At 54.2% G+C, this 57,671-nt stretch carries 52 protein-coding genes, 5 tRNA genes and 1 pseudogene (2 of these 58 only partly in view); 21 read left to right on the forward strand and 37 right to left on the reverse strand.

Going from position 1 to position 57,671, the window contains the following annotated elements:
- Together OGV79_RS08480 and OGV79_RS08485 are read right to left on the reverse strand one after the other, a co-directional pair.
- Positions 1–609, reverse strand: the start of a protein-coding gene (locus OGV79_RS08480) for an anion permease (RefSeq protein ID WP_012133213.1). It extends 825 nt beyond the left edge of the window; 609 of the gene's 1,434 nt are visible here — the first part of the coding sequence; the start codon lies at positions 607–609; the stop codon falls past the left edge of the window.
- A gap of 85 nt (positions 610–694) precedes the next feature.
- The gene (locus OGV79_RS08485) at positions 695–1,750 is read right to left on the reverse strand and encodes a 4-oxalomesaconate tautomerase (protein WP_115609475.1); all 1,056 of its coding nucleotides are present in this window, start codon (positions 1,748–1,750) and stop codon (positions 695–697) included.
- 198 nt (positions 1,751–1,948) lie between these two features.
- Between OGV79_RS08485 and OGV79_RS08490 the strand changes: the two genes are divergently transcribed.
- Complete coding sequence (locus tag OGV79_RS08490; RefSeq protein WP_047458020.1) at positions 1,949–2,887, forward strand: LysR family transcriptional regulator; 939 nt, start codon at positions 1,949–1,951, stop codon at positions 2,885–2,887.
- A gap of 59 nt (positions 2,888–2,946) precedes the next feature.
- Here OGV79_RS08490 and pgl read toward each other — a convergent pair whose 3' ends face one another.
- Entirely contained in the window at positions 2,947–3,942 is a 996-nt protein-coding gene (gene pgl / locus OGV79_RS08495) for a 6-phosphogluconolactonase (protein ID WP_024130516.1), read from the reverse strand.
- A 163-nt stretch (positions 3,943–4,105) separates the two neighbouring features.
- On the opposite strand from pgl, the gene OGV79_RS08500 reads away from it, so the two are divergent.
- Positions 4,106–4,924: a pyridoxal phosphatase gene (locus OGV79_RS08500; protein WP_012133218.1), complete on the forward strand. Its 819-nt coding sequence runs from the start codon at positions 4,106–4,108 to the stop codon at positions 4,922–4,924.
- Here the strand turns inward: OGV79_RS08500 and modC are convergent, their stop codons facing one another.
- The 4 genes from modC to OGV79_RS08520 all read right to left on the reverse strand — a co-directional run bounded on the left by modC (position 4,925) and on the right by OGV79_RS08520 (position 7,838).
- On the reverse strand, positions 4,925–5,983 hold the full coding sequence (gene modC, locus OGV79_RS08505; protein ID WP_012133219.1) for a molybdenum ABC transporter ATP-binding protein ModC: 1,059 nt from the start codon (positions 5,981–5,983) through the stop codon (positions 4,925–4,927).
- A gap of 2 nt (positions 5,984–5,985) precedes the next feature.
- Positions 5,986–6,675 carry a molybdate ABC transporter permease subunit gene (gene modB, locus OGV79_RS08510; RefSeq protein ID WP_012133220.1) on the reverse strand — a complete coding sequence of 230 codons (690 nt, stop codon included), beginning with the start codon at positions 6,673–6,675 and terminating at the stop codon, positions 5,986–5,988.
- Positions 6,675–7,448, reverse strand: coding sequence for a molybdate ABC transporter substrate-binding protein (gene modA / locus OGV79_RS08515; protein WP_012133221.1), 774 nt, complete (start codon positions 7,446–7,448; stop codon positions 6,675–6,677). The genes modB and modA overlap by 1 nt, the downstream gene beginning before the upstream one ends.
- A 240-nt stretch (positions 7,449–7,688) precedes the next feature.
- Positions 7,689–7,838, reverse strand: a complete 150-nt coding sequence (locus tag OGV79_RS08520) for an AcrZ family multidrug efflux pump-associated protein (protein WP_024130518.1) — start codon at positions 7,836–7,838, stop codon at positions 7,689–7,691.
- Positions 7,839–7,966: 128 nt separating this feature from the next.
- Between OGV79_RS08520 and modE the strand changes: the two genes are divergently transcribed.
- From modE to gpmA, 7 genes are all read left to right on the forward strand, one after another.
- Complete coding sequence (gene modE / locus OGV79_RS08525; RefSeq protein ID WP_012133223.1) at positions 7,967–8,755, forward strand: molybdenum-dependent transcriptional regulator; 789 nt, start codon at positions 7,967–7,969, stop codon at positions 8,753–8,755.
- A 67-nt stretch (positions 8,756–8,822) separates the two neighbouring features.
- Positions 8,823–10,295: a molybdate ABC transporter ATP-binding protein ModF gene (gene modF / locus OGV79_RS08530; RefSeq protein ID WP_286468231.1), complete on the forward strand. Its 1,473-nt coding sequence runs from the start codon at positions 8,823–8,825 to the stop codon at positions 10,293–10,295.
- A gap of 218 nt (positions 10,296–10,513) precedes the next feature.
- Positions 10,514–11,530 (forward strand): UDP-glucose 4-epimerase GalE, encoded by a 1,017-nt coding sequence (galE, locus tag OGV79_RS08535; protein WP_024130520.1) that lies wholly within the window; start codon positions 10,514–10,516, stop codon positions 11,528–11,530.
- Between the two features lie 9 nt (positions 11,531–11,539).
- Positions 11,540–12,586 (forward strand): galactose-1-phosphate uridylyltransferase, encoded by a 1,047-nt coding sequence (galT, locus tag OGV79_RS08540; protein WP_104868901.1) that lies wholly within the window; start codon positions 11,540–11,542, stop codon positions 12,584–12,586.
- A gap of 3 nt (positions 12,587–12,589) precedes the next feature.
- Positions 12,590–13,738, forward strand: coding sequence for a galactokinase (galK, locus tag OGV79_RS08545; protein WP_012133227.1), 1,149 nt, complete (start codon positions 12,590–12,592; stop codon positions 13,736–13,738).
- Positions 13,732–14,772, forward strand: a complete 1,041-nt coding sequence (gene galM, locus OGV79_RS08550; protein ID WP_060815868.1) for a galactose-1-epimerase — start codon at positions 13,732–13,734, stop codon at positions 14,770–14,772. The genes galK and galM overlap by 7 nt, the downstream gene beginning before the upstream one ends.
- A 221-nt stretch (positions 14,773–14,993) precedes the next feature.
- A complete protein-coding gene (gene gpmA / locus OGV79_RS08555; RefSeq protein ID WP_012133230.1) occupies positions 14,994–15,746 on the forward strand; it encodes a 2,3-diphosphoglycerate-dependent phosphoglycerate mutase in 753 nt (250 codons plus the stop codon).
- Between the two features lie 102 nt (positions 15,747–15,848).
- Here gpmA and OGV79_RS08560 read toward each other — a convergent pair whose 3' ends face one another.
- The 5 genes from OGV79_RS08560 to aroG all read right to left on the reverse strand — a co-directional run bounded on the left by OGV79_RS08560 (position 15,849) and on the right by aroG (position 22,103).
- Entirely contained in the window at positions 15,849–16,625 is a 777-nt protein-coding gene (locus OGV79_RS08560; protein WP_012133231.1) for an ABC transporter ATP-binding protein, read from the reverse strand.
- Positions 16,622–17,704, reverse strand: coding sequence for a FecCD family ABC transporter permease (locus OGV79_RS08565; RefSeq protein WP_052194398.1), 1,083 nt, complete (start codon positions 17,702–17,704; stop codon positions 16,622–16,624). Before OGV79_RS08565 ends, OGV79_RS08560 begins: the two co-directional genes overlap by 4 nt.
- Positions 17,701–18,687 (reverse strand): ABC transporter substrate-binding protein, encoded by a 987-nt coding sequence (locus OGV79_RS08570; protein WP_012133233.1) that lies wholly within the window; start codon positions 18,685–18,687, stop codon positions 17,701–17,703. Before OGV79_RS08570 ends, OGV79_RS08565 begins: the two co-directional genes overlap by 4 nt.
- Before the next feature lie 11 nt (positions 18,688–18,698).
- Positions 18,699–20,867, reverse strand: coding sequence for a TonB-dependent receptor (locus OGV79_RS08575; protein WP_286468233.1), 2,169 nt, complete (start codon positions 20,865–20,867; stop codon positions 18,699–18,701).
- A 183-nt stretch (positions 20,868–21,050) separates the two neighbouring features.
- Positions 21,051–22,103, reverse strand: a complete 1,053-nt coding sequence (gene aroG / locus OGV79_RS08580) for a 3-deoxy-7-phosphoheptulonate synthase AroG (RefSeq protein ID WP_012133235.1) — start codon at positions 22,101–22,103, stop codon at positions 21,051–21,053.
- Between the two features lie 315 nt (positions 22,104–22,418).
- Between aroG and OGV79_RS08585 the strand changes: the two genes are divergently transcribed.
- Positions 22,419–22,793, forward strand: coding sequence for a YbgS-like family protein (locus tag OGV79_RS08585; protein ID WP_047458049.1), 375 nt, complete (start codon positions 22,419–22,421; stop codon positions 22,791–22,793).
- Between the two features lie 112 nt (positions 22,794–22,905).
- Positions 22,906–23,847, forward strand: coding sequence for a CDF family zinc transporter ZitB (zitB, locus tag OGV79_RS08590; protein WP_047458052.1), 942 nt, complete (start codon positions 22,906–22,908; stop codon positions 23,845–23,847).
- On the opposite strand, the pseudogene pnuC reads toward zitB, so the two are convergent.
- The 20 genes and pseudogenes from pnuC to mngA all read right to left on the reverse strand — a co-directional run bounded on the left by pnuC (position 23,844) and on the right by mngA (position 41,121).
- Positions 23,844–24,563, reverse strand: a pseudogene (gene pnuC / locus OGV79_RS08595) (nicotinamide riboside transporter PnuC). The gene zitB and the pseudogene pnuC sit on opposite strands and share 4 nt — an antisense overlap.
- 24 nt (positions 24,564–24,587) lie before the next feature.
- Positions 24,588–25,631 carry a quinolinate synthase NadA gene (gene nadA, locus OGV79_RS08600; RefSeq protein ID WP_115614949.1) on the reverse strand — a complete coding sequence of 348 codons (1,044 nt, stop codon included), beginning with the start codon at positions 25,629–25,631 and terminating at the stop codon, positions 24,588–24,590.
- Between the two features lie 397 nt (positions 25,632–26,028).
- Positions 26,029–26,104, reverse strand: a tRNA-Lys gene (locus OGV79_RS08605).
- Between the two features lie 132 nt (positions 26,105–26,236).
- Positions 26,237–26,312: transfer RNA gene (locus tag OGV79_RS08610), tRNA-Lys, on the reverse strand.
- A 145-nt stretch (positions 26,313–26,457) separates the two neighbouring features.
- A tRNA-Lys gene (locus OGV79_RS08615) sits at positions 26,458–26,533 on the reverse strand.
- A gap of 3 nt (positions 26,534–26,536) precedes the next feature.
- A tRNA-Val gene (locus OGV79_RS08620) sits at positions 26,537–26,612 on the reverse strand.
- Between the two features lie 135 nt (positions 26,613–26,747).
- A tRNA-Lys gene (locus OGV79_RS08625) sits at positions 26,748–26,823 on the reverse strand.
- Positions 26,824–26,987: 164 nt separating this feature from the next.
- Positions 26,988–27,776: a cell division protein CpoB gene (gene cpoB, locus OGV79_RS08630; protein WP_200075459.1), complete on the reverse strand. Its 789-nt coding sequence runs from the start codon at positions 27,774–27,776 to the stop codon at positions 26,988–26,990.
- 9 nt (positions 27,777–27,785) lie between these two features.
- Positions 27,786–28,304, reverse strand: a complete 519-nt coding sequence (pal, locus tag OGV79_RS08635) for a peptidoglycan-associated lipoprotein Pal (RefSeq protein WP_003022983.1) — start codon at positions 28,302–28,304, stop codon at positions 27,786–27,788.
- 34 nt (positions 28,305–28,338) lie between these two features.
- The gene (gene tolB, locus OGV79_RS08640; RefSeq protein ID WP_024130523.1) at positions 28,339–29,631 is read right to left on the reverse strand and encodes a Tol-Pal system beta propeller repeat protein TolB; all 1,293 of its coding nucleotides are present in this window, start codon (positions 29,629–29,631) and stop codon (positions 28,339–28,341) included.
- A 132-nt stretch (positions 29,632–29,763) separates the two neighbouring features.
- Positions 29,764–30,990, reverse strand: a complete 1,227-nt coding sequence (gene tolA, locus OGV79_RS08645) for a cell envelope integrity protein TolA (protein ID WP_286468241.1) — start codon at positions 30,988–30,990, stop codon at positions 29,764–29,766.
- 63 nt (positions 30,991–31,053) lie between these two features.
- Entirely contained in the window at positions 31,054–31,482 is a 429-nt protein-coding gene (gene tolR, locus OGV79_RS08650) for a colicin uptake protein TolR (RefSeq protein ID WP_012133245.1), read from the reverse strand.
- Between the two features lie 3 nt (positions 31,483–31,485).
- Positions 31,486–32,178, reverse strand: a complete 693-nt coding sequence (gene tolQ, locus OGV79_RS08655) for a Tol-Pal system protein TolQ (RefSeq protein ID WP_024130524.1) — start codon at positions 32,176–32,178, stop codon at positions 31,486–31,488.
- On the reverse strand, positions 32,175–32,573 hold the full coding sequence (ybgC, locus tag OGV79_RS08660) for a tol-pal system-associated acyl-CoA thioesterase (protein ID WP_012133247.1): 399 nt from the start codon (positions 32,571–32,573) through the stop codon (positions 32,175–32,177). The genes tolQ and ybgC overlap by 4 nt, the downstream gene beginning before the upstream one ends.
- A 149-nt stretch (positions 32,574–32,722) precedes the next feature.
- The gene (ybgE, locus tag OGV79_RS08665; RefSeq protein ID WP_115609481.1) at positions 32,723–33,016 is read right to left on the reverse strand and encodes a cyd operon protein YbgE; all 294 of its coding nucleotides are present in this window, start codon (positions 33,014–33,016) and stop codon (positions 32,723–32,725) included.
- Positions 33,016–33,129: a cytochrome bd-I oxidase subunit CydX gene (gene cydX, locus OGV79_RS08670; RefSeq protein ID WP_003022970.1), complete on the reverse strand. Its 114-nt coding sequence runs from the start codon at positions 33,127–33,129 to the stop codon at positions 33,016–33,018. The genes ybgE and cydX overlap by 1 nt, the downstream gene beginning before the upstream one ends.
- 14 nt (positions 33,130–33,143) lie before the next feature.
- Positions 33,144–34,283, reverse strand: coding sequence for a cytochrome d ubiquinol oxidase subunit II (gene cydB / locus OGV79_RS08675; protein ID WP_012133250.1), 1,140 nt, complete (start codon positions 34,281–34,283; stop codon positions 33,144–33,146).
- A 15-nt stretch (positions 34,284–34,298) separates the two neighbouring features.
- The gene (gene cydA / locus OGV79_RS08680; RefSeq protein ID WP_286468242.1) at positions 34,299–35,867 is read right to left on the reverse strand and encodes a cytochrome ubiquinol oxidase subunit I; all 1,569 of its coding nucleotides are present in this window, start codon (positions 35,865–35,867) and stop codon (positions 34,299–34,301) included.
- A gap of 682 nt (positions 35,868–36,549) precedes the next feature.
- On the reverse strand, positions 36,550–39,183 hold the full coding sequence (gene mngB / locus OGV79_RS08685) for a mannosylglycerate hydrolase (RefSeq protein ID WP_286468243.1): 2,634 nt from the start codon (positions 39,181–39,183) through the stop codon (positions 36,550–36,552).
- A gap of 21 nt (positions 39,184–39,204) precedes the next feature.
- On the reverse strand, positions 39,205–41,121 hold the full coding sequence (mngA, locus tag OGV79_RS08690) for a PTS 2-O-a-mannosyl-D-glycerate transporter subunit IIABC (RefSeq protein WP_275055895.1): 1,917 nt from the start codon (positions 41,119–41,121) through the stop codon (positions 39,205–39,207).
- Between the two features lie 177 nt (positions 41,122–41,298).
- Here mngA and OGV79_RS08695 point away from each other — a divergent pair, with 177 nt between their 5' ends.
- The 10 genes from OGV79_RS08695 to cobO all read left to right on the forward strand — a co-directional run bounded on the left by OGV79_RS08695 (position 41,299) and on the right by cobO (position 52,587).
- Complete coding sequence (locus tag OGV79_RS08695; protein WP_049008346.1) at positions 41,299–42,018, forward strand: GntR family transcriptional regulator; 720 nt, start codon at positions 41,299–41,301, stop codon at positions 42,016–42,018.
- Positions 42,019–42,508: 490 nt separating this feature from the next.
- Entirely contained in the window at positions 42,509–42,958 is a 450-nt protein-coding gene (gene glmS / locus OGV79_RS08700) for a methylaspartate mutase subunit S (protein ID WP_012133257.1), read from the forward strand.
- A complete protein-coding gene (glmL, locus tag OGV79_RS08705) occupies positions 42,958–44,346 on the forward strand; it encodes a methylaspartate mutase accessory protein GlmL (RefSeq protein WP_275055158.1) in 1,389 nt (462 codons plus the stop codon). Before glmS ends, glmL begins: the two co-directional genes overlap by 1 nt.
- Before the next feature lie 18 nt (positions 44,347–44,364).
- The gene (locus OGV79_RS08710) at positions 44,365–45,810 is read left to right on the forward strand and encodes a methylaspartate mutase subunit E (protein ID WP_012133259.1); all 1,446 of its coding nucleotides are present in this window, start codon (positions 44,365–44,367) and stop codon (positions 45,808–45,810) included.
- Entirely contained in the window at positions 45,810–47,051 is a 1,242-nt protein-coding gene (locus tag OGV79_RS08715; RefSeq protein ID WP_012133260.1) for a methylaspartate ammonia-lyase, read from the forward strand. The genes OGV79_RS08710 and OGV79_RS08715 overlap by 1 nt, the downstream gene beginning before the upstream one ends.
- A 3-nt stretch (positions 47,052–47,054) precedes the next feature.
- Positions 47,055–48,425, forward strand: a complete 1,371-nt coding sequence (locus OGV79_RS08720; protein WP_286468244.1) for an acyclic terpene utilization AtuA family protein — start codon at positions 47,055–47,057, stop codon at positions 48,423–48,425.
- Entirely contained in the window at positions 48,422–48,739 is a 318-nt protein-coding gene (locus OGV79_RS08725; protein ID WP_012133262.1) for a DUF4387 domain-containing protein, read from the forward strand. The genes OGV79_RS08720 and OGV79_RS08725 overlap by 4 nt, the downstream gene beginning before the upstream one ends.
- Positions 48,740–48,906: 167 nt before the next feature.
- Positions 48,907–50,214, forward strand: a complete 1,308-nt coding sequence (locus OGV79_RS08730) for a dicarboxylate/amino acid:cation symporter (protein WP_012133264.1) — start codon at positions 48,907–48,909, stop codon at positions 50,212–50,214.
- A gap of 108 nt (positions 50,215–50,322) precedes the next feature.
- Positions 50,323–51,975 carry a class I fumarate hydratase gene (locus OGV79_RS08735; RefSeq protein ID WP_286468245.1) on the forward strand — a complete coding sequence of 551 codons (1,653 nt, stop codon included), beginning with the start codon at positions 50,323–50,325 and terminating at the stop codon, positions 51,973–51,975.
- A gap of 9 nt (positions 51,976–51,984) precedes the next feature.
- Positions 51,985–52,587 (forward strand): cob(I)yrinic acid a,c-diamide adenosyltransferase, encoded by a 603-nt coding sequence (gene cobO, locus OGV79_RS08740; protein WP_012133266.1) that lies wholly within the window; start codon positions 51,985–51,987, stop codon positions 52,585–52,587.
- 180 nt (positions 52,588–52,767) lie between these two features.
- Here cobO and OGV79_RS08745 read toward each other — a convergent pair whose 3' ends face one another.
- The 5 genes from OGV79_RS08745 to sucA all read right to left on the reverse strand — a co-directional run.
- Positions 52,768–53,676 (reverse strand): LysR family transcriptional regulator, encoded by a 909-nt coding sequence (locus OGV79_RS08745; RefSeq protein ID WP_024130527.1) that lies wholly within the window; start codon positions 53,674–53,676, stop codon positions 52,768–52,770.
- A 589-nt stretch (positions 53,677–54,265) separates the two neighbouring features.
- Positions 54,266–55,135: a succinate--CoA ligase subunit alpha gene (gene sucD / locus OGV79_RS08750; RefSeq protein WP_012133270.1), complete on the reverse strand. Its 870-nt coding sequence runs from the start codon at positions 55,133–55,135 to the stop codon at positions 54,266–54,268.
- Positions 55,135–56,301, reverse strand: coding sequence for an ADP-forming succinate--CoA ligase subunit beta (sucC, locus tag OGV79_RS08755; RefSeq protein WP_012133271.1), 1,167 nt, complete (start codon positions 56,299–56,301; stop codon positions 55,135–55,137). The genes sucD and sucC overlap by 1 nt, the downstream gene beginning before the upstream one ends.
- Positions 56,302–56,430: 129 nt before the next feature.
- Positions 56,431–57,651, reverse strand: coding sequence for a 2-oxoglutarate dehydrogenase complex dihydrolipoyllysine-residue succinyltransferase (odhB, locus tag OGV79_RS08760; RefSeq protein ID WP_047458082.1), 1,221 nt, complete (start codon positions 57,649–57,651; stop codon positions 56,431–56,433).
- 14 nt (positions 57,652–57,665) lie between these two features.
- Positions 57,666–57,671, reverse strand: the end of a protein-coding gene (sucA, locus tag OGV79_RS08765) for a 2-oxoglutarate dehydrogenase E1 component (RefSeq protein ID WP_012133275.1). It continues 2,796 nt past the right edge of the window; only the last 6 of its 2,802 coding nucleotides appear in the window; its start codon lies off the right edge, out of view; the stop codon is at positions 57,666–57,668.

Consider the following 57,671-nt stretch of genomic DNA (forward strand, 5'->3'; position numbering starts at 1 on the left):
CAGTATGTTCCCTGCCATTGCGGTAAAAAACATATAACTGGTCGTTTTCGTGACCATATACACGGACATCATTAAGTAATGACCGACACGACGGGGGCTTTTTTCAGGCTCAGAACCCAGCGCGACGGCCACACTGTTGATAATAGGTAAAACAATGCCGCCTGCGCGCGCCGTGTTTGACGGCGTTGCCGGAGAGAGAACCAGATCGAGAAAAACCGTGACGTAGCCCAGCCCCAGCGTGGTATTCCCAATCTTACCAATCAGAATATACGCAATGCGTTTGCCCAGACCGGTAGTGACAAACGCGGCGCTTAACGTAAACGCAGAAAATACCAACCACGTCGTTCCAGAGGCATAACCGCTGAGCACGCTGGTCGTTTTAAACGCCCCTTCACTTAAATTTCCGACCACGACCATCGATGCCGCAACGGCAATCAATAATACAACGGGTTCGGGAAACGGTTTTATCACCAGCCCCACGATTGCCGCAAGATAGATGCCAAAGAGAACCCAGGCGAGTTCACTCAGACCGGCTGGCGCAGGAATTAAGCCAATAATACACGGGATCGCTAATATAATAATTAGCTTCCATATAGATTTTTTATTCATTTTTTTGCACCCTGATTTATCTGTATTCGTTATACAGAAAAGGCATTGTTTTATTTTCCTTAATCACAGCGAAATGAGATCAACATCATTCAGGAATATAAACTTCACCTGCAAAAATCTTTCTTGCTGTGCGAATAACAGAAGCACGTATTGAAGAAGGCTCATTACCTTCATTTGTTAAATGAATATCAAGGCACCCGCCCGGGTGTTCGATATTTATATCGCCATAGTCCGTCAATTGCGTCATCCGGTGGGCGACCGTCCCTTCTGTCGCACAACTACTGGCAAGCGCGATAGCACCAGTAATCGCCAGCGCCTTATGGCAGGAGTGCGGCATAAAATAGCGCACATTGATCGTCCCGCCCCGTCTGGCCGGGGAAATAAGCATCGGTTTAGGAATAACCATATTGCTGACGTCGCCTAACCCCATCGCTTTACCCGCCTGCAAACGGATGGATTCAATGCGGCGCAATAATTCAGTATCGGCATCGAGTTCCGCAGGGGATTCATAACCCGTTTTACCGACATCTTCGGCAGCGATAATGACCACCGGCATCGCCATATCAATACAGGTGACGGCAACGGAATTAAAATGATCGACACGATGACCGGTCGGAAAAATTTGCCCGGTTTTGGCGCCAGCAGCGTTCAAAAACGTGAGTGCCACGGGCGCGGCCGTTCCCGGTACGCCATCGATTTTTGCCTGGCCTTCGTACTCAACGGCGCCGTCCGGCGTCTGCACGTCCGCTTCGATATACGTATTTGTATTTACATTACGTATACGCACGCGCGTGACGGGCGGCGTAGTCTCAATTAAGCCATGTTCAATCGCAAATGCGCCTACCGCGGAAAGCATATTTCCACAGTTCGGCGTGGTATCAACGCGGTGTTCATGTACCAGAACCTGAGCAAATAAATAGTCGATATCTGCTTTTGAGTCATCCGAACGACGGATAATGGCCACTTTACTGGTCAACGGATTACCGCCGCCAATGCCATCTATTTCCAGTTCATTCCCCGATCCCATAATTGCCATCAATATGGCATCGCGCCGCTGTCTCTCCTCAGGAAGGTGTTCTGCTAATAAAAACGCCCCTCTGGATGTTCCCCCTCGCATCAACGTGCAGGGAATTTTTTTCATAACATTGCCCTCAATTAAAAAACATTAGCGTTAATGAGGACATGGTTGCACGCGCAGAATAGAGAGGCTAATGACTTTAAATTTATGATTGATAATTTATTTGCATTAATCAAGACGGATAATTTACATATAAACTACGTTTTTCTCTCCTGGGGCAGCAAATCAGGGAATCCCTGGATTCTATTTTCTGGAGTTATGATGAAACACGAATTATCAAGTATGAAGGCATTTGTCACACTGGCAGAGGCAGGATCATTTAACAAAGCCGCTAAATTACTTAACATTACGCAACCTGCATTAACTCGCAGAATAAAAAAGATGGAAGATGATTTACATACCCTGCTTTTTGAGAGAACAACACGTAAAGTAGAATTAACAAAAGCGGGGAGGATGCTGTTACCGGAAGCCAGAGAATTAATAAGAAAATTGGATGAAGCTCTTTTTAATGTTCGCGAAATGAATGCTTATCACCACGGCACGATCACATTGTCCTGTATTCCGACCGCTGTTTTCTATTTTTTACCCCTTGCTATCGGAAAATTTAATGAGTTGTACCCCAATATCAAAATACGAATTCTTGAAAAAGGTACGAACAACTGCATGGAATCGGTGTTGGGTAACGAAGCTGATTTCGGCATAAATATGAACAGCATCACAAATTCTGCTATTGACTTCACCCCGCTGGTGAATGAACCGTTTGTTCTGGCCTGTCGACGAAACCATCCCTTAGCCAGTAAGCAACTGGTCGAATGGCAGGAGTTGGTGGGCTACAAATTGATTGGCGTGCGGTCATCCAGCGGTAACAGGCTGCTTATTGAGCACAATCTGGCGGATAAACCCTGGAAGCTGGACTGGTTTTACGAGGTTCGTCATTTATCGACCTCGCTTGGGCTGGTTGAGGCCGGGCTGGGTATTTCTGCGCTGCCGGGGCTGGCAATGCCTCAGACAGTGCATCCCACGCTTATCGGAATCCCGTTGATCGAACCCGTTATCAGACGCACGTTAGGGATTATCCGGCGCAAAGACGCCGTTCTCTCTCCTCCGGCAGAGCGTTTTTTCTCTCTGCTTTTGAATGTCTGGGCCGATGATAAAGACACGCTGTGGACGCCTTTTGCTGAACCACAGCGGCAACAATAACGCCGTATCCGGCCGACGGCCCGGTAAGCGAGCGCCACCGGGCACAACGTCACGGAATATTAATACGCGTTAACCACGACCCACATAGGCCCCTGGCCTACCGCATAACGGCCTTTCTCCGTCAGCAACCCCTGCTCACCGGCAATGGCATACACCGCAATATGGTGTGACTTCTGCCCGGCGGCAATCAGATACTTACCGCTATGATCGACGTTAAAGCCGCGCGGCTGCGTTTCGGTCGGCTGGAAGCCCTCTTTCGTCAGTACGCTGCCGTCTTCAGAAACGCTAAAAACGGTAATCAGGCTGGCGGTACGGTCACAGGCATACAGATGACGGCCATCCGGCGTAATGTGGATATCCGCCGCCCAACGCGTGTCAGAAAAATCGGCAGGCATCATATCCAGCGTCTGCACGCATTCAATATTGCCGTGCGGATCTTTCAGCTCCCAGACATCAACAGAGCTGTTCAGTTCATTCACGCAGTAGGCATATTGCTGGTTCGGGTGGAACGCCATATGGCGCGGCCCGGCCCCCTCAACGGTGGTGACTTCCGCCGGTTCCTGGGCGACCAGTTTGCCGTCGTCACTGAGCGTAAACAGGCAAATGCGATCCTGCTTCAGCGCAGGCACCCACAGCGTCCGGTTATCCGGCGAGATATTCGCTGAGTGGCACCCTTCCAGCCCTTCAACGACATCCACCACGCCAGCCGGCAGGCCATCATCCAGACGGGTCACGCTGACGTTACCGGCATTGTACGAGCCAACAAACACAAAACGGCCCTGATGATCGGTAGAGATATGGGTTGGGCTACCCGGCAGAGCGGACTCCGCCGCGAAGGTCAGCGCGCCGTCATCCGGCGCAATACGGTAAGCCAGCACGCGGAACTCAGGACGGACGCCAACATAGAGATAGCGCTTATCAGGGCTGACCACCATCGGCTGAACCTGCCCCGGTACATCAACCACCTGCACCAGCTTCAGCGAGCCGTCATGATTCAGGCTCCAGACGTGAATTTGCTGGCTCTCAGGGCTGGCGGTATAAACGGTTTGCTTCATGACTACTCCTTCCTTATGGCAACTGTCTGCAATTGCGGAATACAGCTTAACGTAGACGCTTTTAACGGTGAATGCTGAATTAACGCTCAGAATTTTGTCCGGCCAACCGTCTCGGTGTACCATTCCCGCAGGCAAAATTCTCAACCTTAATCTGGAACTCCCTATGACCGCTCGTGTGATTGCCCTGGATTTAGACGGCACCTTACTGACGCCGAAAAAAACATTGCTCCCCTCCTCGCTTGAGGCGCTTTCTCGCGCCAGAGAGGCAGGCTACCAACTTATCATCGTCACTGGCCGTCATCACGTTGCGATTCATCCTTTTTATCAGGCACTGGCGCTGGATACACCTGCAATTTGCTGTAACGGCACTTACTTGTATGATTATCAAGCAAAAAATGTTCTTGAAGCCGATCCGCTGCCTGTCGATCAGGCATTGCAATTGATTGATCTGCTGGATGCGCATCAGATTCACGGTCTGATGTACGTTGATGACGCGATGGTTTATGAACGCCCGACCGGCCATGTGATCCGTACCGCTAACTGGGCGCAGACGCTGCCGCCGGAACAGCGTCCGACCTTTACTCAGGTGCCGTCGCTGGCGCAGTCGGCACGCGACGTCAACGCCGTCTGGAAATTCGCGCTGACCGATGAAAATCTGCCAAAACTGCAACAGTTCGTGCAACAGGTTGAGCATCAGCTGGGTCTGGAGTGCGAATGGTCCTGGCACGATCAGGTGGATATCGCGCGTAAAGGGAACAGCAAGGGGAAACGCCTTACCCAGTGGATTGAAGCGCAGGGCTGGTCGATGGAGAATGTGGTGGCGTTTGGCGATAACTACAATGATATCAGTATGCTGGAAGCGGCAGGCACCGGCGTTGCGATGGGCAATGCTGACGACGCGGTGAAAACGCGGGCGAATATCGTGATCGGCGATAACACCACGGACAGCATTGCGAAGTTTATTTATACCCACCTGCTGTAATCAGGCGGTAATTGAAACACTCTTGATTTGCGCGTACAGCCACAGGCCAGGTTTGATGCCCAGCTCATCCCTGGCCCACGGGCTGATTCTCGCCCACAGCGTTTTCCCGCCGACTTCAAGCTGGACTTCCACCTGCCCGTTATCGTCATAACAGTTTGCCACTTTTGCCCGCAGGATATTACGGATACTGGTTTGCATCGGTGGCTGTAATACCAGCGACACGTCCGAGGCCTGAATACGAATACGCAGCACGGTTTGCAGCGGCTCTTCCAGTTTGTTGACCCACAGGTGCTGATCGCCCAGCGCCAGCGCGGTCATTGCATAATGCGGATGATGCTCCAGCACGCTCACTTTCAGGATGCTGCTCTGCTGCTCTTTCGGCAGCCACGGGTGCATCACACTGCTGCCCCAGACCTCTTCCAGCGCGCCAAACGCTTTCACCTGCCCGTTTTCCAGCACCATGACTCTGTCCGCCAGATGTAAAATCTCGTCCAGCGAGTGGCTGACGTACAGCAGGGGGATATTAATTTCGCGCGCCAGGCGTTGCAGATACGGCAGCAGTTCGCGTTTGCGCGGAATATCCAGCGAAGCCAGCGGCTCATCAAGCAACAGTAGCTCCGGCGCGGTCAGCAACGCGCGACCAATCGCCACACGCTGTTTTTCCCCGCCGGAAAGGCTGCCTGGCAAACGCTCCAGCAAAGGTTCGATACCGAGCAGATCCACCAGCTTGTCGAACTGTCCAGCCATGCTTTTCGCCATGCCATAGCGCAGATTGCCGCGCACTTTGTAATGCGGAAACAGTCGGGCATCCTGGAACACATAACCGACGCGCCGTTTTTCCGGCGTCAGGCAGATGCCATTTTCAACATCATTAAGCACGCGACCATTGAGCACAATGCGCCCTTTTTGCGGACGCGTCAGTCCGCTGATGGCATTGATCAGCGATGTTTTCCCGGCGCCGGAAACGCCAAAAATAGCGGTGATCCCATTGGCAGGTAGCGTTTCGTTGAGCGTCAGACAGTGGGTGCCCAGCGTCTGGGAGAAATTGAGTTCCAGCATGTTTATCTCCCCGCGCGCTCACGGCTGATACGCGCCAGCCATTCCGAAATCAACAATGAGATCAGCGCCAGCACAATAGAAATAATGCACAATCTCGCCGCCGCGCTTTCGCCGCCAGGGGTCTGGATCAGGGTATACATCGCGGAAGGAATGGTGCGGGTTTCACCCGGAATGTTAGACACGAAAGTGATGGTAGCGCCGAACTCGCCGAGCGAACGGGCAAACGCCAGCACGGTCCCGACGATGATGCCAGGCAATGTCAGCGGTAGCGTAATGGTGAGGAAAACACGCCAGCGTCCTGCGCCCAGCGTTCTGGCGGCCTGCTCCAGCTTAATGTCGACCCCTTCAAGCGCCAGACGAATAGCGCGAACCATTAACGGGAAAGACATCACCGCCGCCGCCAGCACGGCGCCTCGCCAGCTAAAGGCAAAGGTAATGCCGAACCAGTCATAAAGCCACTGACCAATAAATCCGCGTCGGCCCATCGCGATAAGCAGCAGATAACCGACCACCACGGGCGGTAAAACCAGCGGCAGATGCAGTACGCTGTCAAGCAACGCTTTGCCTGGAAACTTGCATCGCACAAGTAACCAGGCAAAAAAGATCCCAAACGGCAGACTAAACAACACGGCCAGGGAAGAAACTTTCAGGCTCAGTAGAACGGCCTGCCATTCTGGATCAGTCAGTATCATTACTTCGTCGTAAATCCATAACGTTTAAAGATTTCGGAAGCCTGCGGTCCTTTCAGGTAGTCATAGAACGCGCTGACCGTTGCGTTTTTGTGTCCATCAACAATCGCGATCGGGTATTCCACTTTCTTATGGGAATCTTCCGGGAACGTGCCAACCACTTTCACGCCTTTGCTGGCAACGGCATCAGAACCGTAAACGATGCCCAGCGGCGCTTCGCTACGCTCCACCAGCGCCAGTGCGCCACGCACGTCTTCCGCAGGAGCCAGTTTCGGCGCCAGGGTATCCCATGCGCCCAGTTTTTGCAGCGCTTCTTTTGCATAAATGCCAGCCGGAACGTGTTCCGGGTCGCCCACCGCCAGACGACCGCCATTCAGCAGAGTCGTCCAGTTGGTTTTGCTGTCGATGGTGATGTCTTTCTGTTCACTGGCTTTTGGCGCGACCACAACCAGGCTGTTGCCAAGCAGCGTTTCACGCGTTGCGGTATCAATCGCTTTTTTGTCTACCGCGTAATCCATCCATTTCTGGTCAGCAGAGATAAACAGATCCGCTGGCGCTCCCGCTTCAATCTGGCGAGCCAGCGTAGAAGAAGAGGCAAATGAAGAGACAACGTCAACGTTCTTCTCTTTTTTGTATTCAACCGCAATATCCTGCATTGCGTTGGTCAGCGAAGCCGCCGCGAATACGGTGATTTTCCCTTCATCCGCCAGCGCATGTCCGGCAACAGTCAGAGATAATGTTGCCCCAGCAAACAGGCGTAACCATGTACGTGCCATCTGTAACTCCTTTGAGTGTCGTTATGTAGGCGCAAATATAGCGAGAAAATAAGGTTTTTCCCAGAAGTTATTGATACCCAATTGAGGTTACGCAAAGAAAATATCGGCAGGAAAAGCAGGATCTTGAGGGGCGCTACCCAATGGATTTCGAGTTGCGCTGAGACTCACAGGCACAGCCAACAAAAATGCGGCCTGAAAGTCGAAGAAAGTAAAACGCCCGACTGAGCGGGCGTTTAAAAATCAATGGTTTTGTCTGGACTGGTCTTTCTGACCGATACCGGAGAAAATGTTGAACACTTCACCCAGACCGTAAATCAGCCCCAGAATGATGGCCATGACCACCGGAACCATGACTACGGCGAATACCAGACTTTTCAATAACTCTAACATGGTCAACTCCAGATAGGATTCTTTTGATATTCTAACTGCATAAATGAGAAAAGCACTCCCCTTTTGTGCGGTCGACTTTGCGCGGAAGCGGTTTTCCGTCACAATAACCCTTTTGCCAGGATCTTGTTATGCAGGCCGAAATCCTCCTTACACTCAAACTTCAACAAAAATTGTTTGCGGACCCCCGCCGCATTTCGCTGCTCAAGCATATCGCGCTTTCCGGCTCCATCAGCCAGGGGGCGAAAGATGCGGGCATCAGCTACAAAAGCGCCTGGGATGCCATTAACGAGATGAACCAACTCAGCGAGCAGACGCTCGTCGAGCGCGCAACGGGCGGCAAAGGCGGCGGCGGCGCGATACTGACCCGCTACGGTCAGCGCCTGATCCAGCTTTACGATTTGCTCGCCCAGATTCAGCAAAAAGCGTTCGACGTGCTGAGCGACGACGACGCCCTGCCGCTCGACAGCCTGCTGGCCGCCATTTCCCGTTTCTCTTTGCAAACCAGCGCCCGTAACCAGTGGTTCGGCACCATTACCGCACGCGATCACGATCAGGTTCAACAGCATGTCGATGTGCTGCTGGCCGACGGCGAAACGCGACTGAAGGTCGCCATCACTGCGCAAAGCGGCGAGCGTCTTGGCCTTGATGAAGGTAAAGAAGTCCTGATCCTGCTGAAAGCGCCGTGGGTTGGCATTACCCAGGACGAGGCGATTGCCCGGGCTGCCGACAACCAGCTTCAGGGAACCATCAGCCATATTGAACGCGGCGCCGAGCAGTGCGAAGTCCTCATGACATTACCTGACGGCCAGACGTTATGCGCCACCCTGCCCGTTGAAGAGACCGCCACGCTGGAAGAAGGTGCTAACGTGACGGCATATTTTAATGCTGACAGAGTGATTATCGCTACGTTGTGCTAAGTGCATTGACATCTGTTCTTTGAACACGTATCCCTGTCATTCATCGCTGCAAAAAATGGGATACAAAATGTCATCATTGCATATTTCGCAAGGTACGTTTCGCCTGAGCGACACAAAAACGCTTCAGTTAAGTGCGCTGACGTTGCAGGCGGGGGAGAGCTGGGCTTTTGTCGGCACCAATGGAAGCGGGAAATCGGCGCTGGCCCGCGCGCTGGCGGGAGAACTGACGCTACTGAAAGGCGAGCGCCAGTCTCAGTTCGCGCGCGTCACCCGCCTCTCATTCGAACAGTTGCAAAAACTGGTCAGCGATGAATGGCAGCGCAATAACACCGATCTGCTCAGCCCTGGCGAAGACGACACCGGACGTACTACGGCAGAAATCATTCAGGATGAGGTGAGCGATCCCGCCCGCTGTGCCGAACTGGCGCAGCAGTTTGGCATTTCTTCTCTGCTCGACAGACGTTTTAAATACCTTTCTACGGGCGAAACGCGCAAAACGCTGCTTTGTCAGGCGCTGATGTCAGAACCGGATTTATTAATCCTCGATGAGCCGTTTGACGGGCTGGATGTCGCCTCCCGCCAGCAACTGGCGAATCTTCTCGCCACGCTGCACCAGTCGGGCTACACGCTGGTGCTGGTGTTAAACCGCTTCGATGAGATCCCCGAATTCGTTCAGTATGCGGGAGTCCTTGCCGACTGCACGTTAACGGAAACGGGGGAAAAAGCGGATTTGCTCCAGCGGGCGCTGATTGCCCAACTCGCGCATAGCGAACGACTGGAAGGCGTAAAGTTGCCCGAGCCGGATGAACCTTCTGCCCGTCACGCCCTGCCGAACGGCGCGGCGCGCATTATTCTCAACGATGGCGTCGTCTCCTATAACGACCGCCCTATTCTTAATCATCTGAGCTGGCAGGTGAATCCGGGTGAACACTGGCAGATTGTCGGGCCTAACGGCGCGGGAAAATCCACCCTGCTAAGTTTAATCACCGGCGACCATCCGCAGGGATACAGCAACGACCTGACGCTGTTTGGCCGCCGTCGCGGGAGTGGTGAAACAATCTGGGATATCAAAAAACATATCGGCTATGTCAGCAGCAGCCTGCATCTGGATTACCGCGTCAGCACCACGGTGCGTAATGTCATTCTCTCCGGTTACTTTGACTCGATTGGCATCTACCAGGCGGTTTCCGACAGGCAGCACAAGCTGGCGCAGCAATGGCTGGATATTCTGGGAATGGACAAACGCACTGCGGATGCGCCTTTCCGCAGCCTGTCCTGGGGGCAACAACGGCTGGCGTTGATTGCCCGTGCGCTGGTCAAACACCCTACGCTGCTGATTCTTGACGAGCCCTTACAAGGCCTGGACCCGCTGAATCGTCAGCTTGTTCGCCGCTTTGTCGATGTACTGATTAGCGAGGGAGAAACGCAGTTGCTGTTTGTCTCCCATCACGCGGAAGACGCCCCAGGCTGCATTACCCATCGGCTGGAGTTTGTACCGGAAGGCGAGAGTTACCGCTATCAACAGACGACGCTGCGTTAGCGGTTCACTGGGGGCGTGCGACCACGCCCCTTTTTTCACTGCTTTTTCAGATAAAAGGCGCAATCATTCTTAAAGCATATGATTTATCATTAAATAACAGTCGTCGGCGGGTGAAAAAACCGAAGTGTAAACGATTCCACTAATATATTCCATGTCACACTTTTCGCATCTTTGTTATGCTATGGTTATTCCATACCATAGGCTTAACGGAGCGAATTATGAGAGTACTGGTCACCGGTGGTAGCGGTTACATTGGAAGTCATACTTGTGTACAGTTACTGAAAAACGGTCACGATGTCATCATCCTTGATAACCTCTGCAACAGTAAGCGCAGCGTACTGCCTGTTATTGAGCGATTAAGTGGTAAGCACCCAACTTTCGTTGAAGGCGATATTCGTAACGAAGCGCTGATGACTGAAATTCTGCATGACCACGCGATTGACGCCGTCATTCACTTTGCCGGTCTGAAAGCCGTGGGCGAATCTGTCGCCAAACCGCTGGAATACTATGACAACAACGTCAACGGTACGCTGCGTTTAATCAGCGCCATGCGCGCCGCCAATGTCAAAAACTTCATCTTCAGCTCCTCCGCCACCGTCTACGGCGATCAGCCCAAAATTCCTTATGTCGAAAGTTTCCCGACCGGCACGCCGCAGAGCCCATATGGCAAAAGTAAACTGATGGTCGAACAGATCCTGACCGACCTGCAAAAAGCGCAGCCGGACTGGAGCATCGCCCTGCTGCGCTACTTCAACCCGGTCGGCGCGCATCCGTCAGGTGATATGGGTGAAGATCCGCAGGGCATTCCTAACAACCTGATGCCGTACATCGCCCAGGTCGCCGTTGGCCGTCGCGAATCACTCGCGGTCTTTGGCAACGACTACCCTACCGAAGACGGCACCGGTGTGCGTGATTACATCCATGTGATGGATCTTGCCGACGGCCACGTAACCGCGATGGAAAAACTGGCTGGCAAACAAGGCGTGCATATTTACAACCTTGGCGCCGGTGTTGGCAACAGCGTGCTGGATGTGGTTAACGCCTTCAGCAAAGCCTGCGGTAAACCCGTTGCTTATCATTTTGCCCCACGCCGTGAAGGCGACCTTCCGGCCTACTGGGCGGACGCCAGCAAAGCCGACCGCGAACTGGACTGGCGCGTAACCCGCACTCTTGACGAAATGGCACAGGACACCTGGCGTTGGCAGTCACGCCATCCGCAGGGATATCCAGACTAAGGACATGTCATGACGCAATTTAATCCTGTCGATCATCCACATCGCCGTTTTAACCCGCTAACCGGACAGTGGATTCTGGTTTCACCGCATCGCGCAAAGCGCCCCTGGCAGGGGGCGCAGGAAACGCCATCTCAGCAGGCGCTTCCCGCCCATGACCCGGACTGCTTCCTGTGCGCGGGCAATACGCGCGTAACCGGAGATAAAAACCCGGATTACACCGGCACCTATGTCTTTACAAATGACTTTGCCGCGCTGATGTCTGACACCCCGGACGCGCCGGACAGCCATGACCCGTTAATGCGTTGCCAGAGCGCCCGCGGCACCAGCCGCGTGATCTGCTTTTCTCCCGATCACAGCAAGACGCTGCCGGAACTGAGCCTCCCCGCGCTGACCGACATCATCAAAACCTGGCAAGAACAGACTGCCGATCTGGGAAAAACCTACCCCTGGGTGCAGGTTTTTGAGAATAAAGGCGCGGCGATGGGCTGCTCCAACCCGCATCCGCACGGCCAGATTTGGGCCAACAGCTTCCTGCCGAACGAAGCCGAGCGTGAAGATCGTTTGCAAAAAGCCTACTTCGCCGAGCAGCACTCCCCGATGCTGGTGGATTATGTGCAGCGCGAACTGGCGGACGGCAGCCGTACGGTGGTTGAAACCGAGCACTGGCTGGCGGTCGTGCCTTACTGGGCGGCCTGGCCGTTTGAAACGCTGCTGCTGCCCAAAGCGCATGTGCTGCGCATTACCGATTTGACCGACGATCAGCGCGACTCCCTGGCGCTGGCGCTGAAAAAGCTGACCAGTCGTTATGACAACCTGTTCCAGTGCTCCTTCCCCTACTCCATGGGCTGGCACGGCGCGCCGTTTAACGGTGAAGAGAACGGGCACTGGCAGCTGCACGCGCACTTTTATCCACCGCTGCTACGTTCCGCGACAGTCCGTAAATTTATGGTCGGTTATGAAATGCTGGCGGAGACCCAGCGCGATCTGACGGCAGAACAAGCGGCGGAGCGTCTGCGCGCGGTCAGCGACATTCATTTTCGCGAATCAGGAGTTTAAATAATGAGTCTGAAAGAGAAAACACAATCTCTGTTTGCAGAAATTTTCGGCTACCCTGCTACCCACACCATTCAGGCGCCTGGTCGCGTCAATCTGATCGGCGAGCACACCGATTACAACGACGGCTTCGTGCTGCCTTGCGCTATCGACTACCAGACGGTGATTAGCTGCGCCACGCGTGACGATCGCAAAGTGCGCGTGATTGCGGCTGACTACGACAACCAGGTTGATGAATTCTCCCTTGATGCGCCGATCGTTACCCACGACAGCCAGCAGTGGTCAAACTACGTGCGCGGCGTGGTGAAGCATCTGCAAAAACGAAATAACGCATTTGGCGGCGCGGATCTGGTTATCAGCGGCAATGTGCCGCAGGGCGCGGGACTCAGTTCTTCTGCGTCGCTGGAAGTCGCGGTCGGCACCGTATTCCAGCAGTTGTACCACCTGCCGCTGGATGGCGCGCAAATCGCGCTCAACGGCCAGGAAGCGGAGAATCAGTTCGTCGGCTGCAACTGCGGCATTATGGATCAGCTGATCTCCGCGCTGGGTAAAAAAGATCATGCCCTGCTGATTGACTGCCGCACGCTGGGTACGAAAGCGGTTTCCATGCCGGAAGGCGTGGCGGTGGTGATCATCAACAGTAACTTTAAACGTACGCTGGTGGGCAGCGAGTACAATACCCGCCGCGAGCAGTGTGAAACGGGCGCGCGTTTCTTCCAGCAACCGGCGTTGCGCGATGTCAGCCTTGCGGCGTTCAACGCGGTGGCCAGCGAACTGGACCCGATTGTCGCCAAACGTGTTCGCCACGTACTGACCGAAAACGCCCGTACCGTTGAAGCCGCCAGCGCGCTGGAGAAAGGCGACCTGAAACGCATGGGTGAATTGATGGCGGAATCTCACGCCTCAATGCGCGATGACTTCGAAATCACCGTCCCGCAGATCGACACGCTGGTCGAAATTGTGAAAGCGACCATCGGCGATAAAGGCGGCGTACGCATGACCGGCGGCGGCTTCGGCGGCTGCGTCGTCGCGTTGCTCCCGGAAGCGCTGGTTCCTGCCGTACAGCAGGCCGTAGCCACGCAGTATGAAGCGAAAACCGGAATCAAAGAAACGTTTTACGTATGCAAACCCTCACAAGGAGCCGGACAGTGCTAAACGAAACGCCCGCACTGGCGCCCGATGGTCAGCCGTACCGCCTGCTCACCCTGCGCAACGATGCAGGAATGGTGGTCACGCTGATGGACTGGGGCGCCACACTACTTTCCGCCCGTATCCCGCTAACCGATGGCAGCGTCCGTGAAGCGTTGCTGGGGTGCGCCAGCCCGGAATATTACCAGGATCAGGCCGCCTTTCTTGGCGCATCGATTGGCCGCTACGCCAATCGCATTGCCAACAGCCGTTACACCTGGGCGGGTGAAACCGTCAGTCTGCTGCCAAGCCAGGGTGAAAACCAACTGCACGGCGGGCCGGACGGCTTTGACAAACGTCGCTGGCAGATAGTCAACCAGAACGATCGTCAGGTGCTGTTTGCACTGACGTCTGACGATGGCGATCAGGGCTTCCCCGGCCATCTCTGCGCCACCGCGCAGTATCGTCTCACCAACGATAATCGAATCTCCATTACCTATCGAGCGACGGTAGATAAGCCCTGCCCGGTGAACCTGACCAATCACGTCTACTTTAACCTGGACGGCGAGCAGTCAGACGTACGCCAGCACAAGCTACAGATTCTGGCTGATACGTACCTGCCGGTTGATGAAAGCGGTATTCCACGCGACGGGCTGAAATCCGTTGCCGGAACCTCGTTCGACTTCCGCAGCGCAAAAACCATCGCCAGCGCGTTTCTTGCCGATGACGATCAGCGCAAGGTAAAAGGTTACGATCACGCCTTTTTATTGCAGACCAAAGGCGATGCCAGCCAGCCAGCCGCGCATCTGTGGTCGCAGGATGAGAAATTGCAGATGAAGGTTTATACCTCCGCTCCGGCGCTGCAATTCTATTCCGGCAACTATCTGGGCGGCACGCCGTCGCGCGGGCCTGAACCTTATGCCGACTGGCAAGGCCTGGCGCTGGAAAGCGAATTTCTGCCAGACAGCCCGAACCACCCGGAATGGCCGCAACCTGACTGCGTGTTGCATCCCGGCGACGAGTACGCCAGCCTGACGGAATATCAGTTTATTCCGGCCTGACGATGAGCCATAACAGGCCCGATGGTGCCAGCTATCGGGCCTGTGGCGCGTCGCTTTGCTCAAATCCCCACCACTCAAAGACAAAATCGCAACTCCGGGTTCACAAGAACCTTACACTGCGTCACTATTTTCGCTATGGTTATGCGTAAGCGTTGCCGCTGACCTGTCACGGCAATATAATGAGAATTATTATCATTCAATAAAGCTTGAGGAGTGAGAGTATGGCTGTAACTAAGCTGGTTCTGGTACGTCACGGCGAAAGTCAGTGGAACAACGAAAACCGTTTCACCGGTTGGTACGATGTAGACCTGTCCGAGAAAGGCGTGGGTGAAGCAAAAGCGGCAGGTAAACTGCTGAAAGAGGAAGGCTATAGCTTCGATTTTGCTTATACCTCCGTGCTGAAACGTGCCATCCACACGCTGTGGAACGTCCTGGACGAACTGGATCAGGCCTGGCTGCCGGTTGAGAAATCCTGGAAGCTGAACGAACGTCACTACGGCGCACTACAGGGTCTGAACAAAGCGGAAACCGCTGAAAAATACGGTGATGAGCAGGTTAAACAGTGGCGTCGCGGTTTTGCCGTAACCCCGCCGGAGCTGACCAAAGATGACGAGCGTTACCCGGGCCACGATCCGCGTTATGCGCAACTGACCGAGAAAGAGCTACCGCTGACTGAAAGCCTGGCGCTGACTATCGATCGCGTGATCCCTTACTGGAACGAAACCATTCTGCCGCGCATGAAAAGCGGTGAGCGCATCATCATCGCCGCTCACGGTAACTCTCTGCGTGCGCTGGTGAAATACCTGGATAACATGAGCGAAGAAGAGATTCTCGAACTGAACATCCCGACCGGTGTACCTCTGGTGTACGAGTTCGACGAAAACTTCAAACCGATCAAACATTACTATCTGGGTAACGCTGACGAGATCGCGGCAAAAGCGGCGGCCGTAGCGAACCAGGGTAAAGCGAAGTAATCTGATTTGCCTGATGGCGCTTCGCTTATCGGGCCTACGGGTTGGCAATATACGTCCTGTAGGCCGGATAAGGCGTAAGCCGCCATCCGGCAATACATGCACTTAAACCCCGATAACCCCGTCGAGCACCACCTGCGCCCTGCCCTGTGAACAACGTTCCACACGACCCCGAACGTTATACACTTCCGCCAGGCTTTCTGCGGTAATAACCGCTTCCGGCGCGCCGCTGGCCACCAGTTTGCCCTCCTTCAGCATCAGCACATGTTCGCTGTGGCGTAGCGCGATATTAATGTCATGCACCACCACAACCGTCACCATATTGCGCGCCCGCGTTTCCCGCGCGATCAGATCCATAACGTGAAACTGATAGTTCAGATCCAGCGCGCTAAGCGGCTCGTCCAGCAACAAAAGTTCCGGGTAGCGAATCAGCGACTGCGCCAGCCCCACCAGTTGCCGCTGGCCGCCGGAAAGCTGGTCAAGATAGTGCAGCGCCAGATGCGCAATGCCGAGTTGATCCAGGATTGCCAGCACCTGCGAGTGGCTGTTCGCGCCATCCCGCCCGCCGGACGCCCGCTGCGCCACGATAATTGACTCCAGCACATGCAGATGTACGCCCTGCGGCAGCGACTGCGGTAAAAACACCACCTTTTCCGCACGTCGGGCAAACGGCAGCGACATCAGGTTCTCACCGTCCAGCATGACCTCGCCACGGGCTTTATTCAGCCCGGCCAGCGCGCGTAATAACGTTGATTTCCCGCAGCCGTTCGGCCCCAGCAGAACGGTAATTTTACCGCGCGGCAGCTCAGGCACGCTGAGATCGCGGATAACCGGATGTTTCGGATAACCGGCGCTTATTCCCTTGAGGATCAACCCGCTCATGACATGCTCCCCCGGTGGCGCAAAATAATGCTCAGGAAGAACGGCACACCCACCAGCGACGTTACGATGCCTACCGGGATGATCACCCCAGGAACAATATTCTTCGACGCGATCGAGGCCAGCGACAGCACCAGCCCCCCCGTCAACACGCTGCCCGGCAGATAGAACCGGTGATCTTCACCAAACAGCATTCGCGCAATGTGCGGCGCGACCAGACCGATAAAACCGATTGGCCCGACAAACGCCACCGACAGCGCCGATAGCAGGCTGATGCGCAGCAGAGACGACAGGCGCAGGCGCCGCACGTCAATGCCAAAACTCATCGCCCGATCTTCCCCCAACCGCAGCGCCGTCAATTGCCAGGCGCTACGCATCGACCACGGCAGCACAATGGCAAACACCAACGCCAGCACGCCAAGCTTTTCCCACGACGCGCGCGCCAGGCTGCCCATCGTCCAGAACACCAGCCCCTGTAGCGTGTCCTCATCGGCAACGAACTGCATCATCGACACCAGCGCATTAAAGGTAAACACCAGCGCGATACCGAACAGCACCACGCCAGAGGTCGCCACGCGCGTCCAGCGAGTAATCCCGTCCAGCAGCAGGGCGGACAACAGCGCAAAAGCAAAGGCATTCGCGGGAATAAACCAGGCGGCAGGAACGCCGGGAATGCCGATACCCAACACGATCGCCAGCGCAGCGCCAAAGGCCGCAGCGGAAGAAACGCCCAGCGTGAACGGACTCGCCAGCGGGTTGTTCAGGATTGTCTGCATTTCGGCGCCCGCCAGCCCCAAAGCCATTCCCACCAGTAACGCCATCAGCGCATAGGGTAAACGGATATCCCAGACAATAACGCGCGTCCCCGCATTAACGCTTGCCGGGTGCAGCAGCGTTTGCCAGAGCTCGCCGAGCGACAGACCAGACGGGCCAAGCGTAGAGTCCAGCACCAGCGAGGCGACTATCGCCGCAATAATCAGCAGCGCCAGCATCAACCGCTTGCGTACCACAAGACGGTAGCGATCGTCGATCGACGGAGCATTAGCGGATAGCGACATAACGTTCCTTACCTGTAGAGTCATTTCGGCGGATTGAGCACATCGCTAATCTGCGCGTCGCTGAGTGTAATGCCAAAGAAGTCCTGGTAAAAGCGGCGGGTCTCCTTGCGCATATCCACATCGGCAAAGCGCTGCGGGTAGAGCGTTTTTGCCAGCCAGAGGAATTGTAACGCCTCTTCGCTGGTCTCCCGACACCACCAGAACATCCCTTTCGGGTTCACATACACGCGATGATGAATCACGGCATCCACCTGCGCCCACTGGGGAGAAGTCAGGATGGCATCCGCATCCCGCTTATTCATGGCGACAATCACCGCCGGATTTGCCGCGACAATCTGCTCAAGAGCGACTTCCCCCGTCCGGTTTTGCTTGTGGCTAAACCAGCGCTCGGCGACGTTTTTTGCACCGGCCAGATCCATCCAGTCCTGATTAAGCGACGGCCTGCCAGAAGTGGTCAGCGGATTGCCCATGCTGTGATAGAGGGTCATTCGCTGATCTTCAGGAAGATCGCTTAAGCGTGCCTTTACCCGCGCCACATTGCGGTCAAAATACTGCTGATACCGCTGCGCTTTATCCTGCGCATCTGGCCCCAGCACCTCCGCTGTTTTATGCACCCGGGCGGTCAGCGCCTGCATGGAGTTCGCCTCAAACGCCAGTACGCGCACCCCTGCCTGCTGGAGCAGCGACGCCCTCGGCACCGTCATTGATTTCGGCACAAACAGCAGTTGCGTACCGAGCGAGATGATCTGCTCCGGGTCCAGTTCGTGACCGCTGTTGACGCTGACAACGGCGACATTCTCAATACGCGGCAGACTCTGGCGAAAAAGCGGAATCGTCTTTGCAATCATCGACGTGCCAACAATATTATCGCCATACCCCAGCATGGTGATGATGGTGTTTTGCGCCGGCCACGGCGAAGCGATGCGCACATCGCTGTGCGGCTGCGCGGCAAACAGGCTCCCCGCCACCAGCCAGGCCAGCGCGGGGAAAATGCGGGTTAGCGTCATGACTCCATCCTTTAAAAATCAAACGTGACGGAGGCGCGAACTTCACGCCCGCTGCCGATAAAGGCGCTGGGTGAACCGTTATCGCCATCGGTGCCTGACGGGAAGATTGATGCCCAGTAGTGCTTATCGAACACGTTGTTAACCACCACGCGGAAGGTGGTCGGCACGTTGCTGATTTTCGTGGTGTAGCGGGTGCCCAGGTCCCAGGTGGTGTAGCTGCGGGCCCATGCGGTGTTGGTATCGTTGGCGGCACGCTTGCCGGTATAGTGAACGTTAGCGCTGTATACCCATTCCGGCATCGACGGTAAGCTGTACTCCGCCAGCATGTTCGCCTGCACTTTCGGTACGCCTACCACCCGTTTATCGCTGGTGGTATCGCTCACCGTATCTTTCAGTTTCGGATCGAGGAGCGTCACGCCGCTGTAGATATTCAGCCCTTGCCAGACATTACCGGAGGCCGTCAATTCCAGACCGTTATTGACCTGGTTCCCCTGTTCCTTATAGACATTATCGCCGGGATCGACATAGGCAAATGGACGCTCAAGACGGAACAGCGCCGCCCCCAGATTCATCCCGGAGACATCGGCTTTTAGCCCCATCTCATATTGTTTGCTGCGATACGGGTCGAGGGTTTGCCCGGCATTTTTCACGTCGCTATTGGTTGGCGCCGTCCCGCCCTGTTCCAGCGACTCCGCATAGCTGACGTAGGCCATCACATTCGGGGTGATTTTATACATCAACGCCGCATTCGGGCTTAAACCGTTCTCATCAATCTGGCCGGTTTTATGACCGCTTTTATTGTAGTTCTGCGACTGAATCCAGCTCTGGCTCAAGTAGAACATCGCCGACCATTTCGGCGTGAAAGTCACGGTATCCCCAAGGGTAATGCTCTGTTGCGTGTTGACGCTGGATTTATAACGATCCCCACCGGTTATGATTTTGCCATCGCCCTTTTCGTACATCTCAGAGGGGTGGTACATATTGGTGGTGTCCCAGCTATAAGACGGCCCCGTCCCTTTCGCACTGTACAGCGACCAGACATAACCGGTGGTCGAGAGCGCAATATCATGCCCGACAGAACCGGTATCAACATGACCGTTAAGCGTGGCGGTATTGCTCAGTACGCGAAAACGTCCTGCGGCAGTAGAGTCTTTCAGCGAACGGCTGATATCGCCCTGGTTATTGATAATTTTGCTGGATACGTTACGCATCGCACGATCCGCCTGCTGCCAGCCAACGCCCGCCGTTACGGACCAGTCATCATTGAGATAATGAATAAGACGCGTGCTCACCGTGTCGGTTGTCAGATCGTTCCCGGCCGTGCTGAGCGCCAGATTTTTATCTTTGGGATCGGGTGCGGAAGGTAGTTTAATGTTCGGGCCATAGCTGAAGCTTCCCGGATAGCCTTTTTGAATAAACTCATAGTGGCTGGCATCCAGCTGCAATTGCGTGCCTGGCTGAATATTCCAGTCCAGCGCCACGGAAAGCAACTTACGGCGCAGCGTACTGTCATCCAGATTCCCTTCACCTTCCTGATTTAGCACATTCACGCGATAGCCAAAACGGTTGTCATCATCAATGTGTCCGCCCAAATCGACATGCCCGGTAAAGGCGCTCCGGCTTTGATAACCCAGAGTGACTTTGCGCAGCGTCTCTTCCGTTGGGCGTTTGGCGACAAAATTAAACTGCCCGGCCGGACTTGCCGGGCCGTACAGCGCGCCGGTCAGGCTGTTGAGCACATCCAGGCGTTCCAGCATCTCAACGGGGAAAGCGGTGGTTGAGACGATGTTCAACCCATCCAGGCGGCTGTTGGCAACCACGCTGCCCTGCATCCCCCGGCTCTGCGGTCTGCCGACATCCATGCCGCCGCGCGCCTGCATTTGTGTGCTGGGCGAGTATTTCAGCAGTTCGCTCACGCTTTGCGCCTGCTGGTTCTCAATCATCTCTTTGGTGACGGTTGTGGTCGAATACGGTGTATCAACCCAGGCTTTATTGCCCAGCGGCCCGACATCGATATCATTGGTTTTGAATCCAGCGCCGGAAGCGGCATGCGTGGTATCGGCAGAAGGCTGGCTGGTGACGATAATTTCATCTTCAGAGGTGTTTGCCGCATGTGCGCTGTGCGGCGCCAGGGAAATGAGAAGAGGCAACAGCGTTGCCAGTTGAGTGGGCTTATTCATTTGTATTATCAATCGTTATGTAAAAAATTATATTACGACCGATATAAGTGTAAAAAGTTGATCACGATCACATCAAAACTTTTAAACAAAGAACTAACTCTTTTGGATTACAAACAGTTAGTAGAAAAAAACCGGCCTGATTTGCCGGTTTTTCAATTGCGCAACGTGCGTTGGCAGGAGGAATTATCCGCGACGGGCTTTCACCGCATTCGACAACTGACGCAGCAGCGCATCCGTATCTTCCCAGCCGATGCAGGCGTCGGTAACGCTCTTACCGTAGGTCAGCGGTTCGCCGCTTTCCAGGCTCTGATTACCTTCCACCAGATGGCTTTCCACCATCACGCCAATGATCGCGTTTTCGCCACGCGCAATCTGCTGGCAAACATCCGCACAAACGTCCATCTGCTTTTTAAACTGTTTGGAGGAGTTCGCATGGCTGAAATCGATCATAACCTGCGGCGCAAGCCCCGCTTTAGCAAGACCTTCTTTTACTTCTGCCACATGTTGCGCGCTGTAGTTTGGCTCTTTGCCTCCACGCAGAATAATGTGGCAGTCGCCGTTGCCGCTGGTATTCACAATGGCGGAGTGCCCCCACTTAGTGACGGAGAGGAAGCAGTGAGGCGCACCGGCGGCATTGATGGCGTCAATCGCCACTTTGATGGTGCCGTCGGTGCCATTTTTAAAGCCGACCGGGCAGGAAAGACCGGAGGCCAGCTCGCGGTGTACCTGAGACTCCGTGGTACGTGCGCCAATCGCGCCCCAGCTCATCAGATCCGCCAGATATTGCGGGGTAATCATATCAAGGAACTCACCCGCAGCGGGTAATCCGCTGTCGTTAATGTCGAGCAATAGCTTGCGGGCAATACGCAGACCATCGTTAATCTGGAAGCTGTTATCCATATGCGGATCGTTAATCAGCCCTTTCCAGCCCACCGTGGTGCGCGGTTTTTCAAAATAGACGCGCATGACAATTTCAAGCTCGCCTTTTAGCTCTTCACGCAGCGTCATTAAACGAGCGGCATACTCTTTGGCGGCAACCGGATCATGAATTGAGCACGGCCCAATCACCACCAGCAGGCGATCGTCATTCCCTTTCAGGATTTTATGAATCGCTTTGCGGGCATGGGCAACGGTGTTTGCTGCATTCTCTGTAGCGGGAAATTTTTCAAGGAGTGCGACTGGCGGTAATAACTCGTTGATCTCTTTAATACGTAAATCGTCGTTCTGATAATTCATGATTATTCCAGTGTTGCCATACTTATCTAATTAAATGCAATCCCTTCAATCTATCTCTTTGGCTAAAAAGTGTAAACTGACTTTTACACTTCGAACGGACTAATCCTGGAATTAGAGAAAAAAACGCCAGAAAGTAGCGAAAAACGAGATCTAACCTACAATTTTTAACTGCAAACACTATTTTTGTGAGTTTTTTCAAGATTCTCTGCTGGGCTAAATCGCCAGTGCGGGATCTTTAACCCCTCTCTGAGATTTTACTGGCACATGCACTGTTGGAAGAGTTATCCGACATATCGACCATAACAGGAGCATCTTATGAAAATGACAAAACTGGCCACACTTTTTCTTACTGCCATACTCAGCCTTGCCAGTGGCGCAGCGTTGGCCGCTGACGCGAATACGCAGTCCAACAACGGACAGGCAAACTCTTCGGCGGATGCCGGACAGGTCGCCCCTGACGCCCGCGAAAACGTCGCGCCAAACAATGTGGACAACAGTCAGATTAATTCCGGCGGCACCATGCTTCACCCGGATGGCTCATCAATGAACCACGACGGCATGACCTCCGATGAAGTGCATAAAAACACCATGTGTAAGGACGGCCGCTGCCCGGACGTGAATAAGAAAGTGGAGACCGGCGACGGCATCAACAACGACGTTGATACTAAAACCGATGGCACCACGCAGTAAGCCTGAAAAAAGGCCTGGTAACGGGAGAGCTGACGCTCTCCTTTTTATTTTGTCAGCCCAAAACTTGTATGATGTCATACAGTAATAATGAAAATAACAAAGGGATGACACGATGGCACATTCACACTCTCATACTGCTTCGCATCTGCCGGAAGATAAGAACGCCCGTCGGTTGCTGTTCGCATTTTGTGTCACCGCCGGATTTATGCTGGTTGAAGTGGTGGGCGGCATTCTTTCAGGATCGCTGGCGCTGCTGGCCGATGCCGGGCATATGCTTACCGATGCCGCAGCCCTGTTGTTCGCTCTGATGGCCGTACAGTTTTCCCGTCGTCCTCCAACCATTCGCCACACTTTCGGCTGGCTGAGACTGACAACGCTGGCCGCGTTTGTTAACGCCATCGCATTAGTGGTGATTACCCTTTTAATCGTCTGGGAAGCCATTCAGCGCTTCTATACGCCACGCCCTGTCGCAGGCGGCATGATGATGACTATCGCAGTGGCGGGTTTGCTCGCCAACGTGTTCGCGTTCTGGCTCCTGCACCGGGGGAATGAAGAAAAAAACCTCAATGTGCGTGCCGCCGCGCTGCATGTGATGGGGGATTTACTGGGATCGGTCGGCGCCATTTTTGCCGCACTGATTATCATCTGGACAGGCTGGACGCCAGCGGATCCGATTCTCTCGATCCTGGTTTCCATACTGGTGTTACGCAGCGCCTGGCGTCTGTTAAAAGACAGCGTAAATGAATTACTGGAAGGCGCGCCGGTTTCGCTGGATATCGCGGCGTTGCGTCGCCATCTCAGCCGGGATATTCCCGAAGTACGCAATGTGCATCATGTCCATGTCTGGATGATAGGAGAAAAACCCGTGATGACGTTGCATGTGCAGGTGATCCCGCCGCACGATCATGACGCGTTGCTGGCGCGCATCCAGCATTTCCTGATTCACCATTACCAGATTGAGCACGCCACCATTCAGATGGAATATCAGCCGTGCAACGGGCCGGACTGCCACCTGAATCAGGGGCTATCCGGCCATTCGCACCATCACCACTAACTGGAAAGCGCGTGTGAGCCTCGTTCGCGCGCGCTGTTGATCCACATCCGGCTGCCATTCAGAGCGATGAAGGTCAGGATCAGATACTCCAGCGACATCGCATAGACGCCTTGCAGTGCGAAGATCACCACGCTTATCACGTTGATAATCACCCACAGCAGCCAGTTTTCGACATACTTGCGCGTCATCAGGATCATCGCCACAATCGACAGCACCATCATGCAGGAGTCCCAGAACGGGAAGGCATCAGGCTGCAATTCCGGCACGGCGACCGCCAATCCCAGCGCCTGCATCAGGTTGACGGCGACGCGAGTCAGGAAAGCAAATACCGGATCGATATACGCGGTCATCAGGCCTATCGCCACCACGCATACCGCCAGCCAGGCCAGCGCTTTTGGCAGCGGCAGCCAGCGAATTTTCAATTCAATCTCATGCTGGCTTGTTTTGCGGGATCAGGCATACCAGCCGTAAATATTGGCGGCAAAGAAAAATACCTGAAGCAGCAGGCTGGCGTAGAGTTGGATCTGAAAAAAGATGATCGCGAATAGCGTCACGTTAATCAGGCCGAAAAAATAGTTGCTGATCTTTTCCAGGCTGGCAAGCCCGATACACAGCAAACCCGCAACGGTGCCGACAGCTTCAATCCATGACAGGTCGTAACCGCCAGCGCCAATTGGAATATGAACCAGAATGTTCTGTGTGCTAAAAAAATCCATCTTTCCCCCAGAGCGTTTTACGTTTTACGCTCGTAGTGTAGCCGCAAATTCCAGCATACGGTTGAGCGGCAGCAGCGCCCCTTCTCGCAACGCCTGGTCAACGTGAATCTCATGGGCCTGCCCGCCCTGCTCTAACCCCTCAGCAATTGCCTTAAGGCCGTTCATCGCCATCCACGGACAATGCGCGCAGCTACGGCAGGTCGCCCCTTCTCCGGCTGTCGGCGCTTCAAGCAACTCTTTATCAGGCACCGCCTGCTGCATTTTATAGAAAATGCCCCGGTCGGTCGCCACAATAAGCTGCTTATGCGGCAGCGTGCGGGCGGCATTAATCAGCTGGCTGGTAGACCCGACGGCATCCGCCATATCGACAATCGATTGTGGCGACTCAGGATGCACCAGCACGGCGGCATCCGGGTACAAACCTTTCATCCGGGTCAACGCCTGGGTTTTAAATTCATCATGAACGATACAGGCTCCCTGCCAGCAGAGCACATCCGCGCCGGTCTGCTTTTGCACGTAATGTCCCAGGTGACGATCCGGCGCCCAGATAATTTTCTCGTCCAGACTGTCCAGATGTTCAATCAGTTCAACAGCGATACTGGAGGTAACAACCCAGTCAGCGCGGGCTTTGACGGCAGCAGACGTGTTGGCGTAAACCACTACCGTGCGATCCGGGTGGGCGTCGCAAAACGCGCTAAATTCGTCAATCGGACAGCCCAGATCCAGCGAGCATTCCGCCTGTAGAGTCGGCATCAGGATGGTTTTTTCCGGGCTGAGAATTTTAGCCGTCTCGCCCATAAAACGGACGCCAGCAACCAGCAACGTGGAGGCAGGATGTTTCGCGCCAAATCGCGCCATCTCCAGCGAGTCGGAAATGCATCCTCCGGTTTCTTCAGCCAGTTGCTGGATTTCGGGATCGGTGTAATAGTGCGCCACCATGACGGCATCGCGCGCTTTCAGCAGACGTTTGATTTTCTCGCGGTAGAATTGCTTTTCATCCACGCTTAGCGGGGTCGGTTTCGGCGGAAACGGATAGATTGCGGCTTCCGGGTCAAACATTACGCTCATCATGCTTTCTCGTTTTACTGGCTTAACGAAATAACCGATATAAAGCGTAACCCACGCCACAATCGGTTAAATTTGTTTTATATGCTAAACAAGATAGCCGATTGGTTGGCAAAAGTCACAACAATTGCGCTTGATAATGCCGGATGGCGGCGCAAGCGCCTTACCCGGCCTACGGGTCGCCGACTGACGTCTTATCCGACCTGAACGAGTGTATCGCTGTAGGCCTGATAAGCGCAGCGCCATCAGGCACAAATTCTGCGCATAGCAAAAAGGCGCCTTTAGGGCGCCTTTTTACATTGGTGGGTCGTGCAGGATGACTCGGCTTCGCCTCGCCCTTCGGGCCGTTGCTGACGCAACGTTATCCTTCACGTTTAACATCTGAGTGCAATGTTAAAATTGGTGGGTCGTGCAGGATTCGAACCTGCGACCAATTGATTAAAAGTCAACTGCTCTACCAACTGAGCTAACGACCCCTTGCGGGATTTTACTGCTTAATCATTCAGGATGGTGGGTCGTGCAGGATGACTCGGCTTCGCCTCGCCCTTCGGGCCGTTGCTGACGCAACGTTATCCTTCACGTTCTCTACCAGTAACCACCTTTAAAACTGGTGGGTCGTGCAGGATTCGAACCTGCGACCAATTGATTAAAAGTCAACTGCTCTACCAACTGAGCTAACGACCCATACGGGTGTTACCTGAAAGATTTTACTCGGCACCAATTTAAAATTGGTGGGTCGTGCAGGATGACTCGGCTTCGCCTCGCCCTACGGGCCGTTGCTGACGCAACGTTATCCTTCACGCTTAACATCTGAGTGTGATGCTAAAACTGGTGGGTCGTGCAGGATTCGAACCTGCGACCAATTGATTAAAAGTCAACTGCTCTACCAACTGAGCTAACGACCCGAGTGGTGGGTGATGACGGGATCGAACCGCCGACCCCCTCCTTGTAAGGGAGGTGCTCTCCCAGCTGAGCTAATCACCCGATACTACGCTGGTAAGATGTTTCCATCTTTAAAGTGGTGGGTCGTGCAGGATGACTCGGCTTTGCCTCGCCCTACGGGCCGTTGCTGACGCAACGTTATCCTTCACGTTTAACTATCGCTATCCACCTAACGATTGGTGGGTCGTGCAGGATTCGAACCTGCGACCAATTGATTAAAAGTCAACTGCTCTACCAACTGAGCTAACGACCCACTTTTGCGCTGCTTTCGGTTTGTTTGATATCCCCTGGCAACGGCGGCATATATTACTGATTTCAGATTTCAGCGCAACAAAAATTTCGATGTAGATCACTCAACTGCTTAGGAATCGCACGACGAGACCAGAAATAACGCGATTTCTGGTCGCGTGGTGTGCATTACATCGCGTTAAGACGTTTTTGCGCTTGTTTTGCGCCATCAGTGCCAGGGTATTTACTGATAACCTGCTGATAAACCGCTTTGGCTTTTGCCGCGTCGCCTTTGTCCTGCATGATGACGCCGACTTTGTACATCGCGTCAGCCGCTTTTGGTGACTTCGGGTAGTTTTTGACTACCGAGGCAAAATAAAATGCGGCATCATCTTTTTTACCCTTGTTGTAATTCAACTGGCCGAGCCAGTAATTGGCATTCGGCTGATAAGTTGAGTCCGGGTATTTTTTGATGAAGTTCTGAAACGCCACAATCGCATCATCCTGGCGGGACTTATCCTGCACCAGAGCAATTGCCGCATTGTAATCGGTATTGGCGTCGCCGCTTTGTACCGGCGCGCCTGACGTCGCCGCGCCCGCGCCAGGCGCAGGTGTTGCGGTTGCCGCCCCGCTTTGCTCGCCGCCCGCCGATGGCGTCGCTGTGCTACCGCTGCTCAGACTGTCCATCTGTAGCAGGATCTGCTTCTGCCGTTCAACAACCTGATTCAGCTGATACTGGCTTTCCTGGATTTGACCACGCAGGGAATCAATATCGGACTGATTATCAGAGAGTTGTTGCTGGAGTTGGGTTAAAAGCTGGCTGTGAGCATTCGAAATACGCTCGAGTTGAGTGACGCGGTCTTCGACCGAGCCTGAGCCGACACTACTGATTGGCGCCTGAGCAAAAGCGGCCCAGGGGGCCGCTATGCCAACCAGTAACGACAGACTCAACAGGTGATGTCTGAAGTTACTGCTCATGCAATTCTCTTAGTAAACCAGTACGGCGCGACGGTTTTTAGCGTAAGCCGCTTCGTCGTGACCCAGTACTGCGGGTTTTTCTTTACCGTAAGAAACGATGGAGATCTGGTCAGCAGAAACGCCTTTACCCTGCAAGTACATCTTAACAGCGTTAGCACGGCGTTCGCCCAGGGAGATGTTGTACTCAGGAGTACCACGTTCGTCCGCATGACCTTCTACGGTGACTTTGTAAGACGGATTGCTACGCAGGAAGTTAGCGTGCGCATCCAGCATTGCCGCGAAGTCAGAACGGATATCGTACTTGTCCAGATCGAAGTAAACGATGTTGTTCTGCTGCAATTGCTGCATCTGCAAACGCGCTTGCTCTTCAGAAGACATGTTGCCGCTGCCGTTCGCATCCATACCAGTGCCTGCACCCAGCATGCCTTCGCTGCCGTCATTGCTGGCGTTCTTGTTGGAAGAACATGCAGCAATTGCCATAACAGGCAGAGCGATCATCAGCCCTTTCAGCACTTTGTTCAGTTGCATTTCAATGATTCCTTTACTAATCAATTAATTATTATCACAGATACGGCGACCAGGCAGGGAATTTAACCTGACCATCGGTTGCCGGAAGACGCGCCTTGAAACGCCCATCTGTAGAAACCAAATTCAGCACGGATCCCATCCCCTGAGAAGAGCTGTAGATTACCATAGTGCCGTTAGGTGCCAGACTTGGCGTTTCATCCAGGAACGTTGACGACAGAACCTGTACGCCACCCGCTACCAGATCTTGTTTGGCAATGTGCTGCTGACCATTCGCCGAGCTTACCATTACCATAAATTTACCGTCGCTGCTCACATCCGCATCCTGGTTTTGCGAACCTTCCCAGGTGATACGCTGCGGAGCACCGCCGTTCACGTTAACTTTATACACCTGCGGACGACCGGCCTGGTCAGAGGTAAAGGCCAGGTTCTGGCTGTCCGGGAACCACGTTGGTTCGGTGTTGTTGCTGCGACCATCCGTCACCTGACGAATCTGACCAGAACCAATGTCCATCACATACAGGTTCAGGCTACCGGTTTTAGACAACGCAAACGCCAGTTTGCTGCCATCCGGCGAGAACGCAGGCGCGCCGTTGTGACGCGGGAACGACGCAACCTGACGCACAGCCCCGTTAGCCAGCGTCTGGATAACCAGCGCAGAACGACCGCTTTCGAAGGTCACGTAGGCCAGTTTAGAGCCGTCAGGAGACCACGCCGGAGACATCAGCGGCTGCGGAGAACGGTGAACCACGAACTGGTTGTAGCCATCGTAGTCAGACACGCGCAACTCATACGGGAACTGGCCGCCGTTAGTCTGCACAACGTAAGCGATACGGGTGCGGAATGCGCCCTTGATGCCGGTCAGCTTCTCAAACACTTCATCACTTGCAGTATGGCCAGCATAACGCAGCCACTGCTTGTTCACTTTGTAAGAGTTCTGCGCCAGTACAGTACCCGGTGCGCCGCCGGTGTCAACCAGCTGATAAGCAACATTGTAGGAACCGTCAGGATTCGGAGTCACCTGGCCGACAACAACCGCATCAATACCCAGCGCAGACCATGCCGCCGGCTGAACTTCTTGCGCCGTACCCGGCTGCTGCGGCAGACGAGAGCGATCCAACGGATTGAATTTACCGCTGTTGCGCAGGTCAGCGCCAACGATGCCGCCAATATCTTCAGGCGCAGCTCCCGGCCCTGCCCACTGGAATGGCACAACGCCAATCGGGCGCGCCGAGTCCACCCCCTGGGTGATCTCGATACGTACTTCTGCGTGCAGCACCGCTGCCCACAGCATTAAGAAACCAAATGCTACTCGTAATGCCTGCTTCATCATATCTCCCTTATCCGGGCGGAAAGCCCACGATAATTTAGCAGAATGTTAACAAACTCAAATACACAAAACTACCAGAACCCAGCGACTCTCGTTGCGTGCCTTTCCCCGCCGTGACGGGGAAAGTTTAGCTTACGGTTTAAAGTCCAGAGGTGCATTTTTAAACACTTCGTATACCGCCTGGCTTGGTGGTTTTGGAATCTTCGCCTGTCGGGCCGCAGCAAGCGCTGCCTGACAAAGCGCGGGATCGCCACCTTCAGACTGAATATCCAGCAACAGGCCGTCTGGCGCCAGTTTTATACGCAACGTACAGGTTTTACCTGCATAGGACGATGCGTCGTAAAACTTACTTTCAATGGCCGATTTAATCTGCCCGGCATAGTTGCTGATATCCGCGCCTGATGCGCCATTGTTTTTAGTATTACCACTCCCCGCAGGAGAAGCATTGCTTCCTGCCGCTCCGCCGCCGGTTTTCGGCGCATTCTTACCGGAGCTTAAATCGCCCAACAGGTCATCGACGCCAGATGCGGCAGCGGCTTTTTCGGCTGCGGCTTTCTTCGCAGCAGCCGCTTTATCTGCCGCAGCTTTCTTATCGGCAGCAGCCTTCTCAGCAGCAGCTTTTTTTGCTGCTGCCGCTTTCTCAGCGGCGGCTTTGTCGGCGGCAGCTTTCTTCTCTGCGGCCGCTTTTTCAGCAGCAGCCTTTTCTGCCGCAGCTTTCTTCGCGGCCTCTGCCTGAGCCTGCTTAGCCGCCTCGGCTTCCGCTTTTTTCTTCGCGTCGGCGGCGGCTTTTGCCGCTTCAGCTTCGACTTTCTTCTTCGCATCAGCAGCCGCTTTTACCGCTTCAGCTTCCGCTTTTTTCTGCGCTTCCGCCGCTGCTTTAGCCTGCGCGTCCGCTTTCGCTTTCGCATCCGCTGCGGCTTTCGCCGCCGCTTCTTCAGCCTGTTTCTGCTGCTCCTGCGCTTTCTTCGCGGCCGCTTCCGCTTGTTTCTGCTGTTCCGCCTGCTCGCGCGCCTGTTCTTGCGCAGCTAAACGTTCTTTCTCAAGTTGCTTCAGTCGTTCCTGTTCAGCCGCCTGCTTCTCGCGAAGCTCTTCAGCTTGCTGCTGCGCCTGTTTCTCACGCTGTTCCGCCGCACGCTTCGCGCTCGCCTGTTGCTGCTGCTGACGATCGTACTGCTGAACAACTGCGCCGGGATCGACCATGACGGCGTCGATGGAAGAACCACCGCCGCCCCCGGCTGAAGCCTCTATATGCTCATCGAACGAACTCCAGATCAGCACTGCAAATAAGATGACATGCAGTACCGCTGAAATAATTATCGCCCGTTTGAGCTTGTCGTTTTGTTCGGTTGCCTTTGACACTCTCGGTTCCCAAAAACTATGCGCCTGTTACTTGCTATCTTTACGTCCCGGAGACGCAGAAGATCAGATAGGCTGCGTCATCAAGCCAACCGATTTCACGCCCGCACTGTGTAACAAGTTCAGCGCTTTAATTATTTCATCGTAAGGCACGTCTTTCGCGCCACCGATTAAGAAGACCGTTTTCGGATTGGACTCCAGGCGACTTTTCGCTTCGGCAATAACCTGCTCTGGCGGCAACTGATCCATCCTGTCTTTCTCAACCACCACGCTGTATTGCCCAATACCGGAAACTTCAATAATGACCGGCGGATCGTCATTGGTGCTGACGGCCTGCGACTCGGTCGCGTCCGGCAGATCGACTTCCACACTCTGGGTAATGATCGGCGCCGTCGCCATGAAAATCAGCAGCAGCACCAACAGTACGTCGAGCAACGGTACAATGTTGATTTCGGACTTGAGATCGCGACGACCTCGTCCACGCGTTCTGGCCATGGCTTACCCCTTGTTGCTCTCGCTACTGGTAAACGCCTGACGGTGCAGAATGGCGGTGAACTCTTCCATAAAGTTGTCGTAATTCAGTTCCAGCTTGTTCACGCGCTGATTCAGACGGTTGTAGGCCATAACCGCTGGAATCGCCGCAAACAGACCGATAGCCGTTGCAATCAGCGCTTCCGCGATACCCGGCGCCACCATTTGCAGCGTCGCCTGTTTCACCGCACCGAGGGCGATAAACGCGTGCATAATCCCCCATACCGTACCAAACAGACCAATATACGGACTGATGGAACCCACGGTGCCGAGGAAAGGAATGTGCGTCTCTAATGTTTCCAGCTCACGGTTCATGGAGATACGCATCGCACGAGACGCCCCCTCAACAACCGCTTCCGGCGCATGGTTGTTTGCACGATGCAGACGCACAAACTCTTTGAACCCGCTATAGAAGATTTGTTCCGAACCCGCGAGGCTATCACGACGCCCCTGGCTCTCCTGATACAGGCGAGACAGCTCGATTCCAGACCAGAATTTATCTTCGAACGCTTCCGCTTCGCGCGCCGCAGCGTTAAGAATACGAGTCCGCTGGATGATGATAGCCCAGGATGCGATTGAAAAACCAATCAAAATCAACATGATAAGTTTAACCAGAAGGCTTGCCTTCAGGAACAAATCAAGGATATTCATGTCAGTCACTGCTTAAACTCCGCGACAATAGACTTGGGAAGCGCACGAGGCTTCATTTTGAGTGGATCAACGCAAACAATCAGAACTTCCGCTTCGTTGAGCACGTTGTTCTCTGCGTTGACAATGCGTTGCGTGAAAACCAAAGAGGTGCCACGCATTGACGTAATTTCAGTTTGGACTTCGAGCATATCGTCGAGTCGCGCAGGCGCATAATATTCCAGCGTCATTTTACGCACCACGAAAGCAACCCGTTCAGCCAACAGCACCTGCTGACTGAAGTGATGATGACGCAGCATCTCTGTGCGTGCTCTTTCATAAAAAGCGACGTAACTGGCGTGGTAAACCACACCACCGGCGTCGGTATCCTCATAATAGACACGAACCGGCCATCGAAATATATTCACTGTACATCCCGGTAATGCAAAAAAAGTTAACGCTTTTAAACGTTGCTACTATACGCGCGCGAATGAGGCTTGGGAATGGGGGGAAGTTAAGGGAGAGTAAAAATTTATGGGCTTATGAAAACCCATAAATTTTTAAGGATACTTCTTATTCAAAAGAAGAAAAAAATCAGACCAACAATAAGCACGATATCGGCGAGCAGCGGGCAAAAGACCCCCTGCCAGTGAACGGCGCGAGGACGAAATCCTACGCCATGAATCACGCCCGTACAGACGGCCCACATCAGCAGAAAACCATGCCAGATTTCCAGCTCGCTTGTTTTCGCCGCGAAACGCGTCGGGTCCCAGAAGATGCAGCCTGCCAACACTAACGCCAGCATAAAGGAAAGCGCCCGTAATGGGCGCTTATCCATTACCGCATACAACGTTGCGATAATACTGGTCATTAGCTGTCTTCTTGTCCGGCTTTACCTGATTCTACGTGCTCAAGCGCCAGCGCAGTAATTATCCCAAATGCACAGGCAAGAAGCGTTCCCAGAATCCATGCGAAATACCACATTTTTAGCTCCTTACTTAGTACAGAGAGTGGGTGTTGCTTTCAATATGTTCTTTAGTGATGCGGCCGAACATTTTCCAGTAACACCAGCTGGTGTAGATCAGAATGATCGGTACAAACACCAACGCAACCCAGGTCATCAGGTTCAGCGTTCTCTGGCTGGAGGTCGCATCCCACATGGTCAGGCTCGCATTCATCATGGTGCTGGAAGGCATCACAAACGGGAACATTGCGATACCGGCAGTCAGGATGATGCAGGCCAGGGTCAGAGAAGAGAACAGGAATGCCCATGCTCCTTTCTCCATACGGGAGGTCAGGATAGTCAGCAGCGGCAGAACCACGCCCAGCGCCGGAACCAGCCACAGGATCGGCGTACTGTTGAAGTTCACCATCCACGCACCGGCTTCACGCGCGACTTCTTTGGTCAGCGGGTTAGATGCGGCGTGATGATCCATCGCGGAAGTCACGACATAACCATCAATACCGTAAACCACCCATACGCCCGCCAGCGCGAAGCACACCAGCGTAACCAGCGCGGCTACCTGTGCCGTCGTGCGGGAACGCAGGTGCAGCTCACCCACGGTACGCATTTGCAGATAGGTCGCGCCCTGGGTAATGATCATCCCTACGCTGACGATACCTGCCAGCAGGCCAAACGGGTTCAGCAGCTGGAAGAAGTTACCGGTGTAGTACAGACGCAGATACTCGTCGATATGGAACGGTACGCCCTGCAACAGGTTGCCGAACGCCACGCCGATAACCAGCGGCGGCACAAAGCTCCCCACGAAGATGCCCCAGTCCCACATGTTGCGCCAGCGGGTGTCTTCAATCTTGGAACGGTAGTCAAAACCGACCGGACGGAAGAACAAGGACGCCAGCACGAGGATCATCGCCACATAGAAACCGGAAAACGCCGCAGCGTAAACCATCGGCCAGGCGGCGAACAGCGCACCACCGGCGGTGATCAGCCACACCTGGTTACCATCCCAGTGCGGGGCGATGGAGTTGATCATAATTCGACGCTCGGTGTCGTTACGACCGAGGAAACGGGTGAGCATGCCCACCCCCATGTCGAAGCCATCGGTAACCGCAAAACCGATCAGCAGAATGCCAACCAGCAGCCACCAGATAAAACGCAATACTTCATAATCGATCATTTGACGACTCCTGTCTTAGCGTGCCGGCTGAGAGGCCACATTGGGCTGCTCAAAGTGATAGCGACCGGTTTTCAGGCTGCTTGGGCCACGGCGTGCAAACTTGAACATTAAGTACAGCTCCGCCACCAGGAACAGGGTATACAAGCCGCAAATCAGGATTATGGAGAACAGCAGGTCACCAACCGTCAGTGACGAGTTCGCCACGGCGGTTGGCAGCACCTCACCGATCGCCCACGGCTGACGACCATATTCGGCAACGAACCAGCCTGCTTCTACAGCAATCCACGGCAGCGGGATGCCGTACAGCGCCGCGCGCAGCAGCCATTTTTTCTCACCGATGCGGTTACGAATGACGCTCCAGAAGGAGAGCGCGATGATCGCCAGCAGCAGGAAGCCGCACGCAACCATGATACGGAACGCAAAGTACAGCGGCGCAACGCGTGGGATGGAGTCTTTGGTCGCCATCTCAATTTGCGCTTCGGTCGCGTCAGTGACGTTCGGCGTATAGCGTTTAAGCAGCAGACCGTAGCCCAGATCTTTCTTCACGTTATTGAACTGGTCGCGAACGGCCTGGTCGGTAGAACCGGCACGCAGTTCTTCCAGCAGCGCGTAGGCTTTCATCCCGCTACGGATACGTTCTTCATGCTGCACCATCAGGTCTTTCAGACCGATGACCGGCGTATCGACGGAGCGAGTCGCGATAATACCCAGCGCGTAAGGGATCTGGATAGCCAGTTTGTTTTCCTGCGTCTCCTGATCCGGGATACCGAACAGAGTGAAGGAAGCAGGCGCTGGCTGGGTTTCCCATTCCGCTTCAATCGCGGCGAGTTTGGTTTTCTGCACGTCGCCCATTTCGTAGCCGGATTCGTCACCCAGCACGATAACAGACAGCACAGCAGCCATACCGAAGCTGGCGGCGATAGCAAAGGAGCGTTTAGCGAACGCGATGTCGCGGCCTTTCAGCAGGTAGTAAGCACTGATACCGAGGATGAACATTGCACCGGTCACATAGCCAGACGCCACAGTGTGAACGAATTTCACCTGCGCAACCGGGTTAAGCACCAGTTCGGAGAAGCTCACCATCTCCATACGCATGGTTTCGAAGTTGAAATCCGATGCGATAGGGTTCTGCATCCAGCCGTTCGCCACAAGTATCCACAGCGCAGACAGGTTGGAACCCAGCGCCACCAGCCAGGTGACACACATATGCTGGACTTTGCCCAGACGGTCCCAGCCAAAGAAGAACAGACCTACAAAGGTGGATTCGAGGAAGAAGGCCATCAAACCTTCGATTGCCAGCGGCGCACCGAAGATATCCCCTACATAGTGGGAATAGTAAGACCAGTTAGTCCCGAACTGGAACTCCATGGTCAGACCGGTAGCCACACCCAGAGCGAAGTTGATACCAAACAACTTGCCCCAGAACTTGGTCATATCTTTATAAATCTGTTTGCCGGAAAGGACGTATACCGTTTCCATAATGGCCAGCAGGAACGCCATACCGAGCGTCAGCGGCACAAACAGGAAGTGGTACATCGCGGTCAAGGCAAACTGTAAGCGCGACAGTTCGACTATATCTAACATCATGACTCCTTGCTCATCGCATGAAGACTCCGAGAGTGAACCCCGTTAGAAAGGGTCACACGCATGCCCCAATAAAATTTATTTGCTCCCCTTCACCGTTGCCGTTTCATCATCAGAGGAAACAGCAATGATAAAAAGTTACAAACATGTTAATAAAAAACCTAAATTGATCCCGCAAATATATTACGCCGTAAAATCCCTACAATAAACAGGTTTTTATTGAGTCAAATTTGCATTTTTCGACATTGATCAATTTATAGCTAATTTACCGGTTTCAGGCCAATTTGATCGGCGACAATTTATCGTGTTTTGACATCTTTTTCCAAGCATTAAACATTGATTTAAATCAAAAACACCAAAATTCGTTAACGGTGTATACAATGCGTAAACACAGTGAAAACAATGTTGCGCATATGTATCTCTGAGGGTGTTGGCGGTTATCTAATAGAAAGGTATATATAAAAAAACAGCATTTCATTTAACGTTATCATCGACGACATTCTTTTGCCGTCTGCAACTATTTAGCGTAGACGCTTCAGCGTAATTTTCCACAGGGTCAATTCGCCATGAAAATAATCACAAATATTTTACTTTTGAGCCCATTGAAATTAACACCGGATTGTTATTATTCCGTTAACAATAAAGCCACGCTAAGCGTGGCTTTAATCTGTTTGTCTGAGATTCAGGCAAGCGTGTAGCTAAACGTTCGGGACTGCCCCGGCAGAAAGAGGCCAGCCCCACTTGCGCCCTCTCCTTTCGCAGGGCACGCCTGTTCATCCATCATGGTCTCTGTACATGCGCTAACGGCTCTGCCGAAGGCAACGGTGGCATCACATGAGGTTGTTTCGGACGGATTGTACAGGCGCAGGATGACATCATCGCGATCCTCTGCTTTTTTCAGCGCGCTTAACAGGCAGCCCACCGGCGACATCGTTAACAGGCTGTAATGTTCCGGTACGCAAACATCGGCCTTGTTGAGTTTCATCGCATCCCAGGGAATTTTGTTATAGCACTGAACAGGCGTCAGCCACGCCTTCGCCTGTTGCGCGACACCGGCGCTAAAAGGCGTTCCGCTATAGCTGAACAGGCTAAACCGACTGCGTAGCATTCCGCGCATTTGTGAATCCGGCACCGCCATTTTGATGCCGGAAGGCCGCCCTGGTCGCAGCAGTAGATCCTCTTTCCCCAGCAGCCCCACCCCACGCAGGAGCGTCAAGGCGAACGTTTTCTTCCCTTCGCCGATAACTTCAAATTCACGTAATCCCTCCGTGAAAAGCGCAAGGCCATTTCTCTCTTCCTGAAGCGCCGCATAGTTCAGCATATTCCAGACCGGTACCGGCGCCTCTTTCCACCCCTCTTCCTGCCAGTTTTCCATCGCGCTGTCCTGTACCGGGCGCGTCACTGCGCCAAACTGGGTGTCCGCCAGCACAACATCCGTCGTGAACGGCGTGGGGATTAACACCCGCACGCGGTGATCGTCAGCCTGATTATCCAGCGCCACCTCAACATCAATGCGTCTGCTGTTATGGCTCAGGGTAACGGCGATCTCCACGCCTAACGTTCCGTTGCGCTGCCGTGCGCTGCGTTCGGCAAGATTCGCCGGAACCGCCAGGGTATAGCGAATGACAACCCTGCTCTGCCATGCGTCATGAATCACTTCATATTCCGGTTTTGCCGTCGTCGAAGTAAGCAGCCACTCTTCTCTGGCGGGGGAGTAATCGTACTCATCGCCATCGTCTGACCCCTCTTCCAGCGCCAGTATGCGCTGATAACGCACGCCGCTGTCTTTATCGCGCAGGTTCAGCGTACCGTCATCATTCGCCGTAATCTGCCAGAACGCATTCTCCAGCAGCGCGTCTGATGAAACCGTCGGGCTCACCACATTGCCCGCTGCGTTCGGTTCGATATAAAGCGTGCGATAGCCCATTGAAGGGATAATCTGCTGGATCTGGATATCAAATTCCATAAACGGCTCGTAGTTACCGTAATGCACAATCTGGCGGTCAATTAAACCGGGATCGATCTCCCGGGCATGGCGAATGCAATAAGGAATGGCGTTGCCCCGATCATCCCGCAGAGAGAACTGGCTGGCGCGCAGGCGTACCGTGGTGTTAATCACCTCTTCACGCGGCCACGGCATCAGGTTAAACAGCACCAGTTTGTCGGCATCGCTCTGCGGCATGTTGTCGGCGATTTTGCGCTGATAAAAACAGATCAGGTTGTCGGCCATATCCTCAGCCAGCTCGAAACGGGAGGCAATTTCGCGGTGTACTTTGTCACTGCAACAGCAGCCGATGCTGTCGTGGGCGTGATTCTTCAGAATCTCTTTCCACATTTTCTCCAGCAGGCCGTGGTGATACTCAAACCCCAGCGTCCAGGCCAGCGTCGCCAGTGGCTCAAGAATGTTGACGATTTTGTTCTCAATGCGCGCATGGGCGATTTTGATGTCCATCCGCGTCGAACCAATGGTGCGATGAACGCGCATATATTTGCCATCAATAAACTCGCCTTTCAGCGTGGCAAGCTGCTCGCGGCGGGCTTCTATGTGTTCAAACACCTCTTCAAAGCGGCTCATCACAAACTTACGCTGCGGGTAGATTTCGCGCAGTTTATCCATCACCGCAAAGATATTTTGCTGCAACGGCATCTGATCGTGGCCATTCGGCAGCAAAATTTCTTTGGTCAGCGACGCGCGCTCCAGCACATCGAAGTAGCTGTCGAGACGTTTACGCAGCCCGGCCTCGTCCTCCGGTAAGTACTTACCAATCGCGTAGCCCAGCGGCAGCACCTGCGCCGTCACTTCACTGCCATCCGCGCTTTGCCATAAAAACTCGGTTTTATCGGTGCCGTGGCGTTCCGAACAACCACGCCAGAACATGGCGCGGGTAATACCGAAACCGTTATAGATATGCGGAAGCTGCCCCGACATGCCGAACGAATCCGGCAGATAGCCAATTTTCATCGGTTCGCCAAACGCCAGGCAGTCGCGCATACCGTACATCAGATTACGCACGATCGACTCCCCGGATACCAGCGTGGTATCCGTTTGGGTATACCACGGGCCGATAATCAGTTTTCCGGCCTGCACCAGTTTTCTTACCCGCGCTTTATTTTCCACTTTGACGGCGAAATAGTCCTCCAGTACCGCCGTCTGCCCGTCAAGGACATAGTATTTATACTCTGCATCCTGCTCCAGGCGGGTCAGGATCTCCTCCATATTGTTGACCAGCAAAATACGTGACGCTTCCGTGGTGAAATACCATTCACGATCCCAGTGCATATGCGGCGTAATGTGAACGCGAGATACTGCTTTCATCTTCGTTTCCTGTTAGTTCGTTTATGGCAACACATTGTTAGTCAGATACTTGCCCTGCTTTACCGCATGACGACGCCAGAACAGCAGGATAGTGGTCGATATCGCTGTCCCCACTAACGCTGCGCCAAACCAGCCTGCGGCGGCGACGAAACCGCCGTATCCGGCGTCATGCAAAAGAAAGAGTGAGAAAATGCCTGCGCCCGGCGTCGAAAGACCAATATTCATCGCGCCAACAATCGCGCCAGTCACCATTGACCCCAGAACAAAAGAACCGATAACCCGCAGCGGATCTTCAATCGCCATCGGAATTGCCCCTTCCGTAATGCCCGCCAGCCCCAGTAACCAGGTCGACTTTCCTGTTTCGATCTCAAACTCTTTGAACAACCTCGGCGCCAGCATCGTTGATGCCGTTACGGTGAAGGCGGACACCATTTTGACCGAGGCGAAAATGGCATACGGGCCGTAGACGCCGTTCGCCATCGCCCCAAGACAGAACGCGTAAGACGCTTTATTGACCGGCCCGCCCAAATCGAAAGAACACATAAAGCCAAGAATCGCGCCAAGCAGCAGCGCATTGGCGCCGCTCAGCCCATTAAGCCACGCGGTCAGCGCGTTGTTGATCCACGCAACGGGCTCGCCCACCACAAACAGCATCAGGCTGCCCGCGCCTAAGGTGCCGATAACCGGATACAGATAGAAGGTCAGGAAGCCGTTGAATTTACTGCTCAAGCGAAGATGGTTTTTCACCCAGCGCATCAGATATCCGGCGATCAACCCCCCCGCGATCGCGCCGAGAAAGCCGGAGCCAATCATATTGGCGGCAAGGCCGGCGGCGAATCCGGGGGCCAGCGCGGGTTTATCCGCCAGCGAATAGGCGGTATAAGCGGCGAGCACCGGCACCATCAGGATGCCGAGCATCCCGCCGCCCAGCTTGCGGTACATCCACAGCCAGGAGTTCTCCTGATCGAAGAGATGCTGCAAGCCGAGCATTTGCGCCAGCAGCACCGACACGGCCAGTACGGTTCCCCCGGCGACAATCAGCGGCACGGCGAACGAGATGCCGCTCAACAGCGCCTGTTTTAACTCCGTTTTTAGACTCTTAGGCGCTGCCGTTTCCTGGTAAACCGCGCGATCGCCCTGCGCGGGTTCCAGCGCCAGCGCTTGTTGGATCAATGCTTCGGCGTGGCGGATAGGTTCGGCGACGGGCACCGACAGCGCAGGAATGCCCGCAAAGCGCTCACTCTCTTTTATCGCCACCTCTGCGGCGAAAATGCAGGCTTTTGCCGCGTTGAGCTGCTGCGCGGTAAGACGGCCTTCAATTCCGTTAGCGCCCTGCTTTTCCACATACACGTTCACGCCCAGTTTGCGTCCCGCTTTTTCCAGATACTCCGCCGCCATATAGGTGTGCGCAATTCCCGCCGGACACGCCGTTACGCAGACGATGGTCGGCGCATCCTGTAAGGGCTGAAAAGCGCTTTCCTGATATTGGTCGTCCAGCGCCGACAGTAGCTCATCCGCCGTGGTCGCTGCCAGAATCCTTGCGCGGGTGTCATCATCCGCCAGTCGCGTGGTGAGTGCGGTCAGCAACTGCATATGGGTGCTTCCCGCTTCGCCTGGCGGAATGGCGAGCAGAAAAATCAGCGTCACCGCTTCCGGCCCGTCAACTCCTTCCCACATCATGGGTTCGCGCAGGGTGGCCACGGCAAATGCCGCTTCTTTAACCGCCGACGTTTTACCATGCGGCACCGCCAGCCCTTCTCCCAACGCCGTTGGCCCCTGGCTTTCACGCAAAAAGACTTCTTCAAGGTAAGCATCGAAATCTGAAATTTTCCCCAGTTGCACAAGCCGCTGGGTTAACGCGTGAATAGCCTCTTCACGACTGCCAAACCGGGCGTTCAGGCATAACGCATCGCGGTGGGTTAACGTCGTCAGGTTCATCATAGTCCTCACACTGTCATTGTATGTTTCAGAAATTGTGCCAGATGAAACAATACATTTATGTGATCATTTTCACTTACGCAAAATAATTTGTATTTAATTTGTATTATTTACAAGAGCTATTGATCGGGCATAATCAACGAAGTCGTATTAATTCATTCATACAAAAGTAAAAAGATGAGCCAAAAACCGTTATACCGACAGATTGCTGACCGAATCCGCGAGCAGATTGAACGTGGCGAACTGAAAGCAGGCGACGCGTTACCCACCGAGCAGGCATTGCAGCATGCGTTTGGCGTGAGCCGGGTCACGGTACGCCAGGCGCTCAAGCAACTGACCGAACAGCAGATCATCGAAAGCATTCAGGGCAGCGGGACCTATGTGAAAGAAGAGCGGGTCAATTACGATATCTACCAGCTAACCAGCTTTTACGAAAAACTCGCCGATCGCCATGTTGACACCCACAGTGACGTTTTGGTTTTTGAAGTGATCCCTGCGGACGACTTTCTGCGCAACCAGTTACAACTGGCGGAGAACAACCGGGTCTGGCACGTAAAACGCGTGCGTTACATTAAGCAAAAACCCGTCGCCCTCGAAGAGACATGGATGCCGCTGGCGCTCTTTCCCGACCTGACCTGGCAGGTGATGGAAAATTCCAAGTATCACTTTATTGAAGAGGTAAAGCAGATGGTCATTGATCGCAGCGAGCAGGAGCTGATCCCGATCATGCCAACCGAAGAAATGAGCCGCACGCTGGCGATCAGCGCAAACAAACCGATCCTGGAAAAGGTCTCTCGCGGATTCTTGAAAGACGGTCAGGTATTTGAATATAGCCGTAATGCGTTTAATACCGATGATTATAAATTTACGTTGATCGCGCGCAGAAAACAGCGCTGATCATGTTTTCTGTTCACGGTATTGTGACAATATGCTACCGGGCTCACAAATAATCCGCCCGGTAAGAAAGAACAAATTATTATCATATTTATCCTTTCATTAACAATGAACCGTGTTCCTATAGAAACATCCATTTCTGTTCCGTTATTTAACTCACAGTTTTGCCTTTGTATTATATTTATCTCTCAATAACCGTTTGCAAAAATAAATAAGACCGCGATCACAAACACGGCATATTATTTATTCCCCTCTGTTCCAATTAAATTAATCAGAGCTGAGTGATTAATAGCAACTCATTGATAAAAAAACACACTTCAAATGGTTAATTAAGAACATTAGTTTTAAGAAAGATATTTTGAAAATAGATCAATTGCATCCCCTCCCGCCTGCACAGACACTCCATGACTATTAAAAGGTTGCAGAAACCTGAGTGCGCAATATTAAACGACGACTCTTACCTTTTGTTCATCAGCTCTACAGAGGATTACTCATGAAAAAATCAACACTTGTTATTGGCGTCATTGGTGCTGACTGCCATGCAGTAGGCAATAAAGTTTTGGATCGCGTTTTTACTGCCCATGATTTTCGCGTAATCAATCTGGGGGTCATGGTAAGCCAGGATGAATATATTGATGCCGCAATCGAAACCGGCGCCGATGCGATTGTCGTGTCATCCATTTACGGCCACGGCGATATCGACTGCCTCGGTTTACGTGAACGCTGCATCGAACGCGGTATTGGTGACATTCTGCTCTATGTCGGCGGCAATCTGGTAGTGGGTAAACATGACTTTGCCGACGTGGAAGCGAAGTTTAAAGAGATGGGCTTTAACCGCGTCTTTGCGCCAAGTCATGATCTGGAAGATGTGTGCCGGTTAATGGCCGGGGACATTAACCCGCGTCATGGTGTTGAACAGCGCTGCCTTGAAGAGGCCATCTGATGCAAATCGTCTCTGTCGATATCGGCTCGACATGGACCAAAGCCGCCCTCTTCGCCAGGGAGGGGGATGCGTTAACCCTGGTGAACCATGTCCTGACGCCAACCACCACATACCATCTGGCAGACGGTTTTTTTGCCAGTCTGAATCAGGTGCTGAATGTCGCCGATGCTCGTCCGTTGCTGAAAAGCGGCGAAGTGCAGTTGAAATACTCCTCATCGGCAAAAGGCGGGCTCGCCGTCGCCGCTATGGGGCTGGTGCCGTCTATCACGCTGGAATCCGCAAAAGTTACTGCCCACTCAGCGGGGGCGAAGATCGCGCAATATTACGCGTATAAGCTCAACCGCCATGACATCCAGGCGTTAGAAAACTCGCCGCCGGACATCCTGCTGTTTACCGGCGGTACGGATGGCGGCGAAGAAAGCTACGGCCTGGCGAATGCGCGCGCGCTGGCGAACTCAAATCTGGATTGCGCGATTATTTATGCCGGAAACCGTGACATTCAGGATGAGGTACAGGCCATTCTGGGGCACAAAGATCTGACCACGGTAGACAACATTCTGCCCGACCTCGATCACCCGAACCCGTATGCCGCCCGCCAGGCCATTTGCGATCTGTTCCTGTCCCGAATCGTGAAAGGCAAAGGGCTGGACGTGATTGTTGGCGAAACCGGCGAAGAGCCGATGCCAACGCCGTGGACCGTCTACGAGCTGGTTAAAACCATCAGCGACATCGACAGCGCATGGAAAGAGTTCATGCTGATCGATATGGGCGGCGCCACCACCGACGTGTACTCCGCCTGCGCCAATATGCTCTCTCCCGATACCGTACTGCATGGCGTGCCGGAACCGTTCGTCAAACGCACCGTTGAAGGCGATCTCGGGATGCGCGTCTCTGCCCTTGTGGTCGGAGAAAGCACCCAGGAGATGGTAAACGTCGTGTTTGCCCAACAGCCTGAGCGTCAGGAGGCGTTTTACGGCTATCTGCGCCACCTGGTGTCCCACCCCGATTACCTCCCCCGCAGCGACGAAGAGAAATTCTTCGACGCCCTGCTGGCAGGGCTGTGCGTGGGTTATGCCAGCGAACGTCACGCGGGCACCAAAAAGCAGGTCTGCACCTGCGTGGGCAACGTCGACTTACAGATGGGGCGCGACCTCACCACCGTTCGCAAAGTTGTCGGTTCCGGCGGATGGCTCTCCCGCGCCAGTCAGTTCGACATCCATCGCTGGTTGAAATACCGCGAGCTGGACGATGACGGCAGACGCATTCTCTTACCCGGGCAGTTTGACTATTACCGCGATTCAAAAGGCTTGCTTCCTCTGCTGGCGAACGTCGCCAGGCTGTACCCGCAGCTCGCCGCTCGCACCAGTATTCAATGTTTAACCCTATAAAACCTAAGGCAGCTACGAATGGAACTCCGAAATAAAAAATTAACCCATGACGAATTCATGACCGAGCGGCATCAGGTATTGCAAACCTGGCATACCGGCAAGGACGTCGAGAATTTTGAAGATGGCGTGAAGTATCAGCAAACCATTCCAGAGAAAAAACGCTTTTCTCACGCCCTGTTAAAAGCCGATCAGGAAGGCAAAACGCTCAGCCAGCCGCGCGCGGGCGTGGCGCTGATGGATGAACACATCGCGCTGCTCAAAACGTTGCAGGAAGAGTGCGATCTGCTTCCCAGCACCATCGATGCCTATACCCGTCTGAACCGTTACGAAGAAGCGGCGATCGGTATTCAAAAATCCATCGAAGCAGGCACCTCTAAGCTGAACGGCCTGCCGGTTGTCAACCACGGCGTTGCTGCCTGCCGCCGGATGACGGAAGCGCTGGAAAAACCCATTCAGGTTCGTCACGGTACGCCGGATGCGCGACTGCTGGCGGAAATCGCGATGGCCAGCGGCTTCACCAGCTATGAAGGCGGCGGCATCTCCTACAACATTCCTTACGCCAAGCGCGTCACGCTGGAAAAATCAATCCGCGACTGGCAGTACTGCGACCGTCTGATGGGAATGTATGAAGAGCACGGCATCCGTATTAACCGCGAGCCGTTCGGCCCGCTGACCGGCACGCTGATCCCGCCGTTTATGTCCCACGCGGTCGCCATCATCGAAGGTCTGCTGGCGCTGGAACAGGGCGTGAAGTCGATTACCGTCGGCTATGGCCAGGTGGGCAGCCTGACGCAGGATATCGCCGCCATTCAGTCGCTGCGCGAACTGTCCCACGAATATTTCCAGAACTACGGCTTTGATGATTACGAACTGAGCACCGTCTTCCACCAGTGGATGGGCGGCTTCCCGGAAGATGAATCCAAAGCGTTCGCCATTATCTCCTGGGGCGCGGCGGTGGCGGGTATGTCCGGCGCGACCAAAGTGATCACCAAGAGTCCGCACGAAGCCTTCGGTATCCCAACGGCCGCCGCAAACGCCCAGGGGCTTAAAGCCTCTCGCCAGATGCTCAATATGGTCAGCGACCAGAAGTTCCCGCCGTGCGCGGCCGTGGAACAGGAAGTCGAACTGATTAAGTGCGAAGTCCGTGCGGTGCTGAAAAAAGTCTTTGAGCTGGGTAACGGCGATGTGGCGCGCGGCACGGTGCTGGCTTTTGAAGCCGGCGTGCTGGACGTACCTTTCGCCCCGGCCTCCTGTAACGCAGGCAAAATCCTGCCGGTTCGCGATAACTCCGGCGCCATTCGCATCCTTGAAGCCGGTGCGGTTCCGCTGCCGAAAGATATCCTCGCCCTGCACCACGATTACGTCGCTGAGCGCGCCCATTTTGAAGGACGCAAGCCCTCATTCCAGATGGTTGTTGATGACATCAACGCGGTATCCCACAGTCAATTAATAGGAAGACCATAATGAAAATTAAACAGGCCCTTTTCACCGCTGGCTACTCCTCATTCTATTTCGACGATCAGCAGGCGATTAAAAACGGCGCGGGTCATGATGGATTCATTTATACCGGCGCGCCGGTCACGCCCGGCTTTACCTCTGTGCGTCAGGCGGGCGAGTGCATCTCGGTACAGCTGATTCTGGAAAATGGTGCGGTAGCGGTCGGTGACTGCGCCGCCGTGCAGTATTCCGGCGCTGGCGGTCGTGACCCGCTGTTCCTGGCGGAGCACTTTATTCCGTTCCTGAACGATCACATTAAACCACTGCTGGAAGGTCGTGATGTCGATGCATTCCTGCCGAACGCCCGCTTCTTCGACAAGCTGCGCATTGACGGCAATCTGCTGCACACCGCCGTGCGTTACGGCCTGTCGCAGGCGCTGCTCGACGCCACCGCGCTGGCGTCCGGTCGTCTGAAAGCAGAAGTGGTTTGCGATGAATGGCAGTTGCCGTGCGTCCCGGAAGCGATTCCGTTATTTGGTCAGAGCGGCGACGATCGCTATATCGCCGTCGATAAGATGATCCTCAAAGGCGTTGACGTGCTGCCGCATGCGCTGATCAACAACGTGGAAGAGAAACTGGGCTTTCAGGGCGAGAAACTGCGTGAGTATGTACGCTGGCTGTCCGACCGCATCCTGAGCCTGCGCACCAGCCCCCGCTATCACCCGACGCTGCATATTGATGTCTACGGTACCATCGGTCTGATCTTCGATATGGACCCGGTACGCTGCGCGGAGTACATCGCCAGCCTGGAGAAAGAAGCGCAGGGTCTGCCGTTGTACATTGAAGGCCCGGTGGATGCCGGTAACAAACCGGATCAGATCCGTCTGCTGACCGCGATCACCAAAGAGCTGACCCGCCTCGGTTCCGGCGTGAAAATTGTCGCTGACGAATGGTGTAACACCTATCAGGACATCGTCGATTTCACTGACGCGGGCAGTTGCCACATGGTGCAGATCAAAACCCCGGATCTCGGCGGCATTCACAACATCGTTGACGCCGTGCTCTATTGCAACAAACACGGGATGGAAGCCTATCAGGGCGGCACCTGTAACGAAACCGAGATCAGCGCCCGCACCTGCGTACATGTCGCGCTGGCCGCGCGCCCGATGCGGATGCTGGTGAAACCGGGTATGGGCTTCGATGAAGGTCTCAACATCGTGTTTAACGAGATGAACCGTACCATCGCGCTGTTGCAGACAAAGGATTGAGAAATGGCACGCACATTTAAGATCTTATCGCCGACGGCCATTCTGGGCTATGGCTTCCCGGAAGAGAGCTTTCGCAAAGCGATGGAGGAGTCGCCGGATCTGATCGCCGTTGACGCCGGTTCCTCCGATCCTGGCCCCCACTACCTGGGGGCAGGGAAACCCTTTACCGACAGGGCGGGAGTGAAACGCGATCTGCGCTATATGATCACCGCAGGCGTGAAAAACAACATCCCGGTGGTGATCGGCACTGCCGGAGGCTCCGGCGCGGCGCCGCATCTGGAGTGGTGTCGCCAGATAATCCTTGAGATTGCTCAGGAAGAGAAACTGTCGTTCTCGATGGCGCTTATCCCGTCAGATGTTGATAAAGCGATCGTTCACCAGGCGCTGGATAACGGCAAAATCACCGCGCTGGATTTCGTCCCGGAACTGACCCACGACGCGATCGACCAAAGCACCTATATCGTCGCGCAAATGGGCATCGAACCTTTCCAGCGGGCGCTGAAAGCCGGTGCGCAGGTGGTGCTGGGCGGACGCGCTTACGATCCGGCCTGCTTCGCGGCGCTGCCGATCATGCAGGGCTTTGATGAAGGTCTGGCGCTGCACTGCGGCAAGATCCTTGAGTGCGCGGCCATCGCCGCGACGCCGGGTTCCGGTTCCGACTGCGCGATGGGGATCATTGACGATAACGGCTTTACGCTTAAAACGTTCAATCCAAAGCGCAAGTTCACCGAAACCTCTGCGGCGGCGCACACCCTGTATGAGAAATCCGATCCGTACTACCTGCCGGGGCCGGGCGGCGTGCTGAATCTGAAAGGGTGCAGCTTCAAAGCGGTCAACGAGGGCGAGGTCTACGTCAGCGGTTCCCGTCACGAAGAGACGCCATACGCGCTGAAGCTGGAAGGCGCGCGTCAGGTGGGCTTCCGCTGTCTGACCATCGCCGGGACGCGCGACCCGATCATGATTGCCAGCATTGACACCATTCTCGAAGAGGTGAAGGCCAGCGTGGCGCGTAACCTCTCGCTGAATGATGACAGCATCCGCATGACGTTTCACCTGTACGGTAAGAACGGGGTGATGGGCAATCACGAACCGATGCAGAGCGCCGGGCACGAACTGGGCATATTGCTCGACGTGGTCGCGCCGACGCAGGATATCGCCAACAGCGTCTGTTCGCTGGTGCGTTCCACCCTCCTGCACTATGGCTATGAAAACCGGATTGCGACGGCGGGTAACCTCGCCTTCCCGTTCTCGCCTTCCGACATTCAAAGCGGGCCAGTGTATGAGTTTTCAATCTATCACCTGATTGAAGCGAGCGACGCGCTGCAATTTGATTTCCACATCGAACAGGTGACGCCGGAAGGAGTTCAGGCATGAAACACTCTATTTGCTCACTGGCGCAGGTGATTCGTTCCAAAAACGCCGGACCGTACGAACTGGTTTTAGATATTTTGTTTAAAACCCGGGAAGACTATCAGCGGGTAAAAGCATCGGAACAATTAACGCCGCAGCTTATTGCCCGTTTATATAACGTCGAGCCTGATTTTATTCATCGCATTGTCTGGTTTGATCCGGCAAATGCGGTAAAAATTGTCATGCCGCGCGATATTATTTCCGGCAACGTTGGTGACAATGATGTTTATGGCGCGCAGCAACACGCGCCGCTATTAAGTATTACCTTCGACTTGTAGTCATAACAATACAACAACAGCCATCAGGATACAGGATTTTGCTGTATCACTGTTTTCCTGATTATTCATGCGGTTGGTCATAACAAGCGCGTACCTGAGCGGTTGTCTGCGTTCGGGTATGCGCTGCCCTACACATTATTCTCCAACCATTATCCGATGGAGCAAACATGAAAAAAATAAGTTTAACCAAAATGATCATATTAGGCCTGATACTCGGCATGATTGCCGGGGTGGCCATTAATAATATGGCATCGGCTGAAACAGCAAAATCGTACGCCCAGGACATCTCTATTTTTACCACCATATTTTTGCGCATGGTAAAAATGATTATTGCCCCCCTGGTTATTTCAACATTAGTGGTGGGGATCGCCAAAATGGGCGATGCCAAAACGCTGGGGCGTATATTCTCTAAAACCTTTTTCCTGTTTATTTGCGCCTCATTGTTGTCTATTGCGTTGGGTCTGGTCATCGTCAATATGTTCCAGCCAGGCGCAGGCATTAACTTTGTGGCACACGACGCTGGCGCGGTTGCCGCCGTGCAGTCTGAACCCTTCACGCTGAAAGTCTTTATCTCGCACGCCGTGCCCACCAGCATTATCGATGCGATGGCGCGCAACGAGATCCTGCAAATTGTGGTGTTCTCCATTTTCCTCGGTTGCAGCCTGGCCGCTGTTGGTGAAAAAGGCGCCGCCATCGTTAAAGTGCTCGACTCGCTGGTGCACGTCATGCTGAAGCTGACAGGTTACGTGATGCTGTTTGCGCCGCTGACCGTCTTTGCCGCCATCTCCGGTTTGATTGCTGAACGCGGTCTGGGCGTGATGGTCAGCGCCGGGATCTTCATGGGCGAGTTCTACCTGACGCTGGGGATGCTGTGGGCGATCCTGATTGGCCTGTCAACAATGATTGTCGGGCCGTGCATCAGTCGTCTGACCAAAGCAATCTTCGAACCCGCGCTGCTGGCCTTTACCACGTCCAGCTCGGAGGCGGCTTTCCCTGGTACGCTGGACAAACTGGAGAAGTTTGGCGTCTCTTCCAAGATTGCCAGCTTCGTACTGCCTATCGGTTACTCCTTTAACCTCGTCGGCTCAATGGCCTACTGCTCGTTTGCCACCGTGTTTATCGCCCAGGCGTGCAACATTGAACTGAGCATGGGCGAGCAGATCACCATGCTGCTGATTCTGATGCTGACCTCCAAAGGAATGGCAGGCGTGCCGCGTGCGTCAATGGTGGTTATCGCCGCTACCCTCAACCAGTTCAACATTCCAGAAGCCGGTCTGATCCTGCTGATGGGCGTCGATCCGTTCCTCGATATGGGCCGTTCTGCCACCAACGTGATGAGTAATGCGATGGGTGCGGCGATTGTCGGTCGTTGGGAAGGCGAGCACTTCGGCGCAGGCTGCCGTGGCAAAGCACCGGTCAAAACCCCGGAACAGGAGCGCCCGGCAACCGAACACTCAGAAGTGGCGATGTCCTGATACCACAGCGATGCCGGATGGCGCTAACGCTTATCCGGCCTACGGTTTGCGCATTGTTGTAGGCCGGACAGCCGTCCGGCAAAAATAACTTAAAGGTGAGAAGTTAATATGTCTAAACCATTTGTCTGGCAGGAACCGTTTGTTCAAAGCAAAGATACGACGGAATATGAATTACTCAGCGACAAGCACATTACGGTAACGGAGTTAGACGGTGAAGAGGTTATCAAAGTCGCGCCTGAAGCGCTGACTCTGCTGGCCCAACAGGCATTTTATGAAGCCTCGTTTTTCCTGCGCACCGCGCATCTGAAACAGATTGCCAGCATCCTGCACGATCCGCAGGCCAGCAGTAATGATAAGTACGTCGCGCTGCAACTGTTACGCAATGCCGAAGTCTCGGCGAAAGGCGTACTGCCAAACTGCCAGGACACGGGAACGGCAACCATTGTGGCGAGCAAAGGTCAGCACGTCTGGACAGGCGGCAACGATGCCGAAGCCCTGAGCAAAGGCGTGTACATCACTTTCCAGGAAAATAACTTACGCTACTCCCAGAACGCCCCGCTGGACATGTACACCGAGGTGAATACCCAAACCAACCTGCCCGCCCAGATTGATATCAGCGCGACGCCGGGTGACGAATACCGGTTTCTCTTCGTCAATAAAGGCGGCGGTTCCGCCAACAAAGCGGCGCTGTTTCAGGAAACCAAATCTATTCTGCAACCCGAAAAACTCACCGCTTTCCTGATCGAAAAAATGCGGTCGCTGGGAACAGCAGCCTGCCCGCCCTACCACATCGCTTTTGTGGTTGGCGGATTGTCTGCCGACCAGTCGCTGAAAGTGGCGAAGCTGGCCTCAACCAAATATTACGACACCCTGCCGACCAGCGGAAACGAGCTGGGCCAGGCGTTTCGCGACACGGCGCTGGAAACAACCCTGCTCAATGCCAGCCGCGAGTTTGGCATCGGAGCACAGTTTGGCGGCAAATATTTCGCTCATGATATCCGCGTTATCCGCCTGCCGCGTCACGGCGGCTCCTGCCCCATCGCAATGGCGCTCTCCTGCTCTGCCGACCGCAATATTAAAGCGAAGATCAACAAACGCGGCATCTGGCTGGAAAAACTCGAACACAATCCGGGAAAATTTATTCCTGAATCCCTGCGCGTGGAAAACAGCGCCCAGACCGTACAGCTCGATCTCAACCGTCCGCTGCGCGAGATCCTGCATAACCTTTCCACGCTGCCTGTCGGTACCCGACTGTCGCTGAACGGCCCGATTGTCGTCGCCCGCGATATCGCGCACGCCAAAATTAAAGAGCGTCTGGATAACGGCGAACCGATGCCGGACTACATGAAAAATCACATTGTTTATTACGCGGGGCCAGCCAAAACGCCGGAAAAACAGGCCTGCGGCTCGCTCGGCCCGACCACCGGCGGGCGCATGGACGGCTATGTTGACGCCTTCCAGGCGGCGGGCGGCAGTTTGATCATGCTTTCGAAAGGCAACCGCAGCCAGCAAGTGACCGAGGCCTGCCACAAGCATGGCGGCTTCAATCTTGGCAGCATTGGCGGCGCCGCCGCGCTTCTGGCGCAGCAGTACGTTAAAAGCTTACGCTGCCTTGAGTATCCCGAACTGGGGATGGAAGCCGTGTGGATGATGGAGGTCAAAAACCTGCCCGCCTTTGTGCTGGTGGATGATAAAGGCAATAACTTCTTCAGCCAGTTTGAGCAGCAACATCGCTGCGCGACCTGTCCGGCAGGACATTAAGGAGCATTTATGGAAGCGCGAGCCAATACTGACAGGCACCGCCAGCGGCAGCAAAAACTGAAAGAACAGGTGGACACCCGCGTGGCGGCGGCCACGGAACAGAAAGGAGTCCTGATTGTTTTCACCGGGAACGGTAAAGGAAAATCGACGGCGGCCTTTGGCACCGCAACCCGCGCGGTCGGTCACGGCAAAACCGTTGGCGTCGCGCAATTTATTAAAGGTCAGTGGGATAACGGTGAATACAACACGCTGCAACCGCTTGGCGTTGAGTTTCACATTATGGGCACCGGTTTTACCTGGGAGACGCAGGACCGGGAAGCGGATATACAGGCGGCGGAAGCCGTCTGGCAGGAAGGCAGGCGCATGCTCGCCGACCCGCGTTACGATCTGGTGGTGCTGGATGAACTGACATACATGCTGGCTTATCACTACCTGGACACCCAGGACGTGATCGCCGCGATTGTGAATCGTCCCGAACAGCAGAGCGTGATCGTTACCGGTCGCGGGTGTCATACGCAGTTACTGGAACTCGCCGATACGGTCAGCGAAGTCCGCCCGGTGAAGCATGCATTCGATAGCGGCATCCAGGCGCAGGCGGGGATAGACTGGTAGCCGCGCCTTTGCCTGATGGCGCTGCGCTTATCAGGCCTACAGCCCTCACCGCCTGTAGGCCGGATAAAGCCACCGGCCGCAGCCCTCATCGCTTGTAAGCCGGATAAGGCCATCGGCCGCCATCCGGCATCAGTCCTCACCGTTTGTAGGCCGGATAAGGCCACTGGCCGCCATCCGGCGTCAGCGCTCCACCGCTGAGATTACCGATTTTTGCAGCAGCCAGTCACGGAAGATCTGTAAATACCGGGATTCCGCTTTTTCTTCGCGCCACGTCATAATAAACCGGTTCCCTGTACGCATCGGCACATCGCAGGGAATCACCATCTCACCGTTATCCAGATCGTGCTGGATCGCAAACCGGGGCAATAGCGCCACGCCCAGATTAGAACGCACGGCGGCAATCAGCATCGACAATAAATCAAAGCGCGGGCCTTTATTCACCAGCGGACTGTTGATATCCGACAGCGCAAACCATTCCTGCCAGCCTTTGATGCGCGTACTTTGATGCAAAAGGGGAAATTCATTGAGCAACTCTTCTACGGTCAGTTTTTGATTCGGCTGAGGTAAAAGGCTGCCACTGCATACGGGTAAAATTTCCTCTTCAAATAAATACTCCACCTCTGACCAGGGCGAGCAAAAATCTTCCCGCATAATGGCGGCGTCATACTCACGGTTAAGAAAATCGCCAATATTCGCCAGCGAATGAATATTAACGATAATGTCAGGATTTATTTTATTAAATTCACGTAAATTCGGAATCAGCCAGTGGGTACTGAACGTTGGGTTCACCGCCAGCTCAATGACCTGAACGGTGGGTTGCCAGGTCATTATCGTATTGGTATCGCGTTCAAGTTTGTTAAGTGTTTCTTTAACAATGCTCAGATAATGCTTACCGGCTGCATTTAAAAAAATTCGCTTTTTGGCATGGTTAAATAACGAGGTATGTAAAAAATCCTCCAGCGCATTCACCTGCCGGAACACGGCACTCTGAGTCAACGCCAACTCTTCTGCTGCCCGGGTATAGCTTTCGTGACGCGCCACCACTTCAAAAGTCACCAGTAATTCGGTCTTGGGTATCTTTCCTCTCATAACGTCTTCCATATGCAGCGTACAAAAATAGTTTAATTTATAAAAAATTAATGCAACCCCTCCAGATTATCCCCGAGAGTTATATTTTATTTTCTCCGCTAATGTCATTGATCCACTCCATGATTTACGCACACTGCCAGTGTTTAAATATTAAGCAATAATACTCAACCCCGACAATAAACACAATTTAAACGCGGTTAATTACAGGCAAATAGTGCTAATAAGTTCTTAATAATTTTTCATGTTAACTTGTTTTATGGAGAAAAAATGTTGCGAGGTGAATCAATATTATTTGTGGTTTATTTAAGGAGGATTTAACACGCGGCATAACAGAAAGCGACTGTTTATGTGTCTGATAATTTTCTGTTCGTTACCTGCTGGCAGGATGATATTAATAACAATAAGCGCGGGTAAACGTTTACCGCAGCAAGATGCTTATTTTCAACACGGTTAAGCGGCAAAACAGGCAAAAAAAAGGTCACCAGAAGGTGACCAACCATGTCGAAAACGGACCAGCCCTGCATCCTCCGCGCTTCAGGTATTCCCCTGTCGCACGAAGGAGTCGGGCCTTATTGCTGCTTTTTGAGAATTACTTCATTACGGCTTTCAGCGCTTCGCCGATATCCGCCAGGCTACGAACGGTTTTCACGCCTGCGGCTTCCAGCGCGGCGAATTTCTCATCCGCCGTACCTTTACCACCCGCGATAATCGCGCCCGCGTGACCCATACGCTTGCCTTTCGGCGCGGTAACGCCCGCGATGTAACCGACAACCGGCTTGGTTACGTGTTCTTTGATGTATGCCGCCGCCTCTTCTTCCGCGCTACCGCCGATCTCACCGATCATCACGATCGCTTCAGTCTGCGGATCTTCCTGGAACAGTTTCAGGATATCGATGAAGTTAGAGCCCGGGATCGGGTCACCGCCGATGCCCACACAGGTGGACTGGCCGAAACCGTAGTCAGTGGTCTGCTTAACCGCTTCATAGGTCAGCGTACCGGAGCGGGACACGATGCCCACTTTGCCCGGCTTGTGGATGTGGCCCGGCATGATGCCGATTTTGCACTCGCCTGGGGTGATCACGCCCGGGCAGTTCGGCCCGATCATGCGCACGCCCGCTTCGTCAAGCGCGACTTTCACGGTCAGCATATCCAGCGTCGGGATACCTTCAGTGATGGTGATAATCAGTTTGATGCCCGCGTCGACAGCCTCCAGAATGGAGTCTTTGCAGAACGGCGCCGGAACGTAGATAACCGTTGCGGTGGCGCCAGTGGCTTCTACCGCTTCACGCACGGTATTGAACACCGGCAGACCCAGATGCGTGGTGCCGCCTTTGCCTGGCGTTACGCCGCCCACCATCTGCGTGCCGTAAGCAATCGCCTGTTCAGAGTGGAAAGTCCCCTGGCTACCGGTAAAGCCCTGGCAGATAACCTTGGTGTTTTTATCGATTAAAACAGACATTATTTCCCCTCCACTGCGGCAACAACCTGCTGAGCTGCATCCGTCAGACTTTTCGCTGCAATAATATTCAGGCCGCTGTCAGCCAGTTTTTTCGCGCCGAGTTCGGCGTTGTTGCCTTCCAGACGTACGACAACCGGTACGCTAACACCCACTTCTTCTACCGCGCCGATGATACCATCGGCAATCAGGTCGCAACGGACGATGCCGCCGAAGATGTTAACCAGAACCGCTTTCACGTTGTCATCAGAGAGGATGATTTTGAACGCTTCGGTTACGCGCTCTTTGGTCGCGCCGCCGCCTACGTCGAGGAAGTTAGCCGGTTCGCCGCCGTGCAGTTTAACGATGTCCATCGTGCCCATCGCCAGACCTGCGCCGTTAACCATGCAGCCGATGTTGCCGTCCAGCGCCACGTAGTTCAGTTCCCACTGCGCCGCCTGTGCTTCACGCGGGTCTTCCTGAGACTGGTCGCGCATTTCACGCAGATCCGGCTGGCGGAACAGCGCGTTGCCGTCAGCGCCCAGTTTACCGTCGAGACAGATCAGATCGCCCTGCTTAGTGATCACCAGCGGGTTGATTTCGATCAGCGCCAGATCGCGTTCAAGGAAAATGGTCGCCAGACCCATAAAGATCTTCGTAAATTGCTGAACCTGCTTACCTTCCAGACCCAGTTTGAACGCCAGTTCGCGGCCCTGATACGGCATTGGGCCCGCCAGCGGATCGAGGGCGATTTTGTGGATCAGGTGCGGGGTCTCTTCCGCCACTTTTTCGATTTCCACACCGCCTTCGGTGGAGGCCATAAAGACCACGCGGCGGGAGCTACGGTCAACAACCGCGCCAAGATACAGCTCTTTATCGATATCGGTCGCCGCTTCAACCAGAATCTGGTTGACCGGTTGACCGTTAGCGTCTGTCTGGTAGGTCACGAGGCGTTTACCCAGCCAGTGTTCCGCAAACGCGCGAATCTCTTCTTTGCTGTTAACAACCTTCACACCGCCCGCTTTGCCACGGCCGCCTGCGTGAACCTGACATTTTACTACCCACGGACCCGCGCCGATTTTTGAAGCGGCTTCTTCTGCTTCACGCGGAGTAGTACAGGCATAACCCACCGGCGCCGGTAAGCCATAGCGGGCAAAAAGTTGTTTTGCCTGATATTCATGTAAGTTCATGTGTTCTGTCCATCCTTCAGGTAATCGTTATCTTTAAACCTGTAGGCCTGATAAGACGCGGCTGCGTCGCCATCAGGCATCTCACCAGCGCCTTATCCGGCCTACAGGGCAGGTGACACTAAAAAGTGACTACACGTCCAGCAGCAGACGCGTCGGATCTTCCAGCAACTCTTTAATGGCGACCAGGAAGCCCACTGATTCACGACCATCGATCAGACGGTGATCGTAAGACAGCGCCAGGTACATCATCGGCAGGATCTCAACCTTGCCATCCACCGCCATCGGACGATCTTTGATCGCATGCATGCCGAGGATTGCGCTCTGCGGCGGGTTGATGATCGGGGTAGACATCAGCGAGCCGAACACGCCACCGTTGGTGATGGTGAAGTTACCGCCGGTCAGATCGTCCACCGTCAGCTTACCGTCACGCCCTTTCACGGCCAGTTCTTTGATTTTCTTCTCGATATCCGCCATGCCGAGGGTATCGACATCACGCAGTACCGGCGTTACCAGACCACGCGGCGTGGAAACCGCCATGCTGACGTCGAAGTAGTTGTGATACACCACGTCGTCGCCATCAATGGAGGCGTTCACTTCCGGGTAGCGTTTCAGCGCTTCAACCACCGCTTTCACGTAGAAGGACATGAAGCCCAGACGAATGCCATGACGTTTTTCAAACGCGTCGCCGTACTGCTTACGCAGATCCATGATTGGCTTCATGTTGACTTCGTTGAACGTGGTCAGCATCGCGGTGGAGTTTTTCGCTTCCAGCAGACGCTCGGCTACGCGCTTGCGCAGACGGGTCATCGGGACGCGTTTTTCACTGCGAGCGCCAAGCGCAGGCTGTGCGGCAGGCGCAGCTTCCGGCGCCTTGGCTTCCGCTTTCGCCGGTGCCTTCGCCAGATGTTTTTCCACATCTTCGCGCGTGATGCGACCGCCTACGCCCGTGCCTTTGATGGCGCTGGCGTCGAGGTTGTGTTCACCCAACAGACGGCGAATCGCCGGGCTGAGGGCATCATTGTTCTGCTCGGATAGCGACGCCTGCTGGCGCTGCGCCGGTGTAGACGCTTTCTCTTCGGATTTGGCGCTGGTCTCTTTACCGGAGCTGTTGCCTTCACGCAGGCGACCCAGGATCTGGCGAGACGTTACCGTCGTACCTTCATCTTCCAGAACCGCATCCAGAATGCCGTCAGCCGATGCCGGTACTTCCAGTACCACTTTGTCAGTTTCGATTTCTACCAGCACTTCATCACGCTGGACACTATCGCCCGGTTTTTTGTGCCAGGTCGCAACGGTTGCGTCCGCTACGGACTCAGGCAGGTCGGGAACAAGAATATCTACGCTACTCATTATTTATCCTTTAATTAATC

The organism is Citrobacter sp. CK185 (assembly GCF_030333565.1).
In the GTDB taxonomy this organism is placed as follows: domain Bacteria; phylum Pseudomonadota; class Gammaproteobacteria; order Enterobacterales; family Enterobacteriaceae; genus Citrobacter_B; species Citrobacter_B koseri.

What these genes read in the sequence shown, in the direction of transcription:
- OGV79_RS08485 (WP_115609475.1), bottom strand. Translation starts at nt 1,750, where the DNA reads ATGAAAAAAATTCCCTGCACGTTGATGCGAGGGGGAACATCCAGAGGG.
- OGV79_RS08490 (WP_047458020.1), top strand. Translation starts at nt 1,949, where the DNA reads ATGAAACACGAATTATCAAGTATGAAGGCATTTGTCACACTGGCAGAG.
- pgl (WP_024130516.1), bottom strand. Translation starts at nt 3,942, where the DNA reads ATGAAGCAAACCGTTTATACCGCCAGCCCTGAGAGCCAGCAAATTCAC.
- OGV79_RS08500 (WP_012133218.1), top strand. Translation starts at nt 4,106, where the DNA reads ATGACCGCTCGTGTGATTGCCCTGGATTTAGACGGCACCTTACTGACG.
- modC (WP_012133219.1), bottom strand. Translation starts at nt 5,983, where the DNA reads ATGCTGGAACTCAATTTCTCCCAGACGCTGGGCACCCACTGTCTGACG.
- modB (WP_012133220.1), bottom strand. Translation starts at nt 6,675, where the DNA reads ATGATACTGACTGATCCAGAATGGCAGGCCGTTCTACTGAGCCTGAAA.
- modA (WP_012133221.1), bottom strand. Translation starts at nt 7,448, where the DNA reads ATGGCACGTACATGGTTACGCCTGTTTGCTGGGGCAACATTATCTCTG.
- OGV79_RS08520 (WP_024130518.1), bottom strand. Translation starts at nt 7,838, where the DNA reads ATGTTAGAGTTATTGAAAAGTCTGGTATTCGCCGTAGTCATGGTTCCG.
- modE (WP_012133223.1), top strand. Translation starts at nt 7,967, where the DNA reads ATGCAGGCCGAAATCCTCCTTACACTCAAACTTCAACAAAAATTGTTT.
- modF (WP_286468231.1), top strand. Translation starts at nt 8,823, where the DNA reads ATGTCATCATTGCATATTTCGCAAGGTACGTTTCGCCTGAGCGACACA.
- galE (WP_024130520.1), top strand. Translation starts at nt 10,514, where the DNA reads ATGAGAGTACTGGTCACCGGTGGTAGCGGTTACATTGGAAGTCATACT.
- galT (WP_104868901.1), top strand. Translation starts at nt 11,540, where the DNA reads ATGACGCAATTTAATCCTGTCGATCATCCACATCGCCGTTTTAACCCG.
- galK (WP_012133227.1), top strand. Translation starts at nt 12,590, where the DNA reads ATGAGTCTGAAAGAGAAAACACAATCTCTGTTTGCAGAAATTTTCGGC.
- gpmA (WP_012133230.1), top strand. Translation starts at nt 14,994, where the DNA reads ATGGCTGTAACTAAGCTGGTTCTGGTACGTCACGGCGAAAGTCAGTGG.
- OGV79_RS08560 (WP_012133231.1), bottom strand. Translation starts at nt 16,625, where the DNA reads ATGAGCGGGTTGATCCTCAAGGGAATAAGCGCCGGTTATCCGAAACAT.
- OGV79_RS08565 (WP_052194398.1), bottom strand. Translation starts at nt 17,704, where the DNA reads ATGACTCTACAGGTAAGGAACGTTATGTCGCTATCCGCTAATGCTCCG.
- OGV79_RS08570 (WP_012133233.1), bottom strand. Translation starts at nt 18,687, where the DNA reads ATGACGCTAACCCGCATTTTCCCCGCGCTGGCCTGGCTGGTGGCGGGG.
- OGV79_RS08575 (WP_286468233.1), bottom strand. Translation starts at nt 20,867, where the DNA reads ATGAATAAGCCCACTCAACTGGCAACGCTGTTGCCTCTTCTCATTTCC.
- aroG (WP_012133235.1), bottom strand. Translation starts at nt 22,103, where the DNA reads ATGAATTATCAGAACGACGATTTACGTATTAAAGAGATCAACGAGTTA.
- OGV79_RS08585 (WP_047458049.1), top strand. Translation starts at nt 22,419, where the DNA reads ATGAAAATGACAAAACTGGCCACACTTTTTCTTACTGCCATACTCAGC.
- zitB (WP_047458052.1), top strand. Translation starts at nt 22,906, where the DNA reads ATGGCACATTCACACTCTCATACTGCTTCGCATCTGCCGGAAGATAAG.
- nadA (WP_115614949.1), bottom strand. Translation starts at nt 25,631, where the DNA reads ATGAGCGTAATGTTTGACCCGGAAGCCGCAATCTATCCGTTTCCGCCG.
- cpoB (WP_200075459.1), bottom strand. Translation starts at nt 27,776, where the DNA reads ATGAGCAGTAACTTCAGACATCACCTGTTGAGTCTGTCGTTACTGGTT.
- pal (WP_003022983.1), bottom strand. Translation starts at nt 28,304, where the DNA reads ATGCAACTGAACAAAGTGCTGAAAGGGCTGATGATCGCTCTGCCTGTT.
- tolB (WP_024130523.1), bottom strand. Translation starts at nt 29,631, where the DNA reads ATGAAGCAGGCATTACGAGTAGCATTTGGTTTCTTAATGCTGTGGGCA.
- tolR (WP_012133245.1), bottom strand. Translation starts at nt 31,482, where the DNA reads ATGGCCAGAACGCGTGGACGAGGTCGTCGCGATCTCAAGTCCGAAATC.
- ybgE (WP_115609481.1), bottom strand. Translation starts at nt 33,016, where the DNA reads ATGACCAGTATTATCGCAACGTTGTATGCGGTAATGGATAAGCGCCCA.
- cydX (WP_003022970.1), bottom strand. Translation starts at nt 33,129, where the DNA reads ATGTGGTATTTCGCATGGATTCTGGGAACGCTTCTTGCCTGTGCATTT.
- cydB (WP_012133250.1), bottom strand. Translation starts at nt 34,283, where the DNA reads ATGATCGATTATGAAGTATTGCGTTTTATCTGGTGGCTGCTGGTTGGC.
- cydA (WP_286468242.1), bottom strand. Translation starts at nt 35,867, where the DNA reads ATGTTAGATATAGTCGAACTGTCGCGCTTACAGTTTGCCTTGACCGCG.
- mngB (WP_286468243.1), bottom strand. Translation starts at nt 39,183, where the DNA reads ATGAAAGCAGTATCTCGCGTTCACATTACGCCGCATATGCACTGGGAT.
- mngA (WP_275055895.1), bottom strand. Translation starts at nt 41,121, where the DNA reads ATGAACCTGACGACGTTAACCCACCGCGATGCGTTATGCCTGAACGCC.
- OGV79_RS08695 (WP_049008346.1), top strand. Translation starts at nt 41,299, where the DNA reads ATGAGCCAAAAACCGTTATACCGACAGATTGCTGACCGAATCCGCGAG.
- glmS (WP_012133257.1), top strand. Translation starts at nt 42,509, where the DNA reads ATGAAAAAATCAACACTTGTTATTGGCGTCATTGGTGCTGACTGCCAT.
- glmL (WP_275055158.1), top strand. Translation starts at nt 42,958, where the DNA reads ATGCAAATCGTCTCTGTCGATATCGGCTCGACATGGACCAAAGCCGCC.
- OGV79_RS08710 (WP_012133259.1), top strand. Translation starts at nt 44,365, where the DNA reads ATGGAACTCCGAAATAAAAAATTAACCCATGACGAATTCATGACCGAG.
- OGV79_RS08715 (WP_012133260.1), top strand. Translation starts at nt 45,810, where the DNA reads ATGAAAATTAAACAGGCCCTTTTCACCGCTGGCTACTCCTCATTCTAT.
- OGV79_RS08720 (WP_286468244.1), top strand. Translation starts at nt 47,055, where the DNA reads ATGGCACGCACATTTAAGATCTTATCGCCGACGGCCATTCTGGGCTAT.
- OGV79_RS08725 (WP_012133262.1), top strand. Translation starts at nt 48,422, where the DNA reads ATGAAACACTCTATTTGCTCACTGGCGCAGGTGATTCGTTCCAAAAAC.
- OGV79_RS08730 (WP_012133264.1), top strand. Translation starts at nt 48,907, where the DNA reads ATGAAAAAAATAAGTTTAACCAAAATGATCATATTAGGCCTGATACTC.
- OGV79_RS08735 (WP_286468245.1), top strand. Translation starts at nt 50,323, where the DNA reads ATGTCTAAACCATTTGTCTGGCAGGAACCGTTTGTTCAAAGCAAAGAT.
- cobO (WP_012133266.1), top strand. Translation starts at nt 51,985, where the DNA reads ATGGAAGCGCGAGCCAATACTGACAGGCACCGCCAGCGGCAGCAAAAA.
- OGV79_RS08745 (WP_024130527.1), bottom strand. Translation starts at nt 53,676, where the DNA reads ATGAGAGGAAAGATACCCAAGACCGAATTACTGGTGACTTTTGAAGTG.
- sucD (WP_012133270.1), bottom strand. Translation starts at nt 55,135, where the DNA reads ATGTCTGTTTTAATCGATAAAAACACCAAGGTTATCTGCCAGGGCTTT.
- sucC (WP_012133271.1), bottom strand. Translation starts at nt 56,301, where the DNA reads ATGAACTTACATGAATATCAGGCAAAACAACTTTTTGCCCGCTATGGC.
- odhB (WP_047458082.1), bottom strand. Translation starts at nt 57,651, where the DNA reads ATGAGTAGCGTAGATATTCTTGTTCCCGACCTGCCTGAGTCCGTAGCG.